Origin of the sequence: Alloalcanivorax mobilis, from assembly GCF_002864685.1 — a bacterium.
Taxonomy (GTDB): domain Bacteria; phylum Pseudomonadota; class Gammaproteobacteria; order Pseudomonadales; family Alcanivoracaceae; genus Alloalcanivorax; species Alloalcanivorax mobilis.
This window is the reverse complement of the sequence record NZ_NMQZ01000039.1, coordinates 1-57,671: the sequence shown is the minus strand read 5'-3', so window position 1 is coordinate 57,671 and position 57,671 is coordinate 1. Positions and strand designations below refer to the sequence as shown.

The 57,671-nt window shown below is 63.8% G+C and carries 46 protein-coding genes and 2 tRNA genes (1 of these 48 running past the window's edge); 35 read left to right on the top strand and 13 right to left on the bottom strand.

Features of this window, described 5'->3' with window-relative positions; translation table 11 throughout:
• The 7 genes from CGS25_RS15780 to CGS25_RS15750 all read right to left on the bottom strand — a co-directional run.
• On the bottom strand, positions 1-1,037 hold part of the coding region annotated (locus CGS25_RS15780; protein WP_101676048.1) for an AMP-binding protein (this coding region is incomplete at its 3' end). 270 nt of the annotated region lie to the left of the window's left edge; 1,037 of 1,307 annotated nt are visible.
• 373 nt (positions 1,038-1,410) lie between these two features.
• On the bottom strand, positions 1,411-3,327 hold the full coding sequence (locus CGS25_RS15775; RefSeq protein WP_101676047.1) for an acetyl/propionyl/methylcrotonyl-CoA carboxylase subunit alpha: 1,917 nt from the start codon (positions 3,325-3,327) through the stop codon (positions 1,411-1,413).
• 196 nt (positions 3,328-3,523) lie between these two features.
• Complete coding sequence (locus CGS25_RS15770; protein ID WP_101676046.1) at positions 3,524-4,330, bottom strand: enoyl-CoA hydratase/isomerase family protein; 807 nt, start codon at positions 4,328-4,330, stop codon at positions 3,524-3,526.
• Positions 4,331-4,456: 126 nt separating this feature from the next.
• Positions 4,457-5,614 (bottom strand): acyl-CoA dehydrogenase family protein, encoded by a 1,158-nt coding sequence (locus CGS25_RS15765; protein ID WP_101676045.1) that lies wholly within the window; start codon positions 5,612-5,614, stop codon positions 4,457-4,459.
• A gap of 155 nt (positions 5,615-5,769) precedes the next feature.
• On the bottom strand, positions 5,770-7,386 hold the full coding sequence (locus tag CGS25_RS15760) for an acyl-CoA carboxylase subunit beta (RefSeq protein ID WP_101676044.1): 1,617 nt from the start codon (positions 7,384-7,386) through the stop codon (positions 5,770-5,772).
• The gene (locus CGS25_RS15755) at positions 7,386-8,258 is read right to left on the bottom strand and encodes an SDR family oxidoreductase (RefSeq protein WP_101676043.1); all 873 of its coding nucleotides are present in this window, start codon (positions 8,256-8,258) and stop codon (positions 7,386-7,388) included. Before CGS25_RS15755 ends, CGS25_RS15760 begins: the two co-directional genes overlap by 1 nt.
• Before the next feature lie 177 nt (positions 8,259-8,435).
• On the bottom strand, positions 8,436-10,217 hold the full coding sequence (locus CGS25_RS15750) for an acyclic terpene utilization AtuA family protein (RefSeq protein ID WP_101676042.1): 1,782 nt from the start codon (positions 10,215-10,217) through the stop codon (positions 8,436-8,438).
• A gap of 347 nt (positions 10,218-10,564) precedes the next feature.
• Here CGS25_RS15750 and CGS25_RS15745 point away from each other — a divergent pair, with 347 nt between their 5' ends.
• From CGS25_RS15745 to CGS25_RS15695, 11 genes are all read left to right on the top strand, one after another.
• Positions 10,565-11,167 carry a TetR/AcrR family transcriptional regulator gene (locus CGS25_RS15745; protein ID WP_101676041.1) on the top strand — a complete coding sequence of 201 codons (603 nt, stop codon included), beginning with the start codon at positions 10,565-10,567 and terminating at the stop codon, positions 11,165-11,167.
• The gene (locus tag CGS25_RS15740; RefSeq protein ID WP_101676040.1) at positions 11,164-11,361 is read left to right on the top strand and encodes a hypothetical protein; all 198 of its coding nucleotides are present in this window, start codon (positions 11,164-11,166) and stop codon (positions 11,359-11,361) included. The genes CGS25_RS15745 and CGS25_RS15740 overlap by 4 nt, the downstream gene beginning before the upstream one ends.
• Positions 11,362-11,486: 125 nt before the next feature.
• Positions 11,487-11,562: transfer RNA gene (locus CGS25_RS15735), tRNA-Val, on the top strand.
• A 21-nt stretch (positions 11,563-11,583) separates the two neighbouring features.
• Positions 11,584-11,660 (top strand) — tRNA-Asp (locus tag CGS25_RS15730).
• A gap of 657 nt (positions 11,661-12,317) precedes the next feature.
• A complete protein-coding gene (locus CGS25_RS15725) occupies positions 12,318-13,778 on the top strand; it encodes a hypothetical protein (protein WP_232802445.1) in 1,461 nt (486 codons plus the stop codon).
• A gap of 205 nt (positions 13,779-13,983) precedes the next feature.
• Entirely contained in the window at positions 13,984-15,066 is a 1,083-nt protein-coding gene (locus CGS25_RS15720) for a cyclic nucleotide-binding domain-containing protein (RefSeq protein WP_089032310.1), read from the top strand.
• A gap of 82 nt (positions 15,067-15,148) precedes the next feature.
• The gene (locus CGS25_RS15715; protein WP_089032311.1) at positions 15,149-16,039 is read left to right on the top strand and encodes an NAD(+) kinase; all 891 of its coding nucleotides are present in this window, start codon (positions 15,149-15,151) and stop codon (positions 16,037-16,039) included.
• 233 nt (positions 16,040-16,272) lie between these two features.
• Positions 16,273-16,620 carry a DUF1315 family protein gene (locus CGS25_RS15710; protein WP_101676039.1) on the top strand — a complete coding sequence of 116 codons (348 nt, stop codon included), beginning with the start codon at positions 16,273-16,275 and terminating at the stop codon, positions 16,618-16,620.
• Entirely contained in the window at positions 16,620-19,256 is a 2,637-nt protein-coding gene (gene pepN, locus CGS25_RS15705; RefSeq protein WP_101676038.1) for an aminopeptidase N, read from the top strand. The genes CGS25_RS15710 and pepN overlap by 1 nt, the downstream gene beginning before the upstream one ends.
• Positions 19,257-19,519: 263 nt before the next feature.
• On the top strand, positions 19,520-20,518 hold the full coding sequence (locus tag CGS25_RS15700) for a quinone-dependent dihydroorotate dehydrogenase (protein ID WP_089032314.1): 999 nt from the start codon (positions 19,520-19,522) through the stop codon (positions 20,516-20,518).
• A gap of 956 nt (positions 20,519-21,474) precedes the next feature.
• Positions 21,475-22,233, top strand: a complete 759-nt coding sequence (locus tag CGS25_RS15695; protein WP_157933849.1) for a hypothetical protein — start codon at positions 21,475-21,477, stop codon at positions 22,231-22,233.
• Between the two features lie 352 nt (positions 22,234-22,585).
• Here CGS25_RS15695 and rmf read toward each other — a convergent pair whose 3' ends face one another.
• On the bottom strand, positions 22,586-22,792 hold the full coding sequence (gene rmf, locus CGS25_RS15690) for a ribosome modulation factor (RefSeq protein WP_089032315.1): 207 nt from the start codon (positions 22,790-22,792) through the stop codon (positions 22,586-22,588).
• 324 nt (positions 22,793-23,116) lie between these two features.
• Here rmf and rlmKL point away from each other — a divergent pair, with 324 nt between their 5' ends.
• The 3 genes from rlmKL to CGS25_RS15675 are packed head-to-tail and all read left to right on the top strand — an operon-like array spanning position 23,117 to position 25,803.
• Entirely contained in the window at positions 23,117-25,249 is a 2,133-nt protein-coding gene (gene rlmKL, locus CGS25_RS15685) for a bifunctional 23S rRNA (guanine(2069)-N(7))-methyltransferase RlmK/23S rRNA (guanine(2445)-N(2))-methyltransferase RlmL (RefSeq protein WP_101676036.1), read from the top strand.
• A complete protein-coding gene (locus tag CGS25_RS15680; protein ID WP_101676035.1) occupies positions 25,249-25,479 on the top strand; it encodes a glutaredoxin family protein in 231 nt (76 codons plus the stop codon). The genes rlmKL and CGS25_RS15680 overlap by 1 nt, the downstream gene beginning before the upstream one ends.
• Positions 25,480-25,500: 21 nt before the next feature.
• On the top strand, positions 25,501-25,803 hold the full coding sequence (locus CGS25_RS15675; RefSeq protein WP_101676034.1) for a DUF6482 family protein: 303 nt from the start codon (positions 25,501-25,503) through the stop codon (positions 25,801-25,803).
• A 118-nt stretch (positions 25,804-25,921) separates the two neighbouring features.
• On the opposite strand, the gene CGS25_RS15670 is transcribed toward CGS25_RS15675, so the two are convergent.
• From CGS25_RS15670 to CGS25_RS15655, 4 genes are all read right to left on the bottom strand, one after another.
• Complete coding sequence (locus CGS25_RS15670; protein ID WP_101676033.1) at positions 25,922-26,728, bottom strand: TatD family hydrolase; 807 nt, start codon at positions 26,726-26,728, stop codon at positions 25,922-25,924.
• Between the two features lie 13 nt (positions 26,729-26,741).
• Positions 26,742-27,149 carry a DUF1499 domain-containing protein gene (locus CGS25_RS15665; protein ID WP_089031779.1) on the bottom strand — a complete coding sequence of 136 codons (408 nt, stop codon included), beginning with the start codon at positions 27,147-27,149 and terminating at the stop codon, positions 26,742-26,744.
• Positions 27,150-27,312: 163 nt separating this feature from the next.
• On the bottom strand, positions 27,313-27,930 hold the full coding sequence (gene lexA, locus CGS25_RS15660; RefSeq protein WP_089031780.1) for a transcriptional repressor LexA: 618 nt from the start codon (positions 27,928-27,930) through the stop codon (positions 27,313-27,315).
• A 346-nt stretch (positions 27,931-28,276) separates the two neighbouring features.
• On the bottom strand, positions 28,277-28,720 hold the full coding sequence (locus CGS25_RS15655) for a universal stress protein (RefSeq protein ID WP_089031781.1): 444 nt from the start codon (positions 28,718-28,720) through the stop codon (positions 28,277-28,279).
• Between the two features lie 328 nt (positions 28,721-29,048).
• Between CGS25_RS15655 and topA the strand changes: the two genes are divergently transcribed.
• The 11 genes from topA (at position 29,049) to CGS25_RS15595 (ending at position 43,047) form a co-directional block, all read left to right on the top strand.
• Positions 29,049-31,787: a type I DNA topoisomerase gene (gene topA, locus CGS25_RS15650; RefSeq protein ID WP_101676032.1), complete on the top strand. Its 2,739-nt coding sequence runs from the start codon at positions 29,049-29,051 to the stop codon at positions 31,785-31,787.
• Between the two features lie 169 nt (positions 31,788-31,956).
• Complete coding sequence (locus tag CGS25_RS15645) at positions 31,957-32,481, top strand: hypothetical protein (protein ID WP_101676031.1); 525 nt, start codon at positions 31,957-31,959, stop codon at positions 32,479-32,481.
• A 92-nt stretch (positions 32,482-32,573) separates the two neighbouring features.
• Positions 32,574-33,203, top strand: coding sequence for a TetR/AcrR family transcriptional regulator (locus CGS25_RS15640; RefSeq protein ID WP_089031784.1), 630 nt, complete (start codon positions 32,574-32,576; stop codon positions 33,201-33,203).
• Between the two features lie 501 nt (positions 33,204-33,704).
• Entirely contained in the window at positions 33,705-34,202 is a 498-nt protein-coding gene (locus tag CGS25_RS15630) for a L,D-transpeptidase (protein ID WP_101676030.1), read from the top strand.
• 114 nt (positions 34,203-34,316) lie between these two features.
• A complete protein-coding gene (gene nagZ / locus CGS25_RS15625; protein WP_232802444.1) occupies positions 34,317-35,336 on the top strand; it encodes a beta-N-acetylhexosaminidase in 1,020 nt (339 codons plus the stop codon).
• A complete protein-coding gene (locus CGS25_RS15620) occupies positions 35,333-36,577 on the top strand; it encodes a mechanosensitive ion channel family protein (protein WP_101676029.1) in 1,245 nt (414 codons plus the stop codon). Before nagZ ends, CGS25_RS15620 begins: the two co-directional genes overlap by 4 nt.
• Positions 36,561-37,136 carry a hypoxanthine-guanine phosphoribosyltransferase gene (locus CGS25_RS15615; protein ID WP_101676028.1) on the top strand — a complete coding sequence of 192 codons (576 nt, stop codon included), beginning with the start codon at positions 36,561-36,563 and terminating at the stop codon, positions 37,134-37,136. The genes CGS25_RS15620 and CGS25_RS15615 overlap by 17 nt, the downstream gene beginning before the upstream one ends.
• 22 nt (positions 37,137-37,158) lie before the next feature.
• Entirely contained in the window at positions 37,159-37,890 is a 732-nt protein-coding gene (locus tag CGS25_RS15610) for an S-methyl-5'-thioinosine phosphorylase (RefSeq protein ID WP_101676027.1), read from the top strand.
• 45 nt (positions 37,891-37,935) lie between these two features.
• Positions 37,936-39,123 (top strand): BaiN/RdsA family NAD(P)/FAD-dependent oxidoreductase, encoded by a 1,188-nt coding sequence (locus CGS25_RS15605; protein WP_101676026.1) that lies wholly within the window; start codon positions 37,936-37,938, stop codon positions 39,121-39,123.
• Positions 39,124-39,571: 448 nt separating this feature from the next.
• Entirely contained in the window at positions 39,572-42,040 is a 2,469-nt protein-coding gene (locus CGS25_RS15600) for a galactose oxidase early set domain-containing protein (protein WP_101676025.1), read from the top strand.
• Between the two features lie 14 nt (positions 42,041-42,054).
• On the top strand, positions 42,055-43,047 hold the full coding sequence (locus tag CGS25_RS15595) for a hypothetical protein (protein ID WP_101676024.1): 993 nt from the start codon (positions 42,055-42,057) through the stop codon (positions 43,045-43,047).
• Between the two features lie 145 nt (positions 43,048-43,192).
• Here CGS25_RS15595 and mfd read toward each other — a convergent pair whose 3' ends face one another.
• Entirely contained in the window at positions 43,193-46,669 is a 3,477-nt protein-coding gene (gene mfd / locus CGS25_RS15590; RefSeq protein ID WP_101676023.1) for a transcription-repair coupling factor, read from the bottom strand.
• A gap of 421 nt (positions 46,670-47,090) precedes the next feature.
• On the opposite strand from mfd, the gene CGS25_RS15585 reads away from it, so the two are divergent.
• The 10 genes from CGS25_RS15585 to nqrM all read left to right on the top strand — a co-directional run bounded on the left by CGS25_RS15585 (position 47,091) and on the right by nqrM (position 57,331).
• Positions 47,091-47,966, top strand: coding sequence for an acyl-CoA thioesterase (locus tag CGS25_RS15585; protein ID WP_089031792.1), 876 nt, complete (start codon positions 47,091-47,093; stop codon positions 47,964-47,966).
• A 217-nt stretch (positions 47,967-48,183) separates the two neighbouring features.
• A complete protein-coding gene (locus tag CGS25_RS15580; protein ID WP_089031793.1) occupies positions 48,184-49,623 on the top strand; it encodes a glyceraldehyde-3-phosphate dehydrogenase in 1,440 nt (479 codons plus the stop codon).
• Between the two features lie 333 nt (positions 49,624-49,956).
• A complete protein-coding gene (locus CGS25_RS15575; protein ID WP_089031794.1) occupies positions 49,957-51,303 on the top strand; it encodes a Na(+)-translocating NADH-quinone reductase subunit A in 1,347 nt (448 codons plus the stop codon).
• 1 nt (position 51,304) lies between these two features.
• Positions 51,305-52,552 carry an NADH:ubiquinone reductase (Na(+)-transporting) subunit B gene (locus CGS25_RS15570; RefSeq protein ID WP_089031795.1) on the top strand — a complete coding sequence of 416 codons (1,248 nt, stop codon included), beginning with the start codon at positions 51,305-51,307 and terminating at the stop codon, positions 52,550-52,552.
• A complete protein-coding gene (locus tag CGS25_RS15565; protein WP_089031796.1) occupies positions 52,552-53,373 on the top strand; it encodes a Na(+)-translocating NADH-quinone reductase subunit C in 822 nt (273 codons plus the stop codon). The genes CGS25_RS15570 and CGS25_RS15565 overlap by 1 nt, the downstream gene beginning before the upstream one ends.
• On the top strand, positions 53,373-54,038 hold the full coding sequence (locus CGS25_RS15560; RefSeq protein WP_089031797.1) for an NADH:ubiquinone reductase (Na(+)-transporting) subunit D: 666 nt from the start codon (positions 53,373-53,375) through the stop codon (positions 54,036-54,038). The genes CGS25_RS15565 and CGS25_RS15560 overlap by 1 nt, the downstream gene beginning before the upstream one ends.
• Positions 54,039-54,054: 16 nt before the next feature.
• Complete coding sequence (gene nqrE, locus CGS25_RS15555; RefSeq protein ID WP_089031798.1) at positions 54,055-54,675, top strand: NADH:ubiquinone reductase (Na(+)-transporting) subunit E; 621 nt, start codon at positions 54,055-54,057, stop codon at positions 54,673-54,675.
• A 27-nt stretch (positions 54,676-54,702) separates the two neighbouring features.
• Positions 54,703-55,932: an NADH:ubiquinone reductase (Na(+)-transporting) subunit F gene (nqrF, locus tag CGS25_RS15550; RefSeq protein ID WP_089031799.1), complete on the top strand. Its 1,230-nt coding sequence runs from the start codon at positions 54,703-54,705 to the stop codon at positions 55,930-55,932.
• Between the two features lie 93 nt (positions 55,933-56,025).
• A complete protein-coding gene (locus CGS25_RS15545) occupies positions 56,026-57,093 on the top strand; it encodes an FAD:protein FMN transferase (protein WP_101676022.1) in 1,068 nt (355 codons plus the stop codon).
• Between the two features lies 1 nt (position 57,094).
• Positions 57,095-57,331, top strand: a complete 237-nt coding sequence (gene nqrM / locus CGS25_RS15540; protein WP_089031801.1) for a (Na+)-NQR maturation NqrM — start codon at positions 57,095-57,097, stop codon at positions 57,329-57,331.
• Positions 57,332-57,671: the final 340 nt, after the last annotated feature.

Below are 57,671 nucleotides of genomic sequence, written 5' to 3'. Positions count from 1 at the left end.
CGCTCCTTGAACTGCTTCCAGATGCTCGGGCGCAGACCGTTGCCAACGATGGTGTGCACCGGGTTGTTGGCGTCGTCGGCTTTGCCCGGCTGCTCATGCAGATAGCGGCACAGCTCGCCCACATAGCCGAAGGCGGTGCAGTTGTAGCGGCGGGTGTCGTCCCAGAACCGGCTGGCGGAAAAACGGCGGGCGATGGCCAGGCCGCCGTTGCCGGCGATCACCGAGGCCCAGCAGATCACCATGCCGGTGGCGTGGTAGAACGGCAGGGTGCAGTAGAGGCGGTCGTCTTTGTTGAGACGCACGGCGGAGTAGCCGAAGGCGCCGAAGGCCTTTTGCCAGCGGCCGTGATTGAACACCACCGCCTTGGGCAGGCCGGTGGTGCCGGACGGATAAATGTAGAACAACGGGTCGCGCAGGAACGTTTGGGCGGTGCTGGCCGGGTTCTCGCTGGAGCAATCCTTGATCTCGGTGGCCAGGTTCTTGTAACCCTCGGGGGCGCTGCCCGGATCGGTGAGGGTGTCCTGGTCGGCGACGTAGAAGAAGTTGTCCTTGAGATCCAGGTCGTCGCGCACTTCTTTGATGGCGTCGACCAACTCTTCGCCGATGATCGCCGCCTTGGGCGCCACCAGGTTAAAGCTGTGGGTCAGGACTTTGCCGCGCTGGGAGGTATTGAGCATGGCGGCGCACACGCCCAGCTTGGCGCAGGCCAGGGCGCTGACCAGCAACTCGGGCCGGTTTTCCACGTTCAGCGCCACGGTGTCGCCTTTTTTCAAGCCGATCGAGGCCAGGTAGTCGGCGATGCGGTTGGCCCAGGCGTTGAACTGTTTGTAGGTCAGTTCGGTGTTTTCGTAGAGCACCGCCACCCCGTTGGGGTTGGCACGGGTGGCATTTTCGAACTCCACGCCCAGGCCCAGTGGCTTCGAGGTGTCGGTGATCTTGCTCATCTTCGAGCCTTTGATCAGGCCGGGCAGATTACCAATCACTTCGGGAACCTTGGACAAAAGCTTGGGCAACGTAATCACGTCTGCGTTGCTCATGGGATCTCCGTTGTCTGTGTTCTTGGAATGCCCGGTTGAGGCCGGGAGCATCAGTGTGTAAACATCAAAAAAGGGCTGATTCTTGCACCGATCCGCCGCGCCGGATTCACGCTTTGCACAGCATGAAACGAGAGCAAACAGCGGGCCGCGCCAGGCTCGGGAAAGCGCGCTTACCTTACCGTTCACCCCCGGGGCCGGCAAGCAAACCGCCCGCCGTTGCGCGACCGACCGGTCGCGTAACCGTGGCCATTGGCCGGCCTGCCCGGGCGCCCATTCACTGTCGCGGTTCAGCCACCACAACCTGCTATTGAATCACAATCTGGCACGGTTGTGCTTGGGCTGAAAAGCCGCCGTCATTGTCTTTTGAAGACAATTACTCCCGCGCGGCAATGGTGACCAGAATCTGTTGCCGTTTGACCTGATCACCGGCGGCGGCGTTCACGGCGTCCACCTGGCCATCGCAATCCGCTTTCAGGGCATGCTCCATTTTCATCGCTTCGATCACCGCCAGGGTGTCGCCGCGGACCACGCTTTGGCCGACCCGCGCCAGCACCTCGATGACGGCGCCATCCATGGGCGCGCGCAGCAGGCCGGAGCCGGCGCCGTTGAGCGCGTTGGGGGCGCGATGGGTGCGCGCCTGGAAGCCGGCCCGGTGATCGCCGTCCTGCAGCCACAGGGTGTCGCCGCGACGGCACCAGGGGTAACGGCGGCGCACGCCGTTCACCTCGGCGACCAGGGTGTCCTGATCGCAGGCGAGCAGACGCACATCCAGATCTTCAACGCGCTGGCCTTGCAGATGCACGGTGCGCTCCTGATCGCCGCTGGCCAGCACCACCGGTTGCGTGCCCAGCGCGCTGCTGTGCCAGCCGTCGCCGGCGTGGCGTTGCAGCAACGCCGCCAGGGCCCACAGGTGGTCCGCCACCGGCGCCTCGGCGAGCGCCGGGCTGCCGGCGAATTCGCTGCCGATAAAGGCGGTGGTGGCGCGCCCGGCGGCGAATTCCGGGTGGCGAAGAATCGCCGCCAGGAAACGGCGGTTGTCGTCCAGGCCCAGCAGCACGGTGTCTTCCACGGCGCGAATCAGCCGCCGCCGGGCTTCGTCGCGGCTGTCGCCGAAGGCGATGATCTTGGCCAGCATCGGGTCGTAATGGCTGCCGATTTCGGCGCCCGCCACCAGGCCATGGTCCACGCGCACGCCGGCGCCGCTGGCCGGTCGCCAATCCAGCACCGGGCCGGTCTGCGGCAAATAACCCCGGGCCGGGTCTTCGGCGTACAGCCGCACCTCGATGGCGTGGCCGGTCAGGGCGACCTGCTCCTGGGTCAGCGGCAGCGGCTCGCCGGCGGCCACTTTAAGTTGCCAGGCGACCAGATCCTGGCCGGTAACCAACTCGGTGACCGGATGTTCCACCTGCAGGCGGGTGTTCATTTCCAGGAAGAAGAATTCGCCGTCTTCGCCGAGCAGGAATTCCACCGTGCCCGCGCCTACGTAATGGCAGGCGCGGGCGGCGTTGACCGCCGCTTCGCCCATGCGCGCGCGCAGGGCTTCATCCACGGCGGGAGAGGGCGCCTCCTCGACCACCTTCTGGTGGCGGCGCTGCACCGAGCAATCGCGCTCGCCCAGGTGAATCACGTTGCCCAGGGTGTCACCGAACACCTGGATTTCCACATGGCGGGGTCGCGTCACCGCGCGTTCCAGGATCAATTCATCGTTGCCGAAGCTGCTTTTCGCTTCCTGGCGCGCGCTTTTCAGTTGCGCGGCGATCTGGTCGGCGTCGTCGACCACCCGCATACCCCGGCCGCCGCCGCCGGCGCTGGCCTTGATCATCAGTGGCAGACCGATGCGCCGCGCTTCCCGGATCAGGGTGTCGTCGCTCTGGTCTTCGCCCTGATAGCCGGGCACGCACGGCACGCCGGCGTCCTGCATGGCGATCTTGGACAGCCGTTTGGAGCCCATCAGGCGAATCGCCGCCGCTGGCGGGCCGATGAACAGCACGCCGGCGCCGGCACAGGCCTCGGCGAAGTCCGCGTTTTCCGACAAAAAGCCATAGCCGGGATGCACCGCGTCGGCGCCGGTGCGACGGCAGGCGTCCAGCAGCGCGTCAATGTTCAGGTACGACCGCGCCGACGGCGGCGCGCCGATGCAGACCGCCTCGTCGGCCAGTTGCACGTGGCGGGCGAGGGCGTCGGCCTGGGAATAGACCGCCACGGTGCGGTAGCCCAAAGCCCGGGCGGAGGCGATCACCCGGCAGGCGATTTCACCGCGGTTGGCGATGAGGATTTTTTCGAAGCTCATTGGGGTTCCTTGTAGTCCGCGGTTTGCCGTTGGTTCTGTTCGCGCTTCGCTGGCCCCCTCTCCCTGTCCCTCCCCCTCGAGGGGGGAGGGGACCCGGTAGAGAGTCTGGCTGGTGATCAAGCGTGGCCGACTCCACCATGCTTCCCTGGAGCGTTCCCTCTCCCCCCGCGGGAGAGGGACAGGGAGAGGGGGCGCGCTACTCGCTCCAACCCGGCGCCCGTTTCTGCACGAACGCCAGGGTGCCTTCCTGGCCTTCCTCGCCGTTCACCGCGGTGGCGAAGTCGGCGGCGGCGCGGTCGAGAAGCTGTTCCATCGGCACCTGGTCCACATCCAGCACCAGTGCCTTGGTGGCGCGGTTGGCGCCGGGGGCGCAGCGCCGCACCTGTGCTAGCAGCTCCTGGATTTTGTTGTCCAGCTGTTCGGCGGAGTCGGCCACTTCGTGGACCACGCCCAACGCCAGGGCCCGATGGCCATCGAAGCGGGCGCCGGTGAGCGCCAGCCGGCGCGCCTGGGTGAGGCCCACCCGTTGCACCACGAACGGCGCGATCTGCGCGGGAATCACGCCGAGCCCGGTCTCGGGCAGCGCGAAGCGCGCGTCACCGGCGGCCAGCGCCACGTCGGACACGCACGCCAGGCCGAAGCCGCCGCCCATCACCGCCCCTTCCAAGACGCAGATCAGCACCGCCGGTAACCGATTGGCGCGGCTGATCATTTCGCCAAAGCGCCGATTCAGGCTGAAAAAGGCATCGTTCTCGCCCTCGGTGGCTTTCTGCCGCGCACCGGCCATGTCCTTGATGTCGCCACCGGCGCAGAAATGCCCGCCGGCGCCGCGCAGCACCAACGCCCGCACGGTGGCGTCGCCCTCCACGGCGGCAAACACGCCCATCAGCTCTTCCACCATGGTCAGGCTCATGGCATTGCGCGCCTCGGGCCGGTTGAGGGTGACGTGGAGGGTGCCGTTGTCGCGGTTCAGGGTGATCGTTTCGGTTTGCGGAAGCGTCATAGCTTTGACTCACTCGAATGGCGAGTTGAAAGTTACAGGTTAAAAGTTGCAAGGGCGGCTTCGTCGCAAAGCTGGCGTGCTCGTTTACGGAGCCGCCTTTAACTTTTAACTTTAAACTGTCAACTCTTATTTTTTCTTACCCGGCAACATATCCATGGTCTTACAAATAATGCCGAGCATGATTTCGTCGGCGCCGCCGCCGATGGAGCCGAGGCGGCCGTCGCGGTAGAGCTGGCTGGCCGGGTTGTCCCACATAAAACCGTTGCCGCCCCAATACTGCATGCAGCCGTCGGCGACCTCGCGGGACAGGCGCCCGGCTTTGAGCTTGGCCATCGACGCTAGGCGCAGCACGTCGCCGCCGTTGATGTAGGTTTCGCAGGCCTGCCACACCAGAGCGCGCAGCAGTTCCACTTCGGTTTGCAGTTCGGCGAGACGGAAGTGCACCGCCTGATTATCGAGCAACGGCATGCCAAACACCTGCCGCTCGCGGGCGTACTCAATGGTCGCGGCGATCACCTTTTCACAGCCCTTGATGGAGTTGGCGGCGCCCCACAGGCGCTCTTCCTGGAACTGCATCATCTGCATCATGAAGCCCATGCCTTCCTGGCCGATCAGGTTGCTTCGCGGCACCCGCACGTTGTCGAAAAACACCTGGGCGGTTTCCGAGCTGCGCATGCCCAGCTTATTGAGCGGCTTGTCCACGGTGATGCCAGCGGTATCGCCGGGCACCACGATCAAGGACTTATTGACGTGCGGCTTGTCTTCGGAGGTGTTGGCGAGAAGGCAAAAGAAATCGGCGCTGGGGGAATTGGTGATCCACATCTTGGTGCCGTTGATCACGTAGTCATCGCCGTCCTTGCGGGCGCTGGTCTTGATTTGCGCCACATCGGAGCCGGCCTGGGGTTCGGACACCGCGATCGCCGCCACCATGTCGCCGGCAATGGCCGGCGCGAGATAGTCGCGTTTCAAGGCATCGGAGCCAAAACGCGCCAGCGCCGGCGTGGCCATGTCGGTTTGCACGCCGATCGACAGCGGCACACCACCGCAATGGGCGGCGCCAATTTCCTCGGCGACAATCAGGCCGTAGGAATAATCCAGCCCCATGCCGCCGTACTCCTCGGGTTTGGTCACCCCGAGCAAACCCAGATCGCCCATCTTCTTGAACACCTCATGGATCGGAAACCGGCCCGCCGCCTCCCACTCCGGCACATAAGGGTTCACTTCTTTGTCGATAAAATTGCGCACCGTACGGCGCAGCTCTTCGTGTTCCTGGGTAAACAGCATGGGGCGCTCCTGGGTGTTAGTATTCGTTAAAACGGGTTCATTGTTTTCCGGCGGGTTAAAAGTTAAAAGTTAAAAGGCGCGCTCCGTGGTCGGCATTGGTAGAGATTTTCGGCGGAGCCGCCCTTTCAACTTTTAACTTTTAACTTTCAACCGCATTAAAACCTCGCCACCCCGAACGTATTCGGATGCAGCTGTTTGTCGTCCGCCTGCCGGCAAATATCCAACACGTACGCCAGCACTTTGCGGGTGTCGCGGGGGTCGATGATGCCGTCGTCCCAGAGGCGGGCGGTGCCGTAGAGCGCGGTGGATTGCGCGTCCAGTTTCTGGGCGGTGCTTTGCTGCAGCATGTCGAGCACTTTTTCGTCGGGTTCCAGGCCGTTGGCGCGCTGTTTGGCTTCGGCGACGATACGCAGCACCGTGCCGGCCTGCTGGCCGCCCATCACCGCCACCCGGGAATTGGGCCAGGCGAAAATAAAGCGCGGGTCCAGGCCGCGACCACACATGGCGTAGTTGCCGGCGCCGTAGGAACCGCCCACCAGAATCGAAATCTTCGGCACGCGCGCGTTGGCCACCGCCTGAATCATTTTCGAGCCGTGTTTGATCACGCCGTTGTGTTCCGGATCGGTGCCGACCAGAAAGCCGGTGGTGTTGTGCAGAAACAGCAGCGGCCGGCGGGTCTGGTCGCAAAGCTGAATAAACTGGGCGGCCTTGGCGGCGCCGCGCGGGGTAATCGGGCCGTTGTTGCCGAGCACGCCCACGGGCTGGCCTTCAATGCTGATCCAGCCGCACACGGTGGCGGCGTCCCAATCGTTCTTGAAATCGAGAAAGTCAGAAGCGTCGGCGATGCGCGCCAGAAGTTCGCGCACATCGTAGGGTGTCTTGGTGTCCGCGGGCACGATGCCCAGCAGTTCCTGCGCGTCGTGGCGGGGGGGCTGCCAGTCACCGCGCCGCCGGTCGCGGGCGCTGTCTTGCCAGCCCAGTTTGGCGACGATATCGCGGGCATGGCGAATGCCATCGGCGTCGTTCTCGGCGATGTATTCGGCGGTGCCGGCGACGCCGGCGTGCATCTCGGCGCCGCCCAGGTCCTCGTCGCTGGCGATTTCGCCGGTGGCGGCCTTGAGCAGCGGCGGCCCGGCGAGAAACATCTTCGCCCGGTTGCGCACCATTACCACGTAGTCGGACAAGCCGGGCTGGTAGGCGCCGCCGGCGGTGGCGTTGCCGTGCACCACGGTGATCTGCGGGATGCCGGCGGCGGACAGCCGCGCCTGGTTGGCGAAGGTGCGCGCGCCTTCCACGAACACCTCCGCCGCGTAATTGAGGTTGGCGCCGCCGGATTCCACCAGGCTCACCACCGGCAGTTTGTTTTCCAGGGCGATGCGTTGCAGGCGCAGGGTTTTGTTCAGCCCGGAGGGCGTTACCGTGCCGCCCTTGATGGCGGAATTGGACGCCGACACCAGACAGCGCACGCCACTTACATAGCCGATGCCGGCGATCACGCCGCCGCCGGCTTCGGTGCCGTCGCGGTCGTCGTGCATCTTATAGCCGCCCAGATTCATCAGGGTCAGAAACGGCGACCCCGGGTCCAGCAGCCGGGCGACCCGCTCATGGGGCAGAAGCTGGCCGCGTTTTTCAAACTTTTCCCGTTTGCTTTCGGCGGTGTCCAGCACTTGCTGCTCGATGGCGCGGAACTGCGCCACCGCCTCCAGCAGGGCCTGGCGGTTCTGAGCGTACGCCTCGCTTTGCGTGTCGAGGCTGGATTCGATCACGGGCATTACAGATCCTTGAAAATGTCCGGAACGATGGCGCGGTGAAAGCCATCGTAGGGTTGGCTGTTGGTGTGCTCGGCGAGCGGGAAGATCGACATATTGCCCTGGCTGGCGGCGCCGTCGATGCGCAGCGTGTCGCCACTGATAAAAGCGGCGCCCTCGCTGAGCAGAAAGCAGATCGCCGAGGACACTTCCGATTCCAGGCCCATGCGCTTGAGCGGCACCGCCGCTTTCAGGGTTTTCAGGGTTTGCTTGAAACCCTCCGGGTAGGTGTCCATGCCCGATGAGGCGATCCAGCCCGGCGCCACCGCGTTCACGCGCACGCCACACTGGGCCCACTCGAAGGCGGCGGTCTGGGTAAAATTGACCATGCCGGCGCGGGCGGCGCCGGAGTGGCCCATGCCGGGCATGCCGCCCCACATGTCGGCGACGATATTGACGATGGCGCCGCCGTGCTCGTTCATGCCCTGGGTAAAGACTTCGCGGGCCATCAGAAAACCGCCGGTGAGGTTGGTGCGCACCACCGTTTCCCAGCCCTTCTGATTGATCGCTGCCAGCGGCGCGGGGAATTGGCCGCCGGCGTTGTTGACCAGCCCGTGCACGCGGCCGGTTTGCTGATAGATGGCGGCCACGGTGTCGCGTACGGCTTCCTCATCGCGGATGTCGCAGGCGAAGCACAGGGCTTCGCGCCCGGTGTCCTCAAGCAGTTCAGCGGCCACGGTCTGCAGTTTTTCCGCCTTGCGGCCGATCAGCACCAGCCGGGCGCCCAGTGCCGCCAGTTCGTGGGCGGTGCACCGGCCAATGCCGGACCCGCCGCCGGTGACGATCACGGTTTTATCGGCGAACAGATTGGGGTGAAAGACGGAGCGGTAGGGCATGGGGGCAAGGTCCTCTATACGATTATGGATGGTTGGCCGGACGCCGGACGCCGGACGCTCGACGCTTAACCCGGTGCTGAGATTATCGGCGTGTTTCCTAACACGCTGCAGAAAACACGCCGGGCCTTTCCGCCACGGGTTGAAGCGTCCGGCGTCCGGCGTCCAGCGTCCGGCCCCTCATCGCACGCTCTCCGCGATCTCCGCGCTCACCGGCACCGGAAAATCCAACAACTGCTGGGCGAAGGCTTTGCCTTGCGGGTCGATGCGCAGGCTGGCGATGCCGCCGCCGCCGAGGGCGTTTTTGAGCAGGAAATTGAAGGCGTTGAAGCCGGGCATTTCCCAGCGTTGCACGGCGCTGGCGGGGTGGTTGAGCACATGTTCCATGTAGTCAGCCACGGCCTGCTCGGTGAGCGCGGCGCGCAAGTAGGGCAGGTAGCGGGCGTGGCGCGCGATGACCCCGATATTGGCGTGGTCGCCCTTGTCGCCGGAGCGCGCCCAGGCCAGTTTCACCAACGGCACCTCGACCTCGCCGGTGGCGGTTTCCGTGCCGTTGGTGTCGGGCAGGGTGGCCGGGTCGAGCGCTTCGCCGGCGGGGATCGGCACCTCGCGGCGCTCGCCATTGAGGTCCACGCTGGCGGTGACGGCGGTTTTCGGCACCAGGGTCGAGAACAGGCGAATACGCGGCATCGGCTTGGGCCGCCCGCCGACCAGGCCGGAGAGCCCCGGCGCCATGCCGGTGGCGGCCTGGGCGATCTCCCGGGCAAACAGCCCCAGCGCTTTGCGGTCGTCGTGCAAGGCGGCGATTTTCACCACCACCTCGCGGGTGTCGCCGCGCCGGCCGTTGGCGCCGTAGGTGGTTTCGGTGCCGAGAATTTCGATGTTCACCTCGCGGAACGGCGCCAGGCCCATTTGTTGGAACAGGCCGCCGACTTTTTTGACAATGGCGTCAGCCACCACGCGGGCTTTATCCGGCGCGTCGATGCCGGCCATCAGAAACGAGGCGGTGATGCGCTGGCCATCCGGCCAGGTGGCGGACACTTTATAGGTGTCGGTGGGCGGCCGCCCGCAAGCGCCGCTGACCCGCACCCGGTTGTCGCCGGCCTGCTCCAGGGTCACGCCGGTAAAATCGCACACCACGTCGGGCAGAATGTAGGCGCGTGGATCACCAATCTCATAGACGATCTGCTCGCCCACCGTGGCGGTGGTGATCAGGCCGCCGGTGCCCTCTGGCTTGGCGATCACGAAGCTGCCGTCGGCGTGGCACTCGGCGATGGGAAAACCCATGTTGTGAAAATCCGGCACCAGGCGCCAGTCGGTGAAATTGCCGCCGTTGCACTGGGCGCCGCATTCAATCACATGGCCGGCCAGAGAGCCCTGGGCAAGCTTGTCGTAATCGTCCACCGACCAGTTGAACTCGTGCATCAGCGGGCCCAATGCCAGCACCGAATCGGCGATGCGGCCGGTGAGCACCAGATCGGCGCCGTCGTCCAGCGCCTGCTTGATCGGCAGGGCGCCGAGGTAGGCGTTCATGGTCACGGTCATCGGCGGCATCGGCTCGCCGCTGTCCAGCTCCCGGCATTCGGCGAACTCGCCCCGGCGCGGGTTCAGATCGTCGCCTTCCACCAGGGCGATGTTCATCTCCACGCCAGCCTCCGCGAAGGCCTTTTGCAGGGCCTCCCGGCAGGCATGGGGATTGACGCCCCCGGCGTTGCTGATCACCTTGATGCGCTTCTCTTTGATCTCTTTCGCCAGCGGCGCCATCACCTGGGTCACGAAATCGTGGGCGTACCCCGCCGCCGGGTCCTTCATCCGCGCACCGGCCATGATCGACAACGTCACCTCGGCCAGATAGTCGAACACCAGATAATCAATGTCGGCCTGACGCACCAACTGAAAAGCAGCGGAGTTGGTGTCACCCCAGAAACCGGCGGCGCAGCCGATGCGGACGGGTTCGGTCATGCGGATGTCCTGATTGCGATGAGTAAAGGTGTTCAGTAAGCTACCAAGCAAGCGCTTGGTTTGTAAAGGGATGGCTTCGCCAGTTGAACGTTAAAAGTTAAAAGTTAAAACGCGGGCGGGGCCCACACGACGGTAAGGCCGTGCCCGCGCCAAGGGAGCCCTCGCGGCGGCCTTCCACGGCCGCAGGCCGCGGGAAAGCCCCTCGGCGACCACCCTTCAACTTTTAACCTTTAACTTTCAACGGGCTCTTGACCGGCACGGCGGCTCAGCCAGACGGCCTCGGCCCAGAGCTTGTAGCCGCGACTTCCCTGTTCCCTTCATAATGCGCCCGATCAAAGGAGACCCCCATGCCCGAAACCGCCGCCATCCATGGCATTGACAATTCCCCCCGTGGGCGCTTGCTGAGTGCCGCGGCGCATCTGTTCCGGGACAAGGGGTTTGACCGCACCACGGTGCGGGATATCGCCGCGGCGGTGGGCATCCAGAGCGGTTCGATTTTCCACCATTTCAAAACCAAGGAAGACATCCTCTACGCGGTGATGGAAGAGGTGATCCGCTTTAATACCGAGCGTTTGCGCCAGGCGGTGGCGACGGGTGCCACGCCGTTGCAGCGGTTGCGTAATCTGGTGCACGCGGAGTTGACCGCGACCGTAGGCGACACCCGTGAGGCGATGGTGGTGATGGTCACCGAGTGGCGCTGTCTAGGCGAGGACAAGCAGCGCCGGGCGCTGGCGTTGCGCGATATCTATGAGCGCCTGTGGCTGGATGTGCTCGGCGACCTGCGCGAGCAGGGCGCGTTTCGCGCCGACCCCTTTATTATGCGGCGCCTGCTTACCGGCATGATCGGCTGGGCGCCGAACTGGTTTGACCGCAACCGCAGCCTCTCGGTGGAGGATCTGACCGACATCGTGCTGGCGCGGGTGGTGGGTGAAGAGGAGCACAGCCGATGATCGGCAATGGCATCGCCTGGGGCGAGCGCGGCCACACCATTATTGAAGAGGGCGAACTGGATCGCGCCACCCTGCAGTTGCGGGTCGACCATTATCTGGTCGCCGCGCCGGATGGCCGGCCATTGCCGGGCCGGTTCACGACGTTACAGGCGGCCAAGATGTTCATTGAGACCCGGGAGCAGGGGGCGGGATAAAGGGAACAGGCCGGTTGCCGCTGCCCGCCGCCCAATTTATGACCGAACGGTGCCCTTCCGGCAAAAAAGCCGTTGACACCCCGAGCGCAATCCCTAAAATGGCGCCCACTTCGCAACGCGAACCTGGGTGGTTAGCTCAGCTGGGAGAGCATCTGCCTTACAAGCAGAGGGTCGGCGGTTCGATCCCGTCACCACCCACCAGTTTCCCCGTAAAGGGAAAACGGAGCGGTAGTTCAGTTGGTTAGAATACCGGCCTGTCACGCCGGGGGTCGCGGGTTCGAGTCCCGTCCGCTCCGCCAATTTTGGTTTCTTTGTTCGGATTTTGAGACCCGCACGCCCGTAGGCATGGATGCCACGGGCGTTTTGCGTTTTGCCTGAAAATTTCCCCACCTTCGAAACTTTCCCCTCTCGCTCCGCTCAAATCATTGTCCGCTACCGGGCAAAGCCTTGATCGCCATCACTGTTCGGCGGTGGGGTGGATTTCATCAAAGCGTCACCGGCCGGGGGCTATCCTGGCAACGCAAACTATAATAGTGATTACACCTGAAGGAGAATCACCATGGATGAGTACGTTGAAGAAAGGCTGGAGGAAAAGCTCTGGCTGCAAAATATGGAAGAACTGGAAGCGTTGGAAGAAGAGTGGGAAGACGACGGCGTGGAGCTTTAGCCCCTGCCGTTTTCCCGCTCCATCACCTCATTGCCCTCTCTGACCGCCACACCGCTTGATTTTCCCTCCCTCCATTAAATCCTGATTCCTGATCCGCCTGGCCATCGCCCGGGCTCGCCTTTTGTCGTGCCGATTCCCGCCGCTGAGCGGTGGCACCACGGTACTGTTTATGACGAAAGGTGGAATTTTGGTGACCAGCTTCCTTGTGCCATGGTGGTGGTGCTGAATATTCTCGACCAGCCTGGTGGCTTCCTGGCGGTCTTCATGCAAGGAACAGGCTCTGAGCCGGATGACCGTAAAGGGCAGAAAAGTGACGCCCCTGGTCACCGGTGGCGATTTCCTGGACAACAACATGGCCCGCTCACGGGCCGCGGGGGAAGGGGTTATGGCGGTTTCTTCCGTGACGTCGGAAGCGGTGCTGTTTTGCGCCGACAGCGGCGGCACCAAGGGCATGCTGTACGCGGATTTTGAAGCGATTCTGGATGGCATGGTGGGGGTGCCGGAGTTCGCTGGCCGTGAGGTGCGCGGTGCTTATTGCCTGGTCAACGGGCAGATGCGGGCCAAGGCAATGGTGCTGTTCTTGATCGATTTCGATGAAGACGGCATGGCTGACCGCACCTGGAATATCCCTCTGCGGCATCTGGCCGAACACGGCGGGCCGGGGCCGGACATGGGCGCCGGCCCGATCCGGCTGGCCTGCCGCAGCCAGTGTCCGGTGGCCTGGCATCAGGATCAGCTTTGGGACCCGGGCATGAAACCCGGCGCCAACGATTTCGTGACGGTGCGCGATTTATTGCGCAGCCGGGGGCCCAAAATGGGCCTGGAAGTGGACGAGGAGAGGCCGCCGCCGAGCCCGCCCATGCTCCGCGACGGCGCCGTGCCCACCCTGACCGCCAGTGATGGCGGCGCGCCGCGGCGTGACGACGAAGAGCGTGTTCGTCTGGCGCGCACCCTCAAGGAATTGCGCCTGCGCATTCACACCCTGGAGAGCGGCCAGAAAGAAGAGCTGGCAAAGCTGCGTTATGCCCAGCAGCAGAAAGAGGAAATTCTTAACGCCCAGCTGGAAAAAGTGCTGGTGCAGTTCAAAACACTGAAATCACAGAACCTGGCGCTGCGCGAGCAGAACCACTCCCTCAAGGCTCAGGTGGAATCGCTCACCGGCAGCCTGAACGATCACGCTGGCCGCGACCAGCAGCACGGCAGCGAAATGGATCGGCTCGCCGAGCAGTACAAAATCACTCTGGAGCAGCGCCTGGAGGAAGAGCGCGCCAGCCTGTCCGATGACATTCACAGCCGCGAAATGGAAATCCTCAATCGCGATGACCTGATACATCAACTGCGCGAGGAACTGGCCGCGTTGCGCCGCGACCAGCTCAAACAGGCCAATTCCGGCGCCCAGAAAATGCTCGAGAAGCTGGAGGATCTGGGCCTGAGTTTTATCGCCTTCCACCCGGGCGCGGGGCATATCTCGGTGCCCGCCGAGCAGATCGCCGACTACATGGACGACCCGCTCGCGTTCGCGGCGCGCAAATGCCTGGTGACCGAAGAGCATTATCGGGCCTGGTTGCGGCACTACGAAAATCCGGTTTGCCAGATGGCGCTGGGCGGCGACGCCGGTGCTTGTGGCAAACGCGTGATTCGCGTGGACGTGCCCAGCCAGTTCAAGCCGGGGGTGTCCGACTGCAACTCCAACCGCTGCACCCACTGCCGCTCGGACTCCTCCATCGACGCGGTTTTGCGGTTTCGTTGAAGGCCCCGGGCGGCCTGAGACTGCGCGGATATTCCCGGCGTCCTGGGTCACTGTCTGGCATTGGTAAGGTTTTTGCAGGTCAAGGTCCCAATAAGCCGAAAAAGCCGCCCGGCCCGCTGCCTTGAAAGCAGCGCCGGAGGGGCCCAGGCGGCGGTGCGGGCAGCCGCGTGGTGGCCGCGATCATGACCATGGGGGACGCAGTGCAATGACCCGGGAATCCATCGACAAACGCCTTTTGCAAACCTTTGTGCCGGTCAATGCCCTGTCCGGGGATCAGCTCGACTGGCTGCTTGATCAACAGGAAGTATGCCGCTACGAAGCCGGCGATGTGTTGTTTCGGCAGAACGATCGCGACAACGCCACGCTCTATCTGCTCAGCGGCACCGTGGAATTGTTCAGCGAGCGTGGCGAGCGCAGCGAAGTGCGCGCCGGCGACGGCGCCTCCTGGCATCCGCTCGGGCACGTGCAGCCGCGCCGCGACGATTGCCGCGCGCTCACCGAGGTGAGCGTGGTGCGCTTTGACAGCTTCCGCCTGGACACCATTCTTTCCTGGGATCAGTCCGCCGGTTACGTGATCCTCGACATCAACGCCAATGCCGCCTACCAGCACGACCGGGAATGGATGATCCGGCTGCTCAAGTCCAACCTGTTTCACCGGGTGCCGCCGTCCAACATCCTGGAAATTTTCCGCCGTCTGCGCGCCCGCCGCTGCCAGCAGGGCGAGACCATCATTCGCCAGGGCGAGCAGGCCGATTGCTGCTACATCATCAAGGAAGGAGTGTGCGAGGTGGCGATCCACCTGGGCGGGCCGGCCCCCGGCAGCCGCGCCGAAACGCCGCTGGCCTTGCTGGAGCCGGGCCAGTGGTTCGGCGAGGAAGCGCTGCTCTCGGGCACGCCACGCAACGCCACCGTGACCATGGCCACCGACGGCATCCTGATGCGTCTGGATCGGCAGGACTTCGAGGCGTTGCTGGGCGAGCCCGCCATTCGCACCCTGGACGTCGCCGGCGCCCGCGTCCGGCTCAGTGCCGGCGCGCGCTGGCTGGACGTGCGCACCGCCGATGAATTTGACCAGCAGCCCCTGCGCGACGCCCTGAACATGCCGTTGGCCGGGTTGCGGTTGAAATCCCGCCTGCTGGACCCGGCACGGGCCTATGTGGCCTACTGCGACACCGGCCGACGTAGCGCCACGGCCGCTTTTTTGTTAAAAAACGCCGGTTTGGACGTGTTCGTGCTGGATGGCGGTCTTAACGCCAATGCTGATAACCTGCATGAGTATCTTGAATAGGGCGGGCCCACGGTAGCAACGGGGGCCTCCCGGGGCCGTTGCGCGACAGCGTTGCCGGCCCCTCAATTGACAGGCCCGCGCCGTGCCCCAGGAAAAATTTCGCAATATCGGATTGATCGCCCGCTCCGAGAGTGAACAGGCGCTGTATTCCATGCGCCAGCTGATTCACTTTCTGCACGGTCGCGATTGCACCGTGATCCTCGACAAAGCGATTGCCGACAGCCTGCCGGAAATGGGCCTGCAAGCCGCCGGCCCGGCGCAGATGGGCGAAGCCTGCGACCTGGTGATCGTGATCGGTGGCGATGGCAGCCTGCTGGGCGCCGCGCGCACCCTGGCGCGCTTTGACGTGCCGGTGCTGGGCATCAACCGGGGTCATCTGGGGTTTCTCACCGACATTCTGCCCTCCGAGATCGAAGCTCGGGTGGGCCAGGTGCTGGACGGCGAATACAGCATTGAGCGGCGCTTTCTGCTCGACATGGAAGTGCGCCGGGGCAAGGCGGTGATCGGCGAGGGCAGCGCCCTCAACGACGTGGTGTTGCTCTCCGGTGACAGCGTTCACATGATCGATTTCGAACTGCTGATCGACGGTCATTTCGTGTATGGCCAGCGCTCCGATGGCTTGATCATCTCCACGCCCACCGGCTCCACCGCCTACGCGCTGTCCGGTGGCGGCCCGATCATGCATCCGCGCCTGGACGCCATGGTGCTGGTGCCGCTCAACCCCCACACCCTGACCAGCCGCCCGCTGGTGGTGGACGGCAACAGCGAGATCAAGATCCAGATCACCACCGAGAAGGTGAAACCCCTGGTCAGTTGCGACGGCACCGCCGGCACCCGCCTGCAAGTGGACGACGTGATCGCGATCCGCAAAAAGCCCCACCGGCTGCAACTCATCCACCCCCCCGGCCACGACTTTTACCAGTCATGCCGCTCCAAACTCGGCTGGAGCACCCGCCCCGGGGATGGGAATTGAACAAGTTGAAAGTTAAAGGTTAAAAGTTGAAGTGGTTCTGGACCGCTTCAAGCGCGGGCACGGCCTTGCCGTATTGTGCGGCCCCGCCCGCGTTTCAACTTTTAACCTTTAACTTTCAACGGGCTCTCGACCGGCACGGCCTTTCAGCCACGCTGCCCTGGCGTGCAGCTTGCAGCGCTTGCATCCTGTATCCTTGACCCCATCAAAGACGCACAGCTGTTGGTAGGTACCGAATGTCTTCCGCTCCTTCTTTCGAACAACTGATTGATTCCATGACCTTGGAAGTCTGGCACAACATGCGCCGGGCGGTGGAAACCGGGCGTTGGCCGGATGGCCGTACGGTCAGTGGCGAGCAGCGCGAGCTGTGTCTTCAGGCGGTGATCGCCTGGGAGGTGCGCAACCTGCCCGAGGAAGAGCGCACCGGTTATCTGCCTCAGCATTGCAAGAGCGAAGCCGATCAAGACGCCGCCGAGCAGCCGGTCAGTTTGCAGCCGGCGCGCGGCGCCACCCCCGGGGCGGCGGGGGTCGCTGACCCGCGCACCGCCGCCAAAGAGAGCGCCGGCAAACAGGGAGAGCACTGATGAGAGACGGCAACCCGACCGCGGTGACGCGACTGGCGGATTACCAGCCGCCGGCCTATCTGGTTGAGCACACCCGCCTGGACGTGGACCTTCACGACGGCCACACCGTGGTCAGCACCGAGCTGCAACTGGTGCGCAACCCGGCGCGCCAGGACCGCCCCGATGAACTGGTGCTCAACGGCGATCATCTGCGCCTGGAAGCACTCAGTGTGGATGGCCGGGCACTCAAACAGAGCGAGTACCAGCTGCAAGGCGGCCGCCTGACGATTGCCGGGCTGCCCGAGCGCTGCCTGCTGAGCACCCGGGTGCGCATCGAGCCGGAGAACAACACCGCGCTGGAAGGCCTGTACCGTTCCAACGGCATGTACTGCACCCAATGCGAAGCCGAAGGGTTCCGCCGCATCACCTTCTTTCCGGACCGTCCCGACGTGCTCAGCCGCTTCACCACCACCTTGCACGCGGACAAGCAGCGCTACCCGCTGCTGCTCTCCAATGGCAATCCGGTGGCCCGTGGTGACGAACCGGGCGGCCGGCATTTTGTCACCTGGGAAGACCCGTTTCCCAAACCCTGCTATCTGTTCGCCCTGGTAGCCGGTGATCTGGCCTGCCTGGAAGACACCTTTACCACCGAGACCGGCCGTGAGATCGCGTTGCGCCTGTACGCCGAGCACCGTGATCTGGACAAGCTCGACCACGCCATGGATTCGCTCAAGCGGGCGATGGCCTGGGACGAGCAGGTGTATGGCCGTGAATACGATCTCGACCTGTTCCAGATTGTCGCCGTGAGCCACTTCAATATGGGGGCCATGGAGAACAAGGGCCTCAATATCTTCAACACCTCCTGCGTGCTGGCGCACCCGGCCACCACCACCGACGCCGCCTTTGAGCGGGTCGAATCGGTGGTCGCCCACGAATATTTCCACAACTGGAGCGGCAACCGGGTCACCTGCCGGGACTGGTTTCAACTGAGTCTCAAAGAAGGCTTCACGGTCTTCCGGGATCAGGAATTTTCCTCCGACATGAACTCCCGCACGGTGGTGCGGGTGGAGAACGTGGATTTCCTGATCAACCATCAGTTCCCCGAGGATCAGGGGCCCATGGCCCACCCGGTGCGCCCGGCGGAATACCAGAAGATCGATAATTTCTACACCCTGACGATCTATGAAAAAGGCTCGGAGATCGTGCGCATGCAGCGCCAGCTGCTGGGCGCCGACGATTTCCGCCGCGCCACCGATCTGTATTTCCAGCGCTTCGACGGCCAGGCGGTGACCTGCGACGACTTCGTTGCCTGCATGGAGGAGATTTCCGGCCAGGATCTGAGCCAGTTCAAGCGCTGGTACAGCCAGGCGGGCACCCCGGTGGTGACCGTCGAGGACGCCTTCGAGCCGGCCCAGGGCCAAGGCGAGTACCGGCTCACGCTGCGCCAGCACACCCCTGCCACGCCCGGGCAGCCCGACAAACAACCGCTAATGATCCCGGTCCGGCTGGCGCTGCTCGACGATCAGGGCCAGGCCTTGCCGCTCAACGATGCCGGTGATGTGGAAACCGTGGTGACTCTGGGCGAGGCGGAGCAGACGTTTAACTTCCCGGCCCGGGCCCGCCCGGTGCCCTCGCTGCTGCGCGGCTTCTCGGCGCCGGTGGAGCTGCGTTATCCGTTCCAGGAAGCGCAATTGCATGTTCTGCTGGCGTTCGACACCGACGGTTTCTGCCGCTGGGACGCCGCCCAACGGCTCTATTTCATGGCGCTGGCGGAAATGATCGACCACCCCGGGTCGTCAGCGGCGCAGGTGGCACGGCTGCGGCCGGTGCTGGAACAGGTGATTGAGCGCGCCGGCGAAGACCCGGCGGAGGCCGCCCTGCTGCTCACCCTGCCCACCGAGACAGCGGTTGGCGATCGCCATTCGCCCCTGGACCCGCAACCGGTGCATGCCGCCGTCAGCGGCCTGCGCGCGGCGCTCGGCGAGGCGCTCGCCGAACATTGGTGGCGGCTCGCGGAAACGCTTTATGAGCCGCGCTACCGCGCCGACGGCGACGCCATGGGCAAGCGCCGTCTGCGGCAACTGGCGCTGGGCTACCTGGCCAGCGCCGCCGGCGCCGGCCTGATCGAAGCCGATCAAATCACCGCGCACCTGCAGCGCAGCCTGGATCACCCCACCTGCATGACCGAGGAACTGGGCGCCCTGCGCGCCCTGGTGCACAACGATCTGGACGGCGCCAATCAGGCGCTGCGTGCCTTCGAGGCCCGCTGGCACGACGAAGCCCTGGTCATCGACCAATGGTTCGCCGTGCAAGCCACCGTGCCCGGCGCGGACACCGTGGCCCGGGCGCGAGCGTTGCTGGATCACCCGGCATTCGAATGGACCCTGCCGAACCGGGTGCGGGCGCTGATCGGCACCCTGGTGAACGGCAACCCCTCGGCGTTCCACGCCGCCGACGGCAGCGGCTACCGCCTGTTCGCCACGGCACTGAAAAAGCTCGACGGCATCAACCCGCAGATCGCCGCCCGGCTCGCCAATGGCGCCGCCCGCCTGGAGCGCCTGGCGCCGCCGCTGCAACAGCCACTGCGCGACGCCCTGCAAACCGTCCGCGACGGCACCTCCGCCAACCTGGCGGAGGTGCTTGATCGGATTTTATAAAGGGGGAGCAGGGTGAAGGGAACAGTCTAGGCCGTGCTCCGTGGAGAGCGGCCACAAGCTCCAAGCTCGAAGCTTCAGGTTGCAACGGCCCTTTCAGCTTGAAGCTTGTGGCCCCTATCTACAGGGCTGGGGCAACTGGTCCGGCACGGCCTCCGACCGATTCCCGCCAGCCTGTTTCCACGCATCACCCGCTGACTTCACCCTGTCCCAGCCGTGATGCTGTCCCTATAATGCCCGCCGCCGCTCACCGTTGAGGAACCCCGATGCTGTATTCCCTGGCCCGCCCGTTGCTGTTCTCGCTGTCCGCGGAGCGCTCCCACGATCTGACTCTGGAAATGCTGCGCCGGGGCGCGGGTAAACTGTATCCAGGGCGGGTGCCGGCGCGGCCGGTGGAGGTCATGGGGCTGACGTTCGCCAACCCGGTCGGCCTGGCGGCGGGGCTGGATAAGAACGGCGACTGCATTGATGGTCTGGCGGAGCTGGGCTTCGGCTTTCTGGAGGTGGGCACGGTGACGCCGCGTCCCCAGCCCGGCAACCCCACACCGCGCCTGTTCCGGTTGCCGCCACGGCAGGCGCTGATCAACCGCATGGGCTTCAACAACCACGGAGTCGACGCTCTGGTGGAGAACGTCCGCGCCAGCCGCTACCGGGGCGTGCTCGGCATCAACATTGGCAAGAACAAGGACACCCCGGTGGAGCAGGCGGTGGACGATTACCTGCTCTGCCAGGAAAAAGTGCACGCCCTGGCCGGCTACCTGGTGGTCAATGTGTCCTCGCCCAACACCCCCGGCCTGCGCACCCTGCAACACGGCGACGCCCTCGACCGCTTGCTCGGCACCCTGCGCGAAGCGCAAACCCGCCTCGACCAGCGCCACGGCAAGCGCGTGCCGCTGGTGATCAAAATCGCCCCGGACAACAGCGACGACGAACTGTGGGCCATGGCCCAGGCGTTCGTCGAGCACGGCATCGACGGTGTCTGTGTCGGCAACACCACCCTGCAACGCCCTGGCGTGGAACGGCTCCAACACGGCGGCGAGCAGGGCGGCCTGAGCGGCGCGCCCCTCGCACCGATCGCCGACCACGCCCTGGAAACCATGGCCATGGCTCTTGAGCGGCGCATCCCGATCATCGGCGTCGGCGGCATCCTCAACGCCGACGACGCCCGCCGCAAACAACGCCTCGGCGCCGACCTGGTGCAGGTCTACTCCGGGTTGATCTACCAGGGGCCCGGGCTGATCGGAGAACTGGTCAGAGGTTGGTAAGGCGGGCTGCAAGCTTCAAGCTTCAAGCTGCAACACGAGCGAGGCCGGGGTGGGGCAGAGCCCGTGCCCGCGCCCTTTCTGAACACTGGAAACCAGACACTGAACACTTCTTATCCACGATTAGCGCGCCAGAGAATATCTACAACGCCGAGTAGGAGCAGGCCCAGCCAGCGACGGTTTTTGGCCGAATGGCACGGTGTCTTTGCCCCGAACCTGACGGGTTTTGCGTCAGACGTCCGACGCGAAAACCAGCATCAAACCCGTCGCTGGCTGGGCCTGCTCCTACTCGGCGCTGTAGAAAGGCGGTCAGCGTTACGGTTCGCCGGGTGCTGATCTGGAGGGTCTTCCCCCTTGTTGTGTCGCCGAGTCGCGGGAAATTGATAGGGTCAGTTGGCCAGGGACGGCCAACTGAGGTGGCGGACGACAGGATGTCGTCTCGCCGCCGACCCGGCCATCAAGTTCCCGCGGCTCGGGAACCAGAAGGGCGACACATCGGGGTGTCCTTCCTTGCCTACTTTCTTGGACAAGCAAGAAAGTAGGACGCCCAGCAGGGCGTCAACGCCGATAAAAGATGCTCGTTTGCAGCCAGATTTCCTCACAGATAGAACCTGTCATCCCCTTTTACAAAATCTTGCCAAAGCTTCAATTGCTCTTGCGCGACGTTATAGAGCCTCTCACAACAGAATCCAATCCCGGACCCGGCTTGTTGCTCCCTACAACCTCTTCCCTGTTCCTGCCCCGCTACAAAGCTGCTATGGGAGCCATCTTTGATCGCGGAAAAGTTCTGGACAGTCTGTGTTTAGGAGGTGGTAACTGAGATATATAATCTTTGATCTATAAACCTAAACCTTTTCAGATTAATTTCTTCCGGTTAGTATCGGAGCTCATTGTTTAGATTTGGTAAGGGTGAAAATATGAGGGGTGCTTTCGGCTGGGTTTTCGGGTTGGCGTGTCTCATGATTTTGGTGCTCGCTTGCACGATTTTTTTTTATTTTTATAGGTTTAGGGGGCTGGGTTTGGGAGGGCCGGAGTCGTTCGCGCTTTTTGGAGATTTTGTTGGGGGTGTTATTAATCCTGTGCTTGGATTTTTCACTGTTTTTTTATTATTGATTTCATTACGAATTCAAAAAAGAGAGCTGGCTATAGCTAACAAGGAAATCAATGAGTCGAATAAAATCCATAAGCAAAATTTGGTGATGAAACACAGGGAGCTGATCTGGCCACGCTTGTGGGAGAGATTCAAAGAGAGAAATGCTATTTTCGACAAATTTTGGATGACAGTGAGCTTTGAGTTCAGTGAGGATATGCTGCGCGCTACAGCTACGGAAGAGCGCTCTGGGAAATTGCCTTTGATGATGCTCTGGGCAGCTTATATGGACCGAAAGAATAGCCAGGGAATCAATCTTGATTACCCTGATGAGAGTTTGCTTGATCTTTGGGATGATCCAAAAAACCGAACGGCAGCAAAAGTTGTACGAAAGCACTTTGTGGAGCTTGCCAATTCCTGTGTAGAAGTCATAGGGTGCTCAGATACATCATTAGAGTCGAGGGAGGCCTTAAACATTTTTTTGGACGCGTCTTTACGAATGAAGGGGCTATGCTTGTTAGATGTTACTACATTTTGCAAGATTGAAGAATTTGTACGATTATCACTAGAGGAGAGAGAATCTGAATCTGAGATTCCATTCTATCAGCCAAAAATTTATAAACTTTAGATTGACTTAGAAAATATATTATATATATAAAATGAAAGAGTTTCTTAAAAAATAAGATTTTAATGATAAAAATGAACGTTCGGATTTTGGGTTGATGATGAAGAATAAAATAATCTGGTTGGTCGGAAAGTTTAGGGGGAGTTTTGCACAGGTGCGGCATTGCTGCGCCAAGTTTACGCCATGTGTCACTAACTGACTGATTTTATAGAAAAGAAAAGGGCCCGGGAGGGGCCCTGTTGGGTCGACGCGCGAAGCGCCGGCGCTGATCGTTTTTCTTTCTATGTTCAATGTTTCGTTTGTTCCGTGCCGCGCCCGGCGGGAGGTGGCCGGGCGGACCACTGAGATTCCTGATTTATCCGATGTCTCTGAGAGTATGAATGCCAGCGACGCCGGTCATTCCTTGTACTTGATTCGTGCGGCCCTCACGCCAGCCACTCATCCAGTGGCCGCGAGCTTGCAACGTGCCGAAAGGGCAAAAGTCCCTGGGCCTGCCTTGAAAACCGGCCAGGTACCCCCGGCTGTAAGCGCGTTCTTCACGATTCCGTTTCTGTCTCTTCATAGACGCTTTCCTCTTTTTTGCTGACGCAATGTCGGGTTAGCTTGCGGCTTCAGGAACCTCTGTCGACGCCTCGCGGAGCGACCCATGATGGCCAAAATGGCCGCTGTCTCTCCTTGCTCCTTGGCGGCATCGAATCGAAAGCCACACCCTGAGTATGTTCAAACAAAGAGTGGGGTGTCGAATAACGTGTGGCGATAACGGCTGGCTCATTTAAACATGTGCCGTATAATGGCCGCCGTCGCTACGAATTGGTTAAGTGATTGATTTTTCTTTGGTAAATTCCCCGTTTGAACGTTTAAAACAGGCACTTGCAGGGCGAAACGAATGGAGTTTGTGATTACCTGTCTGCCCGGTCTGGCGCCGCTGCTGGCCGATGAGCTGACCGAGTTGGGCATGACGGTAACGGAGCAGGGCAGTGCCCATGTGGGCATCCAGGGTGATGAGCAAGCGGCCGTGGGCGTGTGCCTGTGGTCGCGGCTGGCGGAGCGGGTGCTGTTGCCGCTGGCGAAACTTGACGTGCCGCCGGAAGAGGCGCCCGAGGCGCTTGCCGCCGCCGTGGACTGGCAGCAGCTGTGTGCGCCCGGCACGCCGGTACATCTGAGCCTGGACCACGGCAAGGGTGTGCGCGGCGACAGCCGCATCAGCAGCAAACGGCTGCTGCGCGCGCTGCCCGGCATGGAAGTGGCACGGCGCGAAGAGGGCGCCTGCACGGTGCGAGCGCGGCTTGATGAAAGCCAGGCCCAGCTGTGGCTGGATCTGGCCGGCACGCCTCTGCACCGCCGTGGCTACCGGCTCGCCGGCGGCCGCGCGCCGCTGCGGGAGAACCTGGCGGCGGCGGTGTTGCGCGCCGGTGGCTGGCACCTTGAGAGCCGCGCGCCGGTGCTGCTGGACCCGTTTTGCGGCAGTGGCACCCTGTTGGTGGAGGGCGTGTGGATGGCCGCCGGGGTGGCGCCAGGGGCGCTGCGCCGGCAGTACGGGTTCATGGCCTGGCGCGGTTGTCCGCGCGCGCTTTGGGAGCCGGCGATGGCCGCCGCCGCCGCCAGCCTGGGCCGTCTCAGCGACAGCGCGGTGAGCGCGGCGTTGCCCGCCTTCAAGGGCTTCGACGCCGACGCCGACACTTTGAAGATGGCGATGCACAACGCCGAGCGCGCCAGCGTGCGCGGCGCCATCCATTTTGAACGCCGGGAACTGGGCGCTCTGCGCCAGCGCGATTTCGCCGAGCAGGGGCTGGTCGCCACCAACCCGCCCTGGGGGGAACGGCTTGACCAGCAAGAGCAAGCCGCCTGGCTGCTGGCCGGCCTGGGCCAGGTGCTGGCGGAGAAAGCGCGCTCCTGGCAAGCGGTGGTGCTGGGCGCCGACGTCACCGCCCTGGATCGCTCCGGCATGGATATTCAGCAGCAATGGCGAGTACGCAACGGCGCTCTGATCAACTTTATCCGCCGCAGCGTGCCGCGGCCGCCGGTGCCGCGCGCGCCGTTGCGGGTCAGCGATGCGCCCGGCTTTGAATTGCCGGAAGGAGCGGTGCCGTTGCTCAATCGCCTGCGCAAAAACGGCAAGCACCTGCGCCGTTGGCTGGAGCGCGACGACATCCAGACCTACCGTCTGTACGACCGGGATCTGCCGGAGTTCAACGTGGCGGTGGACGTGTACGGCGATCAGGCCCTGGTGCAGGAATTCAAGGCGCCCTCGAGCATTGACGAAGACAAGGCCCGCCAGCGCCGCCAGTGGGCGGTGAGCGCGGTGCGCGCGGCGCTGGGTGTGCACCGCGAGCAGGTGCACCTGCGCACCCGCGAGCGGCAGAAGGGCAGCCGCCAGTATCAAAAGCTGGGCGGCGCCCAGCCGAGCCAGTACAAGGTGGTGCGCGAGGGGGAGGCCAGGTTGTTGGTCAATCTCAGTGACTATCTGGACACCGGCCTGTTTCTGGATCATCGGCCGATGCGCCTGCGGCTGGGCCGCGAAGCCGCCGGCAAACGTTTTCTCAATCTGTTTGCCTACACCGGCGCGGCCACCGTGCACGCGCTGGCCGGTGGCGCCCGCCGGGCGGTGACGGTGGATGCCTCGCGGCGCTATCTGGACTGGGCCGGGTGCAACCTGGCCCTGAACGGCTTCGCCAGTGAAGCCCATCCGCTGGTGCGCGCGGACACCATGGCCTGGCTGGAGACCTGCAGCGAACAATTCGATCTGGTGTTCTGCGACCCGCCCACGTTTTCCAACAACAAGGCGCGCAACGATTTCGTGGTGCAGGAGCACCATGGCGAATTGATTCGCCGCATCATGAAACGCCTGGAACCCGGCGGCGTGCTGTATTTTTCCTGCAATTTCCGCCGCTTCGTCATGGATCAGGAAATCGTGCGCTGGTACCAGGTGGAGGACATCACCGCCAGCAGTATTCCCGAGGATTTCCGCCGTAACAGCACCATTCACCACTGCTACGCGATTCGTCACGGAGTGAGTTGATGTCCGTCACGCTATACACCACCCTGGGCTGCCATTTGTGCGATCAGGCACGGGCGCTGTTGCTCACCGTCGATCCCGGTGTGGCGATCGAAGCGGTGGACATTGCCGAGGACGATCACCTGATCACCCGCTACGGCGAGCGCATCCCGGTGCTCGCCCGGGCCGGTGAGGAGCTGGCCTGGCCATTTGGATTACTCGACGTACAGCGCTTTCTGCACGCCAGCGCTTAGGCGAATAAGAGGTGTCCCGATATGGAAAAGATCACCGCCCGGCAACTGAACGGCCGTCACGTGGAAAAGATCGTGCTGCGCTCGGTCGTGCTGTCGGTCTGCATCGTGCAGGTGCGGATTGACGGCGTGCCGCACAACGTGGTCGATGAGCAGGGCGCCATCGTGCGTTTCAACGGCGCCGAACACGCCAATAACGTGCTCGCCAAACTGACCACCGACCGCGCCGTGCTGGTCCATCAATCCCCCTATGGGGAAATGGCCGGCCAACCGGAAGACAGCCCCACCGCGCCGCTGGAGGTCGATTTCAACTGGCGCGCTGGCTAGGCTGGCCGCCAGACGCTAGACGCTAGACGCTAGACGCTAAGATCAAAATCAAAATCAAAAACGCCGCTGGCCAGGCCTGCTCCTAAACTGAACACTGAACACCCGCTCGCCCTCGGTTTCATTCCCCCGCGCGGCCAAGAAACCGCCGGCTGTTGGCGAGGGTGAGGGCGGCCAGGTGGTCCGGGGTGTCGCCGCGCAGGGCGGCGACCCGTTCGCCGATCCAGGGCAGCAGGGCGGGTTCATTGCGCCGTTTGCGGGGTGGCGGTTCCGGCAAGTCGCGGGGCAACAAATACGGGGCGTCGGTTTCCAGAAGCAGGCGCTCGGCCGGAATATGCGGCACCAGCTCCGCCAGTGGCCGCCCACGTCGCTCATCGCAAACCCAGCCGGTAATGCCGATGTGACAATCCAGGTCCAGGTAGTCGTAGAGCGCTCTTTTCTCGCCGGTGAAGCAGTGCACCACCGCGGCGGGCAGCCGGTCACGCCAGGCTTTGAGCATCGGCAGAAAACGTGGATGGGCATCGCGCTCATGCAGAAACACCGGTTTACCCAGCTCGGCGGCGAGCGCCAATTGCGCCTCGAAGGCGCGCTCCTGGTCAGGGCGGGGTGAGAAGTCGCGGTTGAAATCCAGGCCCATTTCGCCGGCGGCGGCGACCTCGGGCTGTGCCAGCAGCTCCGCCAGCTCGGAGAGCGCCGAGTCACTGAAAAAGCGGGCGTTGTGCGGGTGGATACCGGCGGTGGCGAGCAGCGGGTGGTCGGAAAAGCCCCGGCACAGGGCCAGAACCTGGCGCGATTCCTCCACGCTGGTGCCGGTCAACAGCATCAGCGCGATGTTCGCGCTCCGGGCTCTGTCCAGAACCGCCCGGTGATCGTCATTAAACTGTTTGTCGGTCAGGTTGACGCCGATATCGGCCCACTGTGCGGACATACCCGGCTCTGGCTCAGCTCTGGCTGGCAAGCGGCTGGTCCAGCCGGTCTCGCAGCCGTTCGCGCAGATCCTCCACGCGGCGGCGGTTGGCGCCGAAGTCGTAATAGCCCACCCGTGAGGAGGAACGCACATCGATCTTGCCTTCCTCATGCACATAAAAGGTGACGTCATCGGTAAAGCGCAGAATCAGACTGGTGAAACGGGCGTTGATGCGGGCCGGGCCCACCGCTTCATAGTCCACCCGGGGCAATTCACCGAGCAGCGCCTTGAGCAGGGCCAGGCTGGCCTCGCGATCACCGGCGCCGGGCAGTGGTTCAACCCGATGACGTGGGTCGGTGGCCAGGCTCGAGACGCAATGCGGCGCCGAGGGGCAGGGCGCCAGCAGGCGGGTGCTTTCCTTGTCGATTTCGTGATTGTTCATAACGGCGCTCTTGGTGGCATCCGGCGTGGCCGTGCCGGATGTCGTTGAACTGGCAGTCTGGCAGCCACCGAGCAGCATGGCCAGCAGAACCACCAATAGCCCAGGCAGTGCCGTGTCGCGGCGGCCGCCGCGCCGGGCCGCCAAGACGGTACGGCGTTGGTATTCAGTGCGCGGTGGTGTCACGGATCAGCCCCACGAAAATGCCCTCGATGATCAACTCGTCCGCGGGTACCCGGATCGGCTCGTAGGCCTCGTTGGCCGGCAGCAGAGTCGCGTTGTTGCGGTTCAGTTTAAGGGTTTTCACCGTGACTTCGTCGTCAATGCGCGCCACCACGATTTCCCCGGAGCGGGCGGTCTGGCTTTTGCGCACCGCGATCAGATCGCCATCGAAGATGCCGGCGTCGATCATGCTGTCGCCCTGCACCCGCAATAAATAGGTGGGGCGCTGGCGGAACAGGCCCTGGGGCACGGGCACCGTGCGCTCCAGGTTTTCCACCGCCTCGATCGGCGAACCGGCGGCCACCTTGCCGACCACCGGCAGCTCGTCTTCACTGCCCCAGAAGGCGCTGTTGAGAAGCTGGATGCCCCGGGAGCGGTCGCCGTGCAGCTTGATGTAGCCCTTACGCTCGAGCGCACGCAGGTGGTCCGAGGCGGCGTTCTTGGATTGAAAACCCATGCGCTCGGCGATCTCGGCCCGGGTCGGGGCCATGCCGGTCTCGCTCTGGGATTCGCGAATGCAGTCAAGAACCTGCTGCTGACGTGCGGTCAAGGTGCTGCTCATAACGTCCTCCTGGGGCGTTGGGCGATGGCGATCATCGCGGTTGAAGCCGAGCGCCGCCCGGCCCCCCTCCGATTTCGGAAACGCCGGGGGACAATGTCGACCGCGATCAAGCCTGCTCCGATACTGATAGTATGAACAGTATAATATGTCCAGTACTTTTGGAAGCCCCAGTAGAATCGCAAGTGAAAATGAGCCAGCGAAGATCAGAGCCGGCGCACCGGCCGACACTGCCTGGGTGCCCGGCCGGCGCCGCGGTGCGATGGGTTTTGAGCGACGGCAAGTTGAAGGTTGAGATCGGCAAGCGGCCATCAGGCCGCTCCTTTCAACTTTTAACGTTCAACCGCCTTTATGCCTTTTTATGCATTTTCACAGCGAGCACGTCACAGTGGGCGCCGGGGACCAGGCCGCGGGCGGTGGAGCCGAGCAGCAGGGCCAGGCCACTGCGGGTATGGCTGCCGACCACGATCAGGTCGGCGCCCATCTGGTCGGCCTTGTCGAGAATGGTCTTCTCGATGGAACCGAGCTCCACGTGGATGCGGTCTTCGTTGATGCGGTACTGGCGGGCGTAGTCCAAAGCGGTGTCGCGGGCCTGTTTGACCAGGCCACTTTGCAGGTCGGTGACGTCCATGGGCACATCGGCGCCGTAGGCGAGCGCCAGTGGCTCGATCACGTGGATCAGATGCAGCTCGCCCTCGATGCCTTCCAGCACGCCGGCGGCCCGTGACAGGACATCGGCGGACTCGTCGCTGCAGTCGATGGCTACCAGGACCTTACGATAGGGTGCGGTCACGGTGATCTCCCTTGATTTTTGTCAGTGTGGCCCGAGTATATCGCTCCCCGGCCGCGCCGCCAGCCTCGTTATCAATGCCACCTTGAGTCGGCTTGCGCGGGCCTTGCGGAGTCATCGGGCAGGGCTGCAAAGGCTACCTTATATCGTTCGGCGCTTGACCGGGCGATACCGGCGCTGTCTAAATAGGCGCCCCGTGGGACCCCGCAAACCGTTTTTTGCCATTCGCTGGCAAGGTTGGCAGCCATTGTCCGCGCGACGCCTGGCCCGCGCCGCGGCCTGGCCGGGGCCCCTCCGATACGCAGACTCTCACAGTTCGGGTGACCAGCGAATGGGTAAATCCCTGGTAATTGTCGAATCGCCGGCCAAGGCGAAAACCATCAACCGCTATCTGGGTGACGACTTTGTCGTCAAATCCAGCGTCGGTCACGTGCGCGATCTGCCGGTCAGCGGCGGGGGCAAGAAAAGCACCCCCCAGGAGCGGGCCAAGGAAGCCGCTTACACCCGATCGCTGCCCAAGGAAGAGCGCGAAGCGTATAAAAAGAAGAAGTCCCAGGCCCAGTTGATCAACCGCATGGGCGTGGACCCGGAGCACGGCTGGAGCGCGCACTACGAGATTCTGCCTGGCAAAGAGAAGGTCATCGACGAACTCAAGCGGCTGGCGGCCAACGCCGACCGCATCTACCTCGCCACTGACTTGGACCGCGAAGGGGAAGCCATTGCCTGGCACCTGCGGGAAGTGATTGGCGGCGACGAGCAGCGATTCGACCGGGTGGTGTTCAACGAAATCACCAAGAAGGCCATTCAGGCCGCCTTCGAGGTGCCCGGCAAGCTCGACATGAGCCGGGTGGAAGCCCAGCAGGCGCGCCGCTTCCTGGACCGGGTGGTGGGCTTCATGATCTCACCCCTGCTGTGGGAAAAGATCGCCCGCGGCCTGTCCGCCGGGCGGGTGCAGTCGGTGGCGGTGGAGCTGGTGGTGGAGCGTGAGCGGGAAATCCGCGCCTTTACCCCGGAGGAATTCTGGGAGCTGCACGCCGACACCCACAGCAAGGCCAAAGCCAGCGATGAGATCCGCCTGCAGGTGGCGCGCTACCAGGGCGAGAATTTCCGGCCCAACAACGGCGAGGACGCGGAGCGGCATCGCGCCGCCCTGGTGGCCGCCGGCGAGCTGCAAATTACCCAGCGCGAGGAGCGGCCAACCCGCTCCAAGGCGCCGCCACCGTTCATTACCTCGACCCTGCAGCAGGCGGCCAGCACCCGCCTGAGCTTCGGCGTGAAAAAGACCATGATGATGGCCCAGCGGCTCTATGAAGCCGGCCACATCACCTACATGCGTACTGATTCCACCAACCTCAGCGCCGACGCGGTCAACGATTGCCGCGCCTGGATCAGCGACAAGCTGGGCGACAAGTACCTGCCCGAAAATCCGATTCGCTATTCCAGCCGCGATGGCGCCCAGGAAGCTCACGAGGCGATTCGCCCCTCGGACGTGAAACGCGACGCGGAATCGCTCAAGGACATGGAACGCGACGCGCGCCGGCTCTACGAGCTGATCCGCCGCCAGTTCATCGCCTGCCAGATGCCCCAGGCGGAATACCTGAGCACCACCCTTGTTGCAACAACGAAGGGAAGCCAGGCGGACGGCTACGAGCTGAAAGCCAAGGGCCGCATCATGAAGTTCGACGGCTGGACCCGCATTCAGCCGCAGGCCTCGCGCAAGGGCCAGGAAGACACCGAACTGCCGGATCTGAAAAAAGGCGATTTGCTGGCCGTGGATCACATCGACGCCAATCAGCACTTCACCAAGCCGCCGGCGCGCTATACCGAAGCGAGCCTGGTGCGCGAGCTGGAAAAGCGCGGCATTGGCCGGCCTTCCACCTACGCTTCGATCATCTCCACGATTCAGGATCGGGGCTACGTGCGGCAGGACAATCGCCGCTTCTACGCCGAGAAGATGGGCGACATCGTCACCGACCGCCTGGTGGAAAGCTTCCCCGGGCTGATGGATTACAACTTCACCGCCCAGATGGAAGAAACCCTGGATCAGATCGGCGAAGGCAAGCGCCAATGGCGCGACGTGCTCGACGAATTCTACCGGGACTTTCTCGCCAAGCTGGAAGCGGCCCAGGGCGAGGGCAGTGGCAAGCAGGCCAAGGGTGGCATGCGCGCCAACCTGCCCACCGACACCACCATCGAGTGCCCCAAATGCGGCCGCCCGATGCAGATCCGCACCGGATCCACCGGGGTGTTTCTCGGGTGTTCGGGCTACAGCCTGCCGCCCAAGGAACGCTGCACCGCGACCCTGAACCTGTTGCCCGGCGAAGAGGCGGTGCGCGCCGATGACGACGAGGAAGCGGAAACCCAGGAGCTGCGCCGCAAGAAACGCTGCCAGAAATGCGGCACGGCGATGGAATCCTATCTGATCGATGAGAAGCGCAAGCTGCACATCTGTGGCAACAATCCGGATTGCGACGGCTACGTGGTGGAGCAAGGCGAATTCCGCATCAAGGGCTACGACGGGCCGGTGCTGGAATGCGAGAAGTGCGGCAACGAAATGCAGTTGCGCACCGGTCGTTTCGGCAAGTTTTTCAAGTGCACCAACGAAGCCTGTGGCAACACCCGCAAGCTGCTGAAAAGCGGCGAGCCGGCGCCGCCGCGCGCCGACCCGATCCCGATGCCGCACCTCAAGTGCGAAAAAGTGGACGATCATTACCTGCTGCGCGACGGCGCCTCTGGTCTGTTTCTCGCCGCCAGCCAGTTTCCCAAGAACCGGGAAACCCGCGCGCCGCTGATCGAAGAGGTGCAGTCGGTGGCCGCCGAGCTTGATCCCAAGCACAAGTACCTGGCCGACGCCCCCGCCGAAGACCCGCAAGGCCGCAAGGCGGTGCTGCGCTACAGCCGCAAGGCCAAAGAGCAGTACGTGATGACCGAGGACGACGGCAAACCCACCGGCTGGTACGCCTTCTACCGCGACGGCAAATGGGAGCAAGAAGAGAAAAAAGCCGCGCCCAAGAAAAAAGCCCCGGCCAAGAAGAAGGCCGCAGCCAAGAAGAAGGCGGCCAGGAAATAGCGGCAAGCTACAAGCTTCAAGCTACAGCACGTCAGCCGTGTGAGTGGGTTGAACGGCTCTGCCCGCGCACCGGTCACGGCGCGGGCGTTGGCCTTTCGTAAACCGGGCAACCTCGATTCGTGTTGGAGCTTGCAGCCTGAAGCTTGAAGCCCATAACCGGAGGTTTTCCATGTCCCGAATGGTGAGAGAAAACGAGACCAGCGGCTTGCGCGAGCGGCTTTTTTTTGGCCGTACGCTGCTCAAGCGCGTGAGCGATGAAAGTGGGTCGGCGGGGGAGCGGTTGGCGTTGCGTGGGGCGGTGGTGTTTCACCTGTACTCGGTGCTGGTGGGGCTGGCTCGCGAGGCGGCCAGGAGCTATCAGGTGGCGGGCTATCAGGATCTGATCAGCCTGGCGGCGCTGGAAGCGGCATTCCGCGACGCGGCGGTGGATTCGCCGGAGCTGCGCTTGCTGGCCCGGGCGCGGGCTGATCGCGCTGACCTGGTGTTCTGGCTTGATCAGGAACTGCGCGCGGCGGTGGGTGCCGCCGGGTTGGCGCGCCGCGCGGCGCCGCCGCAGGAGCAGGACGGCCTGGCGCTGCGCGTCGAAGACCCCTACGCGCCGCTCGCCAGCGGTGACCTGGAGCGCCTCGCCCAGGCCGCCGACCGGGTCGAGGCGCTGGTCGCGCAATGCGGCGCCTACATGGAAGAATGGTAGGCCATCCGAACCGCTTCATTTACGGGGCGATTCTTGACTCGGCCGACGGCCAAACGTAAGTTTAAAACGTTTGTTTACCCGCCGAGGCTTTGATGTCCCAATCCGATACCGTCAAACGCATTCTCGATGCCGCGGAAGTGCTGTTCGCTCAGAAGGGGTTCGCCGAGACCAGCCTGCGGGCGATCACCAGTAAGGCCGGCGTTAATCTGGCGGCGGTGAATTACCATTTCGGCTCCAAGGAAGCCCTGGTGCAGGCGGTGTTCGAACGCTACCTGACCCCCTTTTGTCAGGCCTTGAGCGTCAAGCTCAAGGAACTGGAAAGCAGCGGCGACGTGACCCTTGAGAAGCTGCTGACCATGGTGTCGCGCCTGGCGCTGGGTTCCCACGGTGACGAGCCGCGCCGGGCGATGATCTTTTTCCGCCTCTCCGGGCAAGCCTACAGCCAGCCGCAGAACCATCTGCGCACCTGGCTGCGCGCCCATTACGGCGAGGTGTTCCGGCAGGTGCTGGCGGTGTTGCGCGCCTCGGTGCCGGACGTGCCGCCCATGGAGCTGTTCTGGCGCGTGCACTTCAGCCTGGGCGCGGTGATTTTCACTCTCTCGGGGATGGAATCGTTGCAGACCATCAGCAAAAAGGACTTCAACGAAACCGTCACCGCCTCGCGCATCACCGAGCACCTGCTGCCGTTCGTCGCCGGCGGCATTCGGGGTGGCCGAGCTTGATGGCTATGCGCCAGACGCCAGACGCTAGACGCTAGACGCTAAGATCAAGACCCGGAACGGAAAGCATTGCGGCTACGCAAGCGTTGCCCGCACTGCCGCATAGCCCCGCCGTCTCGGGTTAAGCGTCCAGCGTCCGGCGTCCGGCGTCCAGCGCTCTAAGACGCCAGACGCCAGACGCCAGACGCCAGACGCCAGACGCCAGACGCCCGACGCCAGACGCCAGACGCCAGACGCGAGACGCTAGACGCTAAGATCAAACCCCGGAACGGAAAGCATTGCGGCTGCGCAAGCGTTGCCCGCGCTGCCGCAAAGCCCCGCCGTCTCGGGTTCAGCGTCCAGCGTCCAGCGTCCGGCGTCCAGCGCTCTAAGACGCCAGACGCCAGACGTCAGACGTCAGACGTCAGACGTCAGACGCCTGAAGCCTGAAGCCTGAAGCCTGAAACCACCGCACGGCGGTGCCCGCGCTGTATCCTGCATCCTGCATCCTGTATCTTCCCCTCCATGCAAATCACCATCTCTCTCAGCGATCAGACCCTGACCCTGGACAGCCGGGCGGGGCGCTTTGTTTATCCGGTGTCCAGCGCCGTCAACGGGGCCGGCGAGCGGCACGGCAGTGGCTGCACGCCGCGCGGCCGTCATCTGGTGCGCGCTCGATTCGGTACCGGCCTGCCGGCGGCGGCGGTGTTCCAGGGCCGCCGTTTCACCGGCGAGCGCTGGACAGCGGAGCTGGCCAGCGCGCACCCGGGTCGCGATTGGATGCTCAGCCGCATTCTCTGGCTGGGCGGCCTGGAACCGGGCCGCAATCAAGGCGGTGACGTGGATAGTTTCCGGCGCTTTATTTATATTCACGGCACCGCGGACAGCGAGCCGATGGGCGAGCCCGCGTCCCACGGCTGTATTCGCATGCGCAACGCCGATGTGATCGATCTGTTCGAGCGGGTGCCGGTGGCGACGCCGGTGACCATTATCGAAGCGCCAGCGGCCCGCCCCACGGACTAGCGTGCACGGCTGCGGGCGGAACCCGTGTCGCTGAAACAGGCGCGCTGTTTTTTATCGACAACGCCATCGGCCGTAATAACACGCGGCCGTGACCGTTAAGGAATGAGACTCCCTATGTCCGACGCCAATCCCCAGCCCCTTTTGATGCTGGACCTGGAAGGCCTTGCCCTGAATGCCGAGGAGCGCGAACTGCTGGCTCACCCGGCGGTCGGCGGTTTGATCCTGTTCAGCCGCAACTATCAAGAACCGGATCAGCTGTACCGGCTGATCCATGAAATCCGCGCGGTCCGGCCCGAACTGTTGATCGCGGTGGATCAGGAAGGCGGCCGGGTGCAGCGGTTTCGTACCGAGTTCACCCGCCTGCCGCCGATGGCGAGCCTGGGCCGCTACCATCAGCGCGACCCGGTGGCCGCCTTGCACGCCGCCGATCTGTTGGGCGAACTGATGGCCGATGAACTGCGGGCGTTCGATATCGACATCAGTTTCGCGCCGGTGCTGGATCTGGATTTCGGCACCAGCAGCGTGATTGGTGATCGCAGTTTCCACGCCGAGCCGGGCACCGTGATCGCCTTGGCTGGTGCTTTCATGGACGGCATGGCCCGCGCCGGCATGGCCGCCACCGGCAAGCACTTTCCCGGCCACGGCCATGTGGCGGCGGATTCCCATCTGGAGTTGCCGGAGGACCCGCGCTCCCTGGAGCAGTTGCAAGGCGACCTGGCGCCGTTCCGGGCCCTGGCGCCCCGGCTGGAGGGCATCATGCCGGCCCATGTGCGTTACGCCGCGGTGGATTCCCAGCCGGCGGGTTTTTCCCGCCATTGGCTGGGCCAGGTATTGCGCGGCGAGTGCGGTTATCGCGGTGTGATTTTTTCCGACGATCTGGGCATGGCCGGTGCCGCCGTCGCGGGTGGTTTCGAGCAGCGTGCCGAAGCGGCATTGAACGCCGGTTGCGACATGGTGTTGGCCTGCAACGACCGCGCCGGCGCGGTGGCGGTGCTGCAATGGCTTGAGACCCAAACGTTCGAGCCACGGGTGCCCGCCGCCAGCCTGCGCGGCCGGCGCCGCGCGCCCATGCACCTGAGCCGCCGCCGCCAGGCCGGCGATCTCGCTGACCTACTGGGGGAAAGAGGGCAATGAACTGGCAAGTACTGACCGATTGGCAGCGGCTGCTGCAATGGCCGGGGCCGGATACCGAGATGGTGATCTGGCTGACCCAGGTGTTCGCGGTGGTGTTTTGTACCGTGACGGTGAATTTTATCCTCATGCGGGTGATCGACGTGATCGATCACTTCAGCCGTAAAACCCAAAACCTGTGGGACGACGCCCTGCTGGAAGCGGCGCGCATTCCGGTGCGGCTGATGGTCTGGGTGGCGGGGCTGTCGGTGGCGGCGGAAATGCTGCAAGCGGTTTCCGAGAGTGAAATTTTCGAGTACGTGGGCGAAGCGCGGCGCATCGCCTTTATCGCCATCATCGCTTATTTCCTGACCCGGCTGGTCACCAATATCGAGAACAATCTGGTCGACGCGCGCCGCATGCGCAAGCCGATGGACAAGACCACCGCCAGTGCGATTGGCAAGCTGCTGCGCATTTCCGTGATCATCACCTCGCTGCTGATCATTCTGCAAAGCCTGGGTTACAGCATCTCCGGGGTGCTCGCCTTCGGTGGCGTGGGCGGGGTGGCGGTGGCGTTCGCCGCCAAGGATCTGCTGGCCAATTTCTTTGGCGGCATGATGGTCTATCTGGATAAACCGTTTCGCGTGGGTGATTGGATCCGTTCTCCGGATCGCGCCATCGAAGGCACCGTGGAGCACATCGGCTGGCGCCTGACGCGCATTCGCACCTTCGACCAGCGGCCGCTGTACGTGCCCAATTCGCTGTTCACCACGGTGGTGCTGGAAAATCCCTCGCGAATGTTCAACCGCCGCATCAACGAGAAGATCGGTATTCGTTACGACGATTGGCGCAAGATGCCGGACATCGTCGCCGAGGTCCGCCAGATGTTGATCGATCATGAGGAAATCGAAACCGATTCCCGCACGCTGATCGTCAACTTCGACACCTACGCCGATTCCTACATCGAGTTCTTTATTTACACCTTCACCAAGACCACCGACTGGGTGCGCTATCACGAGATCAAACAGGATGTGCTGATGCGCATCATGAACATCGTCCACGATCGGGGCGCCCAGTTCGCCTTCCCGACGCGCACCCTGCACATGCACACCGCCCCGAACTATGAAGGGGAGGGCGCACCCGGCCCGGAGCAGCCACCCGAGGCGCGCGAACCGGATGGCAAGCCGGCGCGCAACCGCCGCGACTGCAAGCAGGGCTGGAAAGGCGAACAATCCGAGGAGACAGGCGATGACGACGGCGATTGAAGAACTGAAAGACGAGTTGCAGCGGGTTCGCCGCGACGCCCGTGAGCTGTATTCCCATGAGCAGGTGCAGAGCGCGATGGATCAGGTGGCGGGGCAACTGAGCGCGGATTACGCCGAGCGCTGCCCGCTGTTCGTTACCATCATGAATGGCGGTCTGGTGTTCGCCGGCCAATTGCTGACCCGCCTGGATTTTCCCCTCGAAGTGGACTACCTGCACGCCAGCCGCTACCTGGGCGAAACCCGTGGCGGCGACGTGCATTGGATCGTTACCCCGGGCGCCAGCATGGCCGGCCGCGACGTGGTGATTCTCGATGACATTCTCGACGTCGGCTCCACGTTGTTGTCGATCATCGAGGCCTGCAAAGCGCAGGGCGCCCGCAGCGTCAAAACCTGCGTGCTGGTGGACAAGCAACACGACCGCAAGGCGGCCCCGGGCCTGAAAGCGGACTACACCGCGTTGTACGCCGAAGACGCTTATCTGTTCGGCATGGGCATGGATTACAAAGGTTTCTGGCGCAACGCGCCGGGGATCTTCGCCATTGATGTAACCGCGGCATAGACGAAAAGGAGCGCAGCCCACCATGACCCTGGCGTTTATCGGCGGCACCGGTCTGACCCGCATCGAGGGTCTGGAAATTCGCACGCATCATGACATCAAGACCCGCTTTGGCGACCCCTGCGCGCCGGTGGTGGAAGGTGAACTGAACGGCGCCACGGTGCTGTTTCTGGCCCGCCACGGCGATCCGCACCGGCAACTGCCCCATCAGGTCAACTACCGCGCCAACATGGTGGCGCTCGAGGAAGCCGGTGCCAGCGCCATCGTGGCGGTCAACGCGGTGGGCGGCATCCCCGCCGCCGCCGGTGATCTGGTGGTGCCCGAGCAGATCATCGACTACACCTGGGGGCGCGACAGCACCCTGTTCGACGACCCCGCCGAGCCGCTGGTGCACGTGGATTTCAGTTGGCCCTTCGACGTGGACCTGCGCCAGCGCCTGAAAAGCGTGCTCAGCCGCACCGAGCTGCCGTGGCGCTTCGGCGGCTGCTATGCGGCCACCCAGGGCCCGCGCCTGGAAACCGCCGCCGAGATCCTGCGCCTGGAACGCGACGGCAACGACATCGTTGGCATGACCGGCATGCCCGAGGCGGTGCTCGCCCGGGAGCTGGAAATTCCCTATGCGATGCTGTCGCTGGTGGTCAACCCGGCCGCCGGCAAAGCCGACCGGGAAATCACCATGGCGGAAATCGAAGCGGTGCTGCACCTTGGCATGGACGGCGTGCGGCGTGTGCTCGCGGAACTCGCCGCCGGCTGGTGATCCTGCCTCGCCATCCTTTCCACAACCCGCCATCGCGGAGACAGTATGGCCGTGCAACAGTATGACGCGGTGGTGATCGGCGCCGGTGCCGCCGGCCTGATGTGCGCCGCCACCGCCGGTTACCGGGGCCGCTCGGTGCTGTTGCTCGACCACGCCAATAAAGCCGGCAAAAAAATTCTTATGTCCGGTGGCGGCCGCTGCAATTTCACCAACCTGAACACCACCCCGGATCATTTTCTTTCCGCCAACCCGCATTTCTGCAAATCGGCGCTGAAGCGCTACAGCCCCTGGCATTTCGTCGAGCTGGTCGAGCGCCACGGCGTCGAGCACGTGGAAAAAGCGCCGGGCCAGCTGTTTTGCGCGCAGTCCAGCAAGGAAATTCTCAACCTGCTGCTCACCGAGTGCGAGTGGGCCGGCGTGGAGATGCGCCTGAACACGCCGGTCAGCGCGATCCGCCAACGTGGCCCGGGCTTTTCGTTGCGCGCGGCAAACGCCGACATCGCTTGTGACAAGCTGGTGATCGCCAGCGGCGGCCTGTCGATTCCCACCCTGGGGGCCAGCCCCTTCGGTTATCAGGTCGCGGAGCAGTTCGGTCTGCCGGTGCTGCCCACCCGGGCGGCCCTGGTGCCTTTCACCCTGCAGCCGGCGGACAAAGCCTGGCTGTCGACGCTCAGCGGCGTCAGCGCCGAGGTGCGCGCGCAAGCCGGCGGGGTGAGCTTCAACGAACCGCTGCTGATCACCCATCGCGGCCTGTCTGGCCCGGCGATGCTGCAGGTCTCCACGTTCTGGCGGCCCGGCGAGGCCGTCACCGTGGACTGGCTGCCGGCGCTGGCGGACCCGCTTCAGGCCCTCCGCCAGGCCCGCCAGGAGCAACCCTCGGCGTCCCTGGAGAAATGGCTGCGTGGCTTTTTCTCGCAGCGCCTGGCCGCCGCCTGGGTCGCTCACTTTCAATGGGCCGGCCCGCTGCAGCACTACAGTAACGAGGCGCTGGCCGACGTGGCCGCCCTGCTCAAGGGCTGGTCGTTCAAACCCTCGGGCACCGAAGGCTACCGCACCGCCGAAGTCACCCTGGGTGGCCTCGACACCGATGCCCTGTCGTCCAGAACCTTCGAGGTCAACCGGGTGCCAGGGCTGCACTTTATTGGCGAAGTGCTGGATGTCACCGGCCAACTCGGCGGCTTCAACTTTCAATGGGCCTGGGCCTGTGGTCACGCCGCGGGGGAGGCGCTTTAGGGCGTTGGGAAGAGTGTTCAGTTTTCAGTGTTCAGTGTTCAGGGGGCTGCGTCTTCACGGGTGGCGGCAACCACGCCGTACCACGCGGCCAGCGACGGTCTTAATTTTGGCGTCCGACGTCCGACGTCCGACGTCACACGTCCAACGCAACCGCGCGGGCACGGCCTCCGACCCACCACGGCATCGCCCGTGTTGCCGCCTGAAGCCTGCCGCCTGAAACTTGTCTCCCCGCTCAACAAACCCCGCTGTTTCCGTTTCCCCGTCGTCAAACCGTGAAACTTTTACGATCTCTGTGTAAGCCTTTTTCCGTGCCGGTATCCGAATGTCGCAATGTGGTAATCGCGCACGTGGCCTTCACGACGGGGCGCTTGCTCGCGCGCATTGTGGTTGAAGCCGCCAGGCCATCGGGCCGGTGAATAACGACAATCGCGTTCGCGGGAGAGATTCCATGACAAGGTTCTATCGGCTTATCGGCCTGGCGCTGCTGGGCGCGCTGATCAGTGCGTGCGGTGGCGGTGGGGGCGGCGGGTCCGGTGCCGCCGCAGTGGACACGGGCGGCGGCGAGGTGGAAACACCGAACACGGACGATCCCATGGGGCCAGCGCCGGAGGCCGATCAAGCCTCGTTCGATGGGCGCCGTTATCAGTGTCAGGGCGAGTCGTGTCAGCAGGGCGCCTTCGCGGGTCCCTTCGCCGAGCCGACCATTCGCTATGGCGATTCCAGCACCGGCGATCAGATGAAGGTGGTCACCACCGACGACAAATGCCTCAAGGACGCCGAAAACGATTTCCGCTGCAAGCCGGCGGCGGGTTCCATCGCGCTGCTGCCGGACGACCGGCTGGTGTACTTCAACGCCCTGGAAGGCACCGAGAATGTGGAGGTCTCGATCGTCGCCGAGTTCGGTTTCGTGTCGGTGAACGACCAGACCCGGGTGCTCAGCCTGGGGCCGGCCGGGCCGGCGGACCAGCCCTCCTGGCAGCGCCCCTCGCCGTTGCGCGGCGGCGCCAACGTGGACGGCAGTGACAGCGAGACGCTGTTGCCGGGCAAGCAGTTGAGCGACGCGGAAGACACCGCCGGCAACGATGGCGCCCTGTTCTGTGCCGATCTGGTGCAACTGGCCGACGGCCGCATCATGGCGGTGGGCGGCACCGATTATTACACCGAACCGTCCCTCGGCTCGGTGTTTCCCCAGGCCCGCGATGTGCTCTCTGGTTTCGACGCGGAGTTCCCGCTGCCCAGTAACTTTGGCCGCCTCGGCGTACCCGATGACATCGGCGTGGTGGAACTGGAAGGCCTGAAAGACGCGCGCATTTTCGACCCCGACGACAACTCCTGGACGCAGACCGGCAAGATGAGCCAGGGGCGCTGGTACCCGAGCCTGGTGACCCTGCCGGACGGCGACGTGTTCGTGGCCAGCGGCGTCACCAAGCTGCTCAAGCCGGTGTACACCGGCTCGCTGCTGGGCGGTGAAGAGAACGGCCTGGCCAACCTGCTGCAATCCGCCGACAACGTGCGCATCAGTGAAACCTACGATCTGCAGAGCGGCACCTGGTCGGAAAACGGCGAGCAAGTCGGGCCGCTGCACACCGCCGAGAAAGCATTGCCGCTGTTTCCGCGCTTGCACCTGCTGCCTAATGGGCAGGTGTTCTACAACGCCGCCGGGCAAGCGTTCAATCCGTTCGGCCAGTCCTACAATCAGGCGCAATGGAACTTCGTGTCCGCCTACAACCCGGCCACCCAGCGCTGGAACGATTTGGGCTACGCCGGCCTCAATGTGCAGCTCAATCAACTTGGGCTGGAGCGCATCACCTCGGCGCTCACGGTCACCAACCCGGATCTGCTGGAAGACCTGACCGGCAGCGTCGGCGGCCTGCTCGGCAATCTGTTGGGCAACCCGCTGGGCAGCGTCGAACAGGTTCAGAATCTGCTCGGCGATCTGGCCGACCCGCAGGTGGTCAACCGGGTGCTGGGCGCCGGGTTCCGAGGCTCCACTTTCTCGATCATGATGCCACTGGTTCCCGACGCCAACGGCGAGTACGGCAAAGCGGAATTCCTCACCGCCGGCGGCGTGCTGGGGCTGGTCGCGGCGTCCAGCCCGGGCAGTTACCTGGCGGTCCCCAACAGCCGCATCGACACCGTGGAAGTGGGCTTGCCGGAAGGCGGCGACGACGTGGTCGCCGGCATGCGCTACTCCTCACGCATCGTCGGCAATTTCAGCGGCCCGCGCTGGTATCCCTCCGGTGTGCTGCTGCCGGACGGCTCGGTGATGGCGTTCAACGGCGGCAACCGCGATGGGGTAGTGCTGCCGGGGCTCGACGTGCCGGTGCAACTCAGCGAGCGCTTCGATCCGCAAACCGAAACCTGGCAACCGATGGCCACCTCGCTGAATCCGCGCACCTACCACAACACCGCCATCCTGTTGCCGGATGGCCGGGTACTGATCGGCGGTCATGCGCCCATCAACACCGCCTACCTGTTCAGCCTCAACCTGGAAAGCCTGGGGTTGTCGCCCAACGACGGCCGTGATCCTTCGTTCGAGATCTACACGCCGCCGTACCTGTACAAGCAGCGCCCGAGGATCGTCGAGGCACCCGCTGAAGTGGACCACGGCGAGACCATCGCCGTGCAGGTGGACGACGCCAACGCCATTCGCCAGGTGTTGCTGGTACGCCGCACCACCATCACCCATCTGGTGGACGGTGATCAGCGCACCGTGGTGCTGCCGTTCCAGGTTACGGATGAGGGTCAGTTAAGCGCGCGCATTCCCGCCAACGCGGCGGTGGCGCCGGCCGGCCACTATCTGCTGTTCGTCAACCGTCAGGCCAGCGACGGCTCCGGCATGATCGTGCCCTCGGTGGCCGCGCCGGTGAAGGTGCGGTTGGCGGGCGCGACACCGCAAACCCTGGTGCGTCGTTGATGGGAGGCTTACGCATGGTGACGATCAAGCGAATCCGCCTTCTGGCCGCGCTGCTGCTGGCGGCCGCGACCGGCTGGCCGGCGCCGGCGCTCGCCCATGGCCCGGAGGCCTCCACGGTGAAGGCGCGGCTGGAGGCGCTGCCGCCGGCGCTGCGGGGCGTGAAGGTGCAGGTGCAAACCACGGTGGCACCGCAACTGGTGGTGGAGAACAGCAGCACTAAAACCCTGGAGATTCTCGACCGCAACGGGCGCGCCTTCCTGCGCATCGGCGCCGACGGCGTGCGCGCCGATCTCGCCAGCCCGGCCTGGTACCAGACCCAGACCGCCGCGCGCGGCGTGCCGATACCCGGCGGCGTCGGCGAGCACGCACCGCCCCATTGGGCGCGGGTGCACAGCGAACCCCATTGGGGCTGGTTCGACACCCGCCTGCGCACCGACGGCATCGAGGTGCCCCACGATGTTGAACACGCCGGCCGGCCGGCGTCATTGAGCGCTTGGTCGATCCCGGTGCGTTTCGACGGCGAGCCCGCCACCCTCCAGGGCACCTTCCGTTACCAGCCGTTGCCGGAGGGCGTGATGGTGTCGCGGCTGACCTCATCACCGCAGCCGGCGCCGGGCGTGCGCGTCAGTCTGGCGCCGGGCACCGTGCCGGCCCTGTTTGTCCGCAACGATGGCAAGGAACCGGTGATGGTGCTCAACGCCAGCGGCCAGCCCTACCTGCGCATCGGCCCCGATGGCACCGCCGCCAACGCCGCCGCCCCGAGGCAGCCGCCACGCTGGGTGAAAATCTCCGACGTGCCGCGCCACGCCTGGACCGAACCGCGCGCCACCTACGCCAGCCTGAACCCGCCGGAAGCGATCCGACAGGCCGGCAAACGCGCCCTGGTCACCCAATGGTCGGTACCGATGACCCGCGCCGGTGAACCGATGGCGGTGTCAGGGGAGGTGTACTGGCAACCGCAAGCCGAGCGCCTGGCCAACGCCGGCGGCGGCCACGGTCACCACTGAATGCCCGTACCCGGTGGGTTTTGCCTCGAACCTCCGACGCGAAGATCAAAACCGTCGCTGGCAGGGCGGAACGCCGCCCGGCCTCTCCTACAGAAACCGGGGCTTCTACCGGGGTCTCTCCTACAAAAAAAGACCCACCACCGCGCTAGGGGGCGATGCCTTCACCGCCCAGGTGGGCAAGCAGCCGTTCGATCAGGTCCAGGCGCTCGGCGGGGCCGTCGGATTCGATCTGGAAACGCAATATGTGGGCGCCTTCCAGTTTGTAGCGGCCGGGATTGGATTGCACCAGCTTGACGATGGTGAGCGGGTCCACCGGGGTGCGCTCGCCGAACTCCAGTTTGCCGCCGTTGGCGTGGGCGTCGACGCGGGTCAGGCCCAGTTTCTCGGCCCGTTGGCGCAGGGTGGTGACGGCGAACAGATTTTTCAGCGACTCGGGCAGCAAGCCAAAACGGTCGATCATTTCCACTTGCAGCTCTTTGAGCTGCTCGGCGGTTTTGCTGCCGGCGATGCGTTTGTAGAGTGTCAGGCGGGTGAACACGTCGGGCAGGTAATCCTCGGGGATCAGGGCGGGAATGCGCAGATTCACCTCGGGGCCGCCGGAGAGCGGTTTGGCGGTGTCCGGTTGCTCGCCGCGCTTGAGGGCGTCCACCGCCTGTTCGAGCATTTCCATGTAGAGCGAAAAACCGATGGTTTCCATGTTGCCGTGCTGCTCTTCGCCGAGCAGTTCGCCGGCGCCGCGGATTTCCAAATCCTGGCTGGCGAGCACGAAACCGGCGCCCAGGTCGGTGGCCATTTCAATCGCTTCAAGCCGCTTCTGGGCGTCCTTGGTCATCGCCTTGGGCGGTGGCGTGATCAGGTAGGCGTAGGCCTGGTGATGGCTGCGCCCGACGCGGCCGCGCAGTTGGTGAAGCTGGGCCAGGCCGAGTTTGTCGGCGCGTTCGATAATGATGGTGTTGGCGCTGGGCACGTCGATGCCGGTTTCGATGATGGTGGTGCACACCAGCACGTTGAAACGCCGGTGGTAGAAGTCGCCCATCACCGCCTCCAGCTCGCGCTCGCGCATTTGCCCATGGGCGATGCCAACGCGCGCGTCGGGCACCATGGCGCGCAGTTCCTCGGCGGTGCGCGCCATCGTATCAATGTCGTTATGCAGAAAATAAACCTGCCCGCCGCGCAGCAACTCACGCAGAATCGCCTCTTTGATGGCGGTGCCGTCGCGCTGTTGCACAAAGGTTTTCACCGACAGCCGCTTCTGCGGCGGCGTGGCGATAATGGAAATGTCGCGCATGCCGCTCATCGCCATGTTCAGGGTGCGCGGGATCGGCGTGGCGGTCAGCGTGAGGATGTCGCACTCGGCGCGCATCTCCTTGAGGCGCTCTTTGTGGCGCACCCCGAAGCGGTGTTCCTCGTCCACGATAATCAGCCCCAGGTCGGCGAACGTCACCGATTCCTGCAAAAGCTGGTGGGTGCCCACCACGATGTCCACCTTGCCGGCCTTGAGCCGCTCCAGCACCTGGGCTTTGTCCTTGGCGCTGCGGAAACGCGACATCACCTCGACGTTCACCGGCCAGTCGGCGAAACGGTCGACAAAGGATTCGTAGTGCTGCTGGGCGAGCAGGGTGGTGGGCACCAGGATTGCTACCTGGGTGCCGTTTTGCACCGCCACGAAGGCGGCGCGCATGGCAACCTCGGTTTTGCCGAAGCCGACGTCGCCGCACACCAGCCGGTCCATCGGCTTTTCCAACTGCATATCGCTGAGCACCGCGCGAATGGCGCTTTCCTGGTCCGGGGTTTCCTCGAACGGAAAGCCGGCGGCGAAGCGCTGGTATTCCTCGGCCTCGACCGGGAAGCCGCGCCCTGTGCGCGCCTCGCGGCGCGCGTAGGTGTTGAGCAACTCGGCGGCCACATCGTTGATCTTTTCCGCCGCTTTCTGGCGCGCCTTGCTCCATTGCTCGGTGCCGAGCCGGTTCAGCGGCGGGCTGTCGCCGCCACCGTAGCGGCTGATCAGGTGCAAAGATGAAACCGGCACATAGAGCTTGTCGCCGCCAGCGTATTCCAGCAGCAGGAATTCGTGGGCCTGATTGTCCACGGTCATGTGCACCAGGCCCTGGTAGCGGCCCACGCCGTGGTCCAGATGCACCACCGCCGCGCCGGCGCTGAGCTCGCCCAGCGAGCGCATGCCCATTTCGTTGCCGCTTTCCTCGCTGGTGCGGCGCCGGCGGCGCTGCATAATGCGCTCGCCGTAAAGCTGGCTCTCGGTGACCACCAGAATTTCGTGGTCGGGGGCATGGAAGCCGCTGTCCAACTCGCCCCGGGTGAGGTTCCAGCGTTGCGGATCAGCGACGAAATCCTGCCAGCCGTCCTTGAGCGCCGGCTGGATGCCGATTTTTTGCATCAGCTCCAGCAGCGCCTCGCGCCGGCCGGCGGTTTCCGCCACCACCAGAATGCGCGTGTCCGGGTGGGCGTCGGCGAAGGTGTGCAGCGCCGCCAGCGGGTTGCGCGCGCGGGCGTCGGCGGACACATCCGGCGACGGCGCCACCGGGAAGCGCACCGCCTGAGCGGAGTCCTTCTGCCGGGCGCGGGGCAGCCGCTGCCAGGCGCCATTCAGCTCCTCGGGTCGCAGAAACAGAGACGCGGGCGGCAGAATCGGCCGGCGAATATCGTGGCGGCGGGATTCGTAGCGCTCGTTGACTTCGTCCCAGAAGTGCCGCGCCGCCTCGTCGCAGCCGGCCATTTCCACCGCCCGTGCGTTGCCGGGCAAATAATCGAACAGGGTGGCGAGCTGGTCATAGAACAGCGGCAGGTAATATTCCACACCCGGGGTGGCGATGCCTTCGGACACGTCCTGGTACAGAGTGACCTTGCGCGGTTCCACATCGAAGGCGTCGCGAAACGCATTGCGGAAATGGCGCACCCCTTCGCTGCTGAGCGGGTACTCGGCGGCGGGCAGCAGATTGATGTCGTCGACCTGGCCGGTGGAGCGCTGGCTCTCCGGGTCGAACAGCCGCAGGGATTCGATCTCGTCGTCGAACAGTTCGACCCGGAACGGCTGGTCGGAGCCCATCGGGAAGATGTCCATGATCGCCCCGCGCACCGCGAACTCGCCGTGCTCGTAGACGTTGTCGCGCTGGCGGTAGCCGCAGGAGACCAGCTGTTCCCGGGTGGCTTCCATGTCGAAGCGCTCGCCAACCCGCAGGGCAAAACTGTTGCCGCTGATGTGCATCGGCGGCGCCAGCCGCTGCATCAGCGTGTTGACCGGCACCACCAGCACCCCGGCGCGCGCCGTGCCCAGCCAGTTCAATACCCGGATGCGATCGCTGATGATGTCCTGATGCGGGCTGAACAGATCGTAGGGCAGGGTTTCCCAATCGGGGAACAGCATCACCGGCACGTTGCTGCCGGCCAGATAGAACGTCAGCGCATCGGTCAGTTGTTGCGCGCGGCTGCTGCTGGGCGCGGCCACCAGCAGCGGCCCGGGTTTGCTGGCGGTCAGGGCGCCGGCCGCCGGCACCCTGGCGGCCTCCGCCAGCACCGCCGCCAGCGCGCCATCGCCAAGCCCTTGCCAATCGCGGTAGTGCTCATGGCCGGCGGGAAACAGGGGAGTGTTGGGTAACAGGGTCATCAATGCCTCCAGAGGGCGCGCATTGTAGCAGACGATGGGCATGGCGGAAGGAACCGGACGCCAGACGCTGGACGCTAACAGCCAGAATCAAAACCGTCGCCGTATCGGGGCGACCTTCCACGGAGCCACTGTGGGAGCGATCCCTGATCGCGAACCGAGCCTGAAAGACGAGGCGGGCCAGGCAGCGCCGATTCGCGGTCGAGGACCGCTCCCACAAAACATTCCGCGTCGCGGCACGCCCTGCTACAGCGCCACTGTGGGAGCGATCCCTGATCGCGAACCGAGCCTGAAAGGCGAGGCGGGCTAGGCAGCGCCGCTCCGCTATGTGGGCGGCACGGGTTTTAGCGTGGCGCGTGCAAGCGTGCAGCGTGCAGCTATGTGCTAACATTGCGGCGTTTTGTGCGCTGAGGAACGACAAGCAATGCGAGAGTCAGTACGGGAACTGATGCAACGGTTCGATCTGGAACGATTGGAAGACAATCTGTTCCGGGGGCAGAGCGAGGCCAATGGCCAGCAGAGCATTTTCGGGGGGCTGGTGGCCGGGCAGGCGTTGCTGGCGGCGTCGATGACGGTGCCGGAGGAGCGCCCGGTGCACTCGCTGCACGCCTATTTTTTGCGGCCGGGGGATTTCCGCCAGCCGATCATTTATGACGTGGACCGGATTCGCGACGGCAAGAGCTTCACCACCCGCCGGGTCAACGCGATCCAGCATGGGCGGCCGATTTTCAGCCTGTCCACCTCGTTTCAGGTCGAGGAAGAGGGCGCCCGCCATCAGGCCACCATGCCGGATGTGCCGTACCCGGACGAACTGGGCAGCGACGAGCAGGGCCGCCTCAAGATGGCCGAGCAGATCCCGGAGAAGTTCCGCGCCGCCTATCTGCGTGAACGGCCGGTGGAATTCCGTCCGGTGACGCCGCGCAACTCGTTCACGCCGGAAACCCGCGAGCCGCTCAAGCAGATCTGGTTCCGGGTGCCCGATCCAGTGCAGGCGGATCGCATGACCCAGCGGGCGCTGCTGACCTATTGTTCCGATTTCGGTTTCATGGGCACCGCCATGCAGCCTCACGGCATGACCTTTTGGCAGGGCAACGTGCAGTGCGCCAGCCTCGATCACGCCATGTGGTTTTACGATGATTTTCGTATCGATGAATGGTTGCTGTACCACTGCGAAAGCCCCGGCGCCGCCGGCGCGCGCGGCCTGACCTTCGGCGCTATCTATCGCGAAGACGGCACCCTGGTCGCCTCGGTGGCCCAGGAAGGCCTGATGCGCCTGCGCCCCGGCGCGGAGCCGGTTTAAGGGCGCTGGGCGCCCGCTGCAAGCTTCAGGCTGCAAGCAGACCGCTGGTCGCGGGCAAGGCCCGGCGGATCGTTGGCGTCTGTTCCGCGTTGTGGCTTGTCGCTTGCAGCTTGTTGCTGGCGCAAAGCGCCGCCCCGGCTGGATGCCGGGCGCGATTGGCGATATCATTCGCGCCCCCAGGTACCCAACCGCCAGAACCTGACTGAGAGGGCCCCTCGTGAACAAACTGGAAGACCACTTCGGACGCTGGAAGAACCGGGAAGAAATCGCCGAGTCGATGATCCCGATGATTGGCCGGCTGTATCGCGAAAAGAACGTGGCCACCACGGTTTACAGCCGTTCCTTGGTCAACAAGTCCGTCATCCAGATCCTCAAGAACCACCGTTTCGTTAAGCAGATCGAGAATTCCGAGCTGTCGGTGGTGGACACCTTCCCGATTCTGCAGGAAGCGACCAAGCTGGACCTGGGCCCTTGCCGTCTGGACATCGGCAAGCTGGCGGTGGAGTTCAAAAAGGGCGATCACGGCCTGTCGATCGAGGAATACGTGCGCCGCGAGCTGGGTGAGGCGGTCAATAACAAGGCCGAGTTGCCCGGTGCCACCGACGTGGTGCTCTACGGTTTCGGCCGCATCGGCCGCCTGCTGGCGCGTTTGCTGATCGAAAAAACCGGTTCCGGCGACGGCCTGCGCCTCAAGGCCATCGTGGTGCGCGAATCCGGCAAGGGCGATCTGCAAAAGCGCGCCAGCCTGCTGCGCCGCGACTCGGTGCACGGCCCGTTCGCCGGCACCATCGCCGTGGATGAAGACGAATCGGCGATCATCGCCAACGGCAACTTTATCCGCGTGATCTACTCCAACGATCCGTCCACCATCGATTACACCCAATACGGCATCGACAACGCCGTGGTGATCGACAACACCGGCAAATGGCGTGACCGCGAAGGCCTCAGCCAGCACCTGGAGTGCAAGGGCGTGTCGCGGGTGATGCTGACCGCGCCGGGCAAGGGCGATCTGAAAAACATCGTGCACGGCGTCAACAACGATCTGATCACCGACGACGACAAGATCATTTCGGCGGCCAGCTGCACCACCAACGCCATCGTGCCGCCGCTCAAGGCGCTGAACGACAAATTCGGCATTGAGTTCGGCCACGTGGAGACGGTGCACTCCTACACCAACGATCAGAACCTGCTGGATAACTTCCACAAGGGCCCGCGCCGGGGCCGCGCCGCGCCGCTCAATATGGTGCTCACCGAAACCGGTGCCGCCACCGCCGCCGCCAAGGCGCTGCCGGAGCTGGCCGGCAAGCTTACCGGTAACTCGATCCGGGTGCCGACGCCGGACGTCTCCATGGCGATCCTGAACCTGACCCTGGGCCAGGAAACCTCCCTGGAGGAGCTCAATGAGTACCTGCGCTGGGTGAGCCTGCACTCGCCGCTGCAGCGCCAGGTGGACTTCATCAGCAGCCCGGACGCGGTGTCCACCGACTTCGTCGGTTCCCGCCATGCGGCGGTGATCGATGCCGAGGCGACCATCGTCAACGGTCGCCACTGCGTGCTGTACGTGTGGTACGACAACGAGTTCGGTTACAGCTGCCAGGTGCTGCGCATCCTGCAGCAGATCTCGCGGGTGGAATTTCCGATCTATCCGAAGGACTGATCACCCGACCCTGAAAAAGCCCGCTCCGGCGGGCTTTTTTATGCACCGCGGCGAAGGCCGCACCAGACAGGCCGGGGCGGACGCCATGTTTACCGCATTCGCTAACGCGGGGTGCGATCCTGGCATCCTGACGGGTCGGTCATTATAATGTCGCGCGCCGGCCATTGGCCGGGACCTCCGGGGCCGGGCATTCAGGCTACCCAATGGGTGCCAGGAACGCTTTCTGCCGGTTTTCTGCGCCGCTTCCGCCATTCGCCGCCGGACAGGCCGCCGATGCGCCCTGGAAAGCACGCGCAGCTCGACTTCAGCAACACGCAACGTGGGCGAGACACTATGATCAAAATCAAGAAGGGGCTTGACCTGCCCATCGCCGGCGCGCCGCGCCAGGTGATTGAGGAAGGCCATCAGGTCCGTTCTGTCGCCGTGCTCGGTGGCGACTATGTGGGGATGAAACCGACCATGGAGGTCCGCGAAGGGGACACGGTCAAAAAAGGTCAACTGCTGTTCAGTGACAAGAAAACCGACGGCGTCAAATACACCGCGCCCGCCGGGGGGCGCGTCAGCGCCATTAACCGTGGCCACAAGCGCGTGTTGCAATCGGTGGTGATCGACGTGGCGGACAACGAAGAGGAAATCACCTTCGCCGCCCACGATGCCTCGGCGCTCGCCAGCCTGGAGCGCGCCACGGTGCAGCAACAGCTGGTGGAGTCCGGCGAGTGGACCCTGCTGCGCAGCCGGCCGTTCGGCAAGGTGCCGACGCCGGGCACCACGCCCAATTCCATTTTCGTCACCGCCATGGACACCAACCCCCTGGCCCAGGACCCGGTGGCGGTAATCAAAGAGAACGAGCAGAGCTTCCGCCACGGTCTGGCGGTGCTGGCGCGTCTCACCGACGGCCCGGTGTGGGTGTGCAAAGCCGCCAACAGCGGGCTGCCGTCGTTCGCCGAAGGGCAGGTCCGTGAAGAAAGCTTCGCCGGACGCCACCCGGCCGGCAACGCCGGCACCCACATCCACCACCTGGACCCGGTCAGCCTGGGCAAGACGGTGTGGTCGCTGGGTTACCAGGAAACCATCGCCATCGGCAAGCTGTTCACCGAAGGCCGCATCAGCAGCGAGCGGGTGGTGGCGATCACCGGCCCGCAGGTGAAAACGCCGCGTCTGTTGCGCACCCGGGTGGGGGCCAGCGTGGAAGAGTTCACCCGCGGCGAACTGAAAGAAGGCGACAATCGCATCGTCGCCGGCTCGGTACTGAACGGCCACCACGCCCGTGGGCCGCTGGCCTATATCAGCCGCGTCGCCAATCAGATCACGGTGCTGCGCGAAGGTCGTGAGCGGCCGCTGCTGGGCTACGTTTCCCCCGGCCTCAATCGTTTCTCGGTGATGAACATCTATCTGTCCAAACTGATGCCCGGAAAACGCTTCAACATGACCACCACCACCAATGGCAGCGAGCGCGCCATGGTGCCGATCGGTGCCTATGAAGAGGTGATGCCGCTGGACATTCTGCCCACCCAGCTTCTGCGTTCGCTGGTGGTGGGCGATACCGACTCCGCCGCCGCCCTGGGCGCTCTGGAACTGGTGGAAGAGGACCTGGCCCTGTGTACCTATGTTTGCCCCGGCAAATATGAATACGGGCCGATTCTGCGCGACAACCTGACCACGATCGAGGTGGAGAGCTGATATGGGCCTGAGAAGTTTTCTGGATGACAAAGTCGCGCCCCACTTCCATGACGGCGGCAAGCTGCAGAAGTACTACGTCTTTTACGAGATGTTCGACACCATGCTCTACAGCCCGGATTCGGTGACCCGATCCGCGGCCCACGTGCGTGACGGCATCGATTTGAAGCGCATCATGATGACGGTCTGGTTCGCCACCTTCCCGGCGATCCTGTTTGGCCTGTACAACACCGGTTACCAGGCCAACCTGCAGATCAACGATTTCAACTTCAGCCCGGTGCCCGGTTGGCGTTCCGATCTGGTGATGGCGCTGACCGGCTTCGATTACACCAGTTTCTGGTCCAACATGGTCCATGGGCTGGTCTACTACGTGCCGATTCTGATCACCGTGTATCTGGTCGGGTTCATCTGGGAAGGCCTGTTCGCCTGGAAGCGCGGCCATGAGGTGAACGAGGGCTTCTTCGTCACCGGCATCCTGTTCACGCTGATTCTGCCGCCGGCGATTCCGCTGTGGCAGGTGGCGCTGGGCATTTCGTTCGGCGTGGTGATCGGCAAGGAAGTATTTGGCGGCACCGGCAAGAACTTCCTCAACCCGGCGCTGGTGGGCCGGGCGTTTCTGTATTTCGCTTATCCGGCGCAGATGTCCGGTGACGCGGTGTGGACCGCGGTGGACAACTTCTCCGGCGCCACGCCGCTGTCGCTGGCCGCCAACGGCGACCTCAACTTCGCCGCTGGCCTGTCCCAGAACGCACTGAGCGCCGGCGCCCACAGCCTCAGCTGGATGGACACCTTCCTGGGCGGCATTCAAGGCTGCATCGGCGAAACCTCGGTGATCGCCATCGCCCTGGGCGCGCTCTTCCTGCTGTTCACCAAGATCGCCTCCTGGCGCATCATGCTCGGCGTGCTGGTCGGCATGATCGCCATGAGCCTGGTGTTCAACGGGGCCGGCAGCGACAGCAACCCGATGTTCGCGATGCCCTGGTACTGGCACCTGACCGTGGGCGGTTTCGCGTTCGGTCTGGTGTTCATGGCCACCGATCCGGTTTCCGCCTCCATGACCAACACCGGCAAGCTGATTTTCGGTGCCCTGATTGGCGTGATGACGGTGCTGATCCGGGTGGTCAATCCGGCGTTTCCGGAGGGCATCATGCTGGCGATTCTGTTCGCTAACCTGTGCGCGCCGTTGATCGACTACTTTGTTACCCAGGCGAATATCCGTCGTCGTCTGCGTCGGACCGGGGGAGCGGTGTAATGGCTGGAAACAACGAGAGTGTAGGCAAGACCCTCCTGGTCGCCTTTCTGGTGTGCCTGGTGTGCGCGGTGGTGGTGGCCACCGCCGCCGTGGCGTTGCGTCCGGTTCAGCAGCAAAACCAGGTGCTCGACCGCCAGGTGAATATTCTTATGGCGGCGGGCATGTATCAGCCGGGCATGGACGTGCAAGCCGCGTTCAAGACCATCGAACGCAAGTTCGTGAAGCTCGACACCGGTGAATACGTGGACGAGCCGGACAGCTATGACCACCTCAAGGCGGCCAAGGACCCGGCGCGCAGCGAGCGGCTCAGCGGCGATGAAGACATCGCCAGCATCAAGACCCAGGAGAACGTGGGCGAGGTCTACCTGGCCTATGACGACGACCAGCAACTGACCCGCATTATTCTGCCGGTGCGCGGCTATGGCCTGTGGTCCACCCTGTATGGTTTCCTGGCGCTGCAACCGGACGCCCGCACCATTTCCGGCCTGGGCTTCTACCAGCACGGCGAAACCCCGGGCCTGGGCGGCCAGGTGGACGATCCCGGCTGGAAGGCCCTGTGGGACGGCAAACAGCTTTACGATGAGAACGGCGACGTGGCCATCAGTGTGATCAAAGGGCACGTGGACGGCGGCACGCCCAACGCGGAATACAAGGTGGACGGCCTGGCCGGCGCCACCCTGACCAGCAAGGGCGTCAGCAATCTGGTGCGTTTCTGGGCCAGCGAAAAAGGCTACGGCCCGTATCTGGAGCGCATGCGCAAGAACCCTGACGGCGGCGGGCGACAAACCGCTTCCGCCGGCAACCCTGGAGGAGAGGCGTAATGGCGGAGAAAACCAAGGACCTTCTGTTCGGTCCCATTTTCGATAACAACCCCATCGCGCTGCAGATTCTCGGTATCTGCTCCGCCCTGGCGGTCACCAGCAACCTGAGCACCACGGTCACCATGTGCATCGCGCTGACCCTGGTGACGGCGTTCTCCAACCTGTTCGTGAGCATGGTGCGCAACGCCATCCCCTCGAGCATCCGCATGATCGTGCAGATGGTGATCATCGCCTCGCTGGTGATCGTGGTTGATCAGCTTCTGCGCGCTTATGCCTACAGCATCTCCAAACAGATGTCGGTGTTCGTTGGCCTGATCATCACCAACTGCATCGTGATGGGCCGGGTGGAAGCCTTCGCCATGAAGAACCCGCCGCTGCCGTCGTTCATGGATGGCGTGGGCAATGGCCTGGGCTATTCATTGATGCTGCTTTGCCTGGGCGTGGTGCGTGAACTGTTTGGCGCCGGCAGTCTGTTCGGTGTCACCCTTCTCAACTCCACCGCGGACGGCGGCTGGTATCAAACCAACGGTCTGCTGTTGTTGCCGCCCAGCGCGTTCTTCCTGATCGGGCTGTTTATCTGGGGCCTGCGCACCTGGAAGCCGGAGCAGGTGGAAGAAGACACCTTCAAGATGAAGCCGCACACCCGCGTCAGCGACGCCTTCTAAGGCGGAGGAACGAGACATGTTTGAACATTATCTGAGTCTGTTCGTGCGCGCGGTGTTCGTTGAGAACATGGCGCTGGCCTTTTTCCTGGGCATGTGCACTTTTATCGCCATTTCCAAGAAGATTTCCACCGCCATTGGCCTGGGCATCGCCGTGGTGGTGGTGCAGACCATCACCGTGCCGGTGAACAACCTGATCCTTCATTACCTGCTCAACGAAGGCGCTTTGTCGTGGACCGGCGTGCCGGCCCTGGCCAGCCTGGATCTGCGCTTCCTGGGGCTGCTCAGCTACATCGGCGTGATCGCGGCGATCGTGCAGATTCTGGAAATGCTGCTCGATAAATACGTGCCCAGCCTCTACAACGCCTTGGGCATCTTCCTGCCGCTGATCACCGTGAACTGCGCCATTCTTGGCGCCTCGCTGTTCATGGTGGAGCGTGATTACGCGTTTGGTGAATCCCTGGTCTACGGCATTGGCGCCGGGGTGGGCTGGGCGCTGGCGATCACGCTGCTGGCCGGCATTCGCGAGAAGCTCAAATACAGTGATGTGCCCAACGGCCTGAAAGGGCTGGGGATCACCTTTATCACCGTGGGGCTGATGTCGCTGGGGTTCATGTCGTTCTCCGGCGTGCAGCTGTAGCGCCAAGGGGAAGGGAGAGGCTGAGTTATGGGTTTTGAAATTGTATTTGGCGTGGTCATGTTCACCACCATCGTGTTGGCGCTGGTGGTCATGATCCTGGTGGCGCGATCGCGGCTGGTGAGCAGCGGCGACGTGCACATTGATATTAATGGCGAGGCCGATAAGGGCGTGGACGTGGCCGCCGGCGGCAAATTGCTGGGCACCCTTGCCGACCAGGGTATTTTTCTTTCCTCCGCGTGCGGCGGCGGCGGCACCTGCGCGCAATGCCGCTGCCAGGTGCTCGACGGCGGTGGCGATATTCTGCCCACCGAGGAAGGCCATTTCACCAAAGGTCAGATCCGCGATGGCTGGCGCCTGAGCTGCCAGGTCAACGTCAAGCAGGACATGAAGATCAAGGTGCCGGAAGAGTTCTTCGGCGTGAAGAAATGGGAGTGCGAGGTGGTCTCGAACCCCAACGTGGCCACCTTTATCAAGGAACTGACCCTGAAGTTGCCGGAAGGCGAGGACGTCAACTTCCGCGCCGGCGGTTACGTGCAACTGGAAGCTCCGGTTTACGACGTCAAGTTCTCCGATTTCGAGATCGAAGAGCGCTTCCGCTCCGACTGGGAACGCTTCAACTTCTTCGATCTGACCGCCAAGAACGACGAGCCGGTGATCCGTGCCTACTCCATGGCCAACTATCCGGACGAAAAAGGCATTCTCAAGTTCAACATCCGCATCGCCACGCCGCCGCCGGGCAGCCAGGGCATTCCCGCCGGCAAGATGAGCTCCTGGGTGTTCGGTCTTAAGCCCGGCGACAAAGTCACCGTGTTTGGCCCGTTCGGCGAATTCTTCGCCAAAGAGAGCGACGCGGAAATGATCTTCATTGGCGGCGGCGCCGGCATGGCGCCCATGCGCAGCCACATTTTCGACCAGCTCAAGCGGCTCAACTCGAAGCGCAAAATCAGCTTCTGGTACGGCGCCCGCTCGCTGCGCGAAACCTTCTACATGGACGAGTACGACAAGCTCGCCGAAGAAAACGACAACTTCGAATGGCACCTGGCGCTGTCCGATCCGCTGCCCGAGGACAGCTGGGAAGGCCCCACCGGCTTCATTCATAACGTGGTGTTCGAGAACTATCTCAAGGAACACCCGGCGCCGGAGGACTGCGAATACTATATGTGCGGCCCGCCGATGATGAACGCTTCGGTGATCAAGATGCTGGAGGACCTGGGCGTCGAACCGGAAAACATTCTGCTCGACGACTTCGGCGGCTGATCGCCAGCGCCGCCGTCCGGCGCGCCCCCGGCCACTGCGGCCGTGGCGCGCGCCCACTTTCTCTCTTTCCCTCCGTGTGCACAGGCCAATCCCATGGGCATTCTTTCCGTTTCCCCCAGCCGTTGCTTTAACGCGCTGCTATGGGCGTTACTGTGCGTGGCCTTGCTCAGCGGCTGCGGCGACGACAGTGAGCAACGCCTGTCGCAACTGAACGGCGACACCATGGGCACCACCTGGTCGGTCAAGTTCACCGGCACCCCCGACGATGGCGCGGCGAACCTGAAAAACGCCATTCAGGCGGCTCTCGATCAGGTCAACGACGAGATGAGCACCTACCGCGAGGATTCCGCGCTGAGCCGCTTCAATAACGCACTCGCCGGCACCGACGTGGTTCTGCCCGCCGACTTCGCCCTGGTGCTCAGCCAGGCGCTGAAAATCTCCCGGGACACCGGCGGCGCCTACGACGTCACCGTCGGCCCGTTGGTCAATCTGTGGGGGTTTGGCCCCGACCCGCGCCGCGACCAGGCGCCCACGCCAGCCCAGATCGACGCCGCCCGCCAACGGGTGGGCTATCAGAAGCTGAAACTTGACCACCGCCGGCTCACCCAGCCCGGCGGCGTATACGTGGACTTGTCCTCCATCGCCAAGGGGTTCGCCGTGGACAAAGTGGCCGACGTGCTGGCAAAGCAGGGTCTGCGCAACTATCTGGTGGAAGTGGGCGGAGAACTGCGCGCCGCCGGCCATAAGCCCTACGATCAGCCCTGGCGCATCGCCGTGGAACGCCCGGTACCTGGCGTTCGCGATGTGGAGAAAATCATCGAATTGCATAATGTGGCCATCGCCACCAGCGGTGATTATCGCAATTTCTTCGAATCAGAAGGCCATTTCTACTCCCACACCATCGACCCGCGCACCGGCGCCCCGGTGGGCCACAAATTGGGGTCGGTGACCGTGTTACACTCCAACTGCATGATCGCCGATGGCCTGGCCACCGCACTGACCGTGCTCGGCCCTGACGAGGGCCTGGCGTTTGCCAAAGCTCATGAACTGGCGGTGCTGTTTATTGTCCGAACCGATGACGGCCCCCGGGAAATTCTCAGCCCCGCCTTCCAGGCGCTGCTCGACGCCCAGGCGAAACCCGCCGGGCAGGAGGAACACTGACATGTTACTGACCGTGCTCGCTACTTTCTTCGTGGTCGCCTTGCTGTTCGCCGGCATGGCGGTGGGCGTGATTTTCTCCAACAAACCGATTAAAGGCTCCTGCGGCGGCCTTGCCACCCTGGGCATGAAAGACGGCTGTGAAATCTGCGGTGGCGACCGCGACGCCTGCGAGGAAAACACCCGCCAGGTCAGCGCCAAACGCGCCGCCGAACTGGGCCGGGATGTGTTGAAGACCTGAGGGGAGGGGTTGGTTTTCAGTTTTCAGTGCAAACCAACCCCACTCCGGAGCGGGCCCGCTGTTCCCTGCAACCTGCTCGCTGTTCCAGCCCCGCTACAACGCCCCTGTGGGAGCGGTCCCCGACCGCGAACCGAGCCGAAGGCGAGGAACAGCCTGGCAGCGCCCCTTCGCGGTCAAGGACCGCTCCCACAAAAACACAGTGCCCGCTCCAGCCTCGGCCCCGCTACAACGCCCCTGTGGGAGCGGTCCCCGACCGCGAACCGAGCCGAAGGCGAGGCTGGGCTTGGCGAAGCCGATTCGCGGTCAAGGACCGCTCCCACAAAAACACAGTGCCCGCTCC

Coding starts and splice junctions, on each gene's coding strand:
- CGS25_RS15775 (WP_101676047.1), bottom strand. CDS start 3,327: ATGAGCTTCGAAAAAATCCTCATCGCCAACCGCGGTGAAATCGCCTGC.
- CGS25_RS15770 (WP_101676046.1), bottom strand. CDS start 4,330: ATGACGCTTCCGCAAACCGAAACGATCACCCTGAACCGCGACAACGGC.
- CGS25_RS15765 (WP_101676045.1), bottom strand. CDS start 5,614: ATGCTGTTTACCCAGGAACACGAAGAGCTGCGCCGTACGGTGCGCAAT.
- CGS25_RS15760 (WP_101676044.1), bottom strand. CDS start 7,386: ATGCCCGTGATCGAATCCAGCCTCGACACGCAAAGCGAGGCGTACGCT.
- CGS25_RS15755 (WP_101676043.1), bottom strand. CDS start 8,258: ATGCCCTACCGCTCCGTCTTTCACCCCAATCTGTTCGCCGATAAAACC.
- CGS25_RS15750 (WP_101676042.1), bottom strand. CDS start 10,217: ATGACCGAACCCGTCCGCATCGGCTGCGCCGCCGGTTTCTGGGGTGAC.
- CGS25_RS15745 (WP_101676041.1), top strand. CDS start 10,565: ATGCCCGAAACCGCCGCCATCCATGGCATTGACAATTCCCCCCGTGGG.
- CGS25_RS15740 (WP_101676040.1), top strand. CDS start 11,164: ATGATCGGCAATGGCATCGCCTGGGGCGAGCGCGGCCACACCATTATT.
- CGS25_RS15725 (WP_232802445.1), top strand. CDS start 12,318: ATGACCGTAAAGGGCAGAAAAGTGACGCCCCTGGTCACCGGTGGCGAT.
- CGS25_RS15720 (WP_089032310.1), top strand. CDS start 13,984: ATGACCCGGGAATCCATCGACAAACGCCTTTTGCAAACCTTTGTGCCG.
- CGS25_RS15710 (WP_101676039.1), top strand. CDS start 16,273: ATGTCTTCCGCTCCTTCTTTCGAACAACTGATTGATTCCATGACCTTG.
- pepN (WP_101676038.1), top strand. CDS start 16,620: ATGAGAGACGGCAACCCGACCGCGGTGACGCGACTGGCGGATTACCAG.
- CGS25_RS15700 (WP_089032314.1), top strand. CDS start 19,520: ATGCTGTATTCCCTGGCCCGCCCGTTGCTGTTCTCGCTGTCCGCGGAG.
- CGS25_RS15695 (WP_157933849.1), top strand. CDS start 21,475: ATGATTTTGGTGCTCGCTTGCACGATTTTTTTTTATTTTTATAGGTTT.
- rmf (WP_089032315.1), bottom strand. CDS start 22,792: ATGAAGAGACAGAAACGGAATCGTGAAGAACGCGCTTACAGCCGGGGG.
- rlmKL (WP_101676036.1), top strand. CDS start 23,117: ATGGAGTTTGTGATTACCTGTCTGCCCGGTCTGGCGCCGCTGCTGGCC.
- CGS25_RS15680 (WP_101676035.1), top strand. CDS start 25,249: ATGTCCGTCACGCTATACACCACCCTGGGCTGCCATTTGTGCGATCAG.
- CGS25_RS15675 (WP_101676034.1), top strand. CDS start 25,501: ATGGAAAAGATCACCGCCCGGCAACTGAACGGCCGTCACGTGGAAAAG.
- CGS25_RS15670 (WP_101676033.1), bottom strand. CDS start 26,728: ATGTCCGCACAGTGGGCCGATATCGGCGTCAACCTGACCGACAAACAG.
- CGS25_RS15665 (WP_089031779.1), bottom strand. CDS start 27,149: ATGAACAATCACGAAATCGACAAGGAAAGCACCCGCCTGCTGGCGCCC.
- lexA (WP_089031780.1), bottom strand. CDS start 27,930: ATGAGCAGCACCTTGACCGCACGTCAGCAGCAGGTTCTTGACTGCATT.
- topA (WP_101676032.1), top strand. CDS start 29,049: ATGGGTAAATCCCTGGTAATTGTCGAATCGCCGGCCAAGGCGAAAACC.
- CGS25_RS15645 (WP_101676031.1), top strand. CDS start 31,957: ATGTCCCGAATGGTGAGAGAAAACGAGACCAGCGGCTTGCGCGAGCGG.
- CGS25_RS15640 (WP_089031784.1), top strand. CDS start 32,574: ATGTCCCAATCCGATACCGTCAAACGCATTCTCGATGCCGCGGAAGTG.
- CGS25_RS15630 (WP_101676030.1), top strand. CDS start 33,705: ATGCAAATCACCATCTCTCTCAGCGATCAGACCCTGACCCTGGACAGC.
- nagZ (WP_232802444.1), top strand. CDS start 34,317: ATGTCCGACGCCAATCCCCAGCCCCTTTTGATGCTGGACCTGGAAGGC.
- CGS25_RS15620 (WP_101676029.1), top strand. CDS start 35,333: ATGAACTGGCAAGTACTGACCGATTGGCAGCGGCTGCTGCAATGGCCG.
- CGS25_RS15615 (WP_101676028.1), top strand. CDS start 36,561: ATGACGACGGCGATTGAAGAACTGAAAGACGAGTTGCAGCGGGTTCGC.
- CGS25_RS15610 (WP_101676027.1), top strand. CDS start 37,159: ATGACCCTGGCGTTTATCGGCGGCACCGGTCTGACCCGCATCGAGGGT.
- CGS25_RS15605 (WP_101676026.1), top strand. CDS start 37,936: ATGGCCGTGCAACAGTATGACGCGGTGGTGATCGGCGCCGGTGCCGCC.
- CGS25_RS15600 (WP_101676025.1), top strand. CDS start 39,572: ATGACAAGGTTCTATCGGCTTATCGGCCTGGCGCTGCTGGGCGCGCTG.
- CGS25_RS15595 (WP_101676024.1), top strand. CDS start 42,055: ATGGTGACGATCAAGCGAATCCGCCTTCTGGCCGCGCTGCTGCTGGCG.
- mfd (WP_101676023.1), bottom strand. CDS start 46,669: ATGACCCTGTTACCCAACACTCCCCTGTTTCCCGCCGGCCATGAGCAC.
- CGS25_RS15585 (WP_089031792.1), top strand. CDS start 47,091: ATGCGAGAGTCAGTACGGGAACTGATGCAACGGTTCGATCTGGAACGA.
- CGS25_RS15575 (WP_089031794.1), top strand. CDS start 49,957: ATGATCAAAATCAAGAAGGGGCTTGACCTGCCCATCGCCGGCGCGCCG.
- CGS25_RS15570 (WP_089031795.1), top strand. CDS start 51,305: ATGGGCCTGAGAAGTTTTCTGGATGACAAAGTCGCGCCCCACTTCCAT.
- CGS25_RS15565 (WP_089031796.1), top strand. CDS start 52,552: ATGGCTGGAAACAACGAGAGTGTAGGCAAGACCCTCCTGGTCGCCTTT.
- CGS25_RS15560 (WP_089031797.1), top strand. CDS start 53,373: ATGGCGGAGAAAACCAAGGACCTTCTGTTCGGTCCCATTTTCGATAAC.
- nqrE (WP_089031798.1), top strand. CDS start 54,055: ATGTTTGAACATTATCTGAGTCTGTTCGTGCGCGCGGTGTTCGTTGAG.
- nqrF (WP_089031799.1), top strand. CDS start 54,703: ATGGGTTTTGAAATTGTATTTGGCGTGGTCATGTTCACCACCATCGTG.
- CGS25_RS15545 (WP_101676022.1), top strand. CDS start 56,026: ATGGGCATTCTTTCCGTTTCCCCCAGCCGTTGCTTTAACGCGCTGCTA.
- nqrM (WP_089031801.1), top strand. CDS start 57,095: ATGTTACTGACCGTGCTCGCTACTTTCTTCGTGGTCGCCTTGCTGTTC.